At 60.6% G+C, this 57671-nt stretch carries 52 protein-coding genes and 1 tRNA gene (2 of these 53 running past the window's edge); 23 read left to right on the top strand and 30 right to left on the bottom strand.

Going from position 1 to position 57671, the window contains the following annotated elements; all coding sequences use genetic code 11:
• From FHT97_RS05595 to FHT97_RS05565, 7 genes are all read left to right on the top strand, one after another.
• On the top strand, window positions 1-548 hold the 3' portion of the coding sequence (locus FHT97_RS05595) for an ABC transporter permease (RefSeq protein WP_183753134.1). The gene continues 517 nt to the left of window position 1, outside the view; only the last 548 of its 1065 coding nucleotides appear in the window; its start codon lies beyond the left edge, outside the window; it ends in the stop codon at window positions 546-548.
• A gap of 1 nt (window position 549) precedes the next feature.
• Window positions 550-1332, top strand: coding sequence for an ATP-binding cassette domain-containing protein (locus tag FHT97_RS05590; RefSeq protein WP_183753132.1), 783 nt, complete (start codon window positions 550-552; stop codon window positions 1330-1332).
• Complete coding sequence (locus tag FHT97_RS05585) at window positions 1329-1955, top strand: nucleoside triphosphate hydrolase (protein ID WP_183860462.1); 627 nt, start codon at window positions 1329-1331, stop codon at window positions 1953-1955. Before FHT97_RS05590 ends, FHT97_RS05585 begins: the two co-directional genes overlap by 4 nt.
• A 112-nt stretch (window positions 1956-2067) precedes the next feature.
• Entirely contained in the window at window positions 2068-2418 is a 351-nt protein-coding gene (locus FHT97_RS05580) for a DUF805 domain-containing protein (protein WP_183860460.1), read from the top strand.
• Window positions 2419-2509: 91 nt separating this feature from the next.
• Window positions 2510-3550, top strand: coding sequence for a dihydroorotase (pyrC, locus tag FHT97_RS05575; protein WP_183860458.1), 1041 nt, complete (start codon window positions 2510-2512; stop codon window positions 3548-3550).
• A gap of 180 nt (window positions 3551-3730) precedes the next feature.
• On the top strand, window positions 3731-4909 hold the full coding sequence (locus FHT97_RS05570; protein ID WP_183860456.1) for a GGDEF domain-containing protein: 1179 nt from the start codon (window positions 3731-3733) through the stop codon (window positions 4907-4909).
• Window positions 4910-5098: 189 nt separating this feature from the next.
• Window positions 5099-5635 (top strand): glyoxalase superfamily protein, encoded by a 537-nt coding sequence (locus tag FHT97_RS05565; RefSeq protein WP_183860454.1) that lies wholly within the window; start codon window positions 5099-5101, stop codon window positions 5633-5635.
• A 33-nt stretch (window positions 5636-5668) separates the two neighbouring features.
• Here FHT97_RS05565 and FHT97_RS05560 read toward each other — a convergent pair whose 3' ends face one another.
• Both FHT97_RS05560 and FHT97_RS05555 read right to left on the bottom strand, forming a co-directional pair.
• The gene (locus FHT97_RS05560) at window positions 5669-6166 is read right to left on the bottom strand and encodes an anthrone oxygenase family protein (protein ID WP_183753889.1); all 498 of its coding nucleotides are present in this window, start codon (window positions 6164-6166) and stop codon (window positions 5669-5671) included.
• Window positions 6154-6978 carry an NmrA family NAD(P)-binding protein gene (locus FHT97_RS05555; protein WP_183860452.1) on the bottom strand — a complete coding sequence of 275 codons (825 nt, stop codon included), beginning with the start codon at window positions 6976-6978 and terminating at the stop codon, window positions 6154-6156. The genes FHT97_RS05560 and FHT97_RS05555 overlap by 13 nt, the downstream gene beginning before the upstream one ends.
• 98 nt (window positions 6979-7076) lie before the next feature.
• Between FHT97_RS05555 and FHT97_RS05550 the strand changes: the two genes are divergently transcribed.
• A complete protein-coding gene (locus FHT97_RS05550; RefSeq protein ID WP_183860450.1) occupies window positions 7077-7727 on the top strand; it encodes a TetR/AcrR family transcriptional regulator in 651 nt (216 codons plus the stop codon).
• A 16-nt stretch (window positions 7728-7743) separates the two neighbouring features.
• Here the strand turns inward: FHT97_RS05550 and FHT97_RS05545 are convergent, their stop codons facing one another.
• Window positions 7744-9015 carry an MgtC/SapB family protein gene (locus tag FHT97_RS05545; protein ID WP_183860448.1) on the bottom strand — a complete coding sequence of 424 codons (1272 nt, stop codon included), beginning with the start codon at window positions 9013-9015 and terminating at the stop codon, window positions 7744-7746.
• Between the two features lie 219 nt (window positions 9016-9234).
• Here FHT97_RS05545 and FHT97_RS05540 point away from each other — a divergent pair, with 219 nt between their 5' ends.
• On the top strand, window positions 9235-9924 hold the full coding sequence (locus FHT97_RS05540) for an orotate phosphoribosyltransferase (RefSeq protein ID WP_183860446.1): 690 nt from the start codon (window positions 9235-9237) through the stop codon (window positions 9922-9924).
• A gap of 90 nt (window positions 9925-10014) precedes the next feature.
• On the top strand, window positions 10015-10941 hold the full coding sequence (locus FHT97_RS05535) for a carbohydrate kinase (RefSeq protein ID WP_183860444.1): 927 nt from the start codon (window positions 10015-10017) through the stop codon (window positions 10939-10941).
• An 8-nt stretch (window positions 10942-10949) separates the two neighbouring features.
• Here the strand turns inward: FHT97_RS05535 and FHT97_RS05530 are convergent, their stop codons facing one another.
• Window positions 10950-11750, bottom strand: coding sequence for an alpha/beta hydrolase (locus tag FHT97_RS05530; RefSeq protein ID WP_183860442.1), 801 nt, complete (start codon window positions 11748-11750; stop codon window positions 10950-10952).
• A gap of 175 nt (window positions 11751-11925) precedes the next feature.
• Between FHT97_RS05530 and FHT97_RS05525 the strand changes: the two genes are divergently transcribed.
• The gene (locus FHT97_RS05525) at window positions 11926-12210 is read left to right on the top strand and encodes a BON domain-containing protein (RefSeq protein ID WP_183860440.1); all 285 of its coding nucleotides are present in this window, start codon (window positions 11926-11928) and stop codon (window positions 12208-12210) included.
• A gap of 81 nt (window positions 12211-12291) precedes the next feature.
• Here the strand turns inward: FHT97_RS05525 and pgi are convergent, their stop codons facing one another.
• Both pgi and FHT97_RS05515 read right to left on the bottom strand, forming a co-directional pair.
• Window positions 12292-13917, bottom strand: coding sequence for a glucose-6-phosphate isomerase (gene pgi, locus FHT97_RS05520; protein WP_183860438.1), 1626 nt, complete (start codon window positions 13915-13917; stop codon window positions 12292-12294).
• 137 nt (window positions 13918-14054) lie between these two features.
• A complete protein-coding gene (locus tag FHT97_RS05515) occupies window positions 14055-15755 on the bottom strand; it encodes a long-chain fatty acid--CoA ligase (protein ID WP_183860436.1) in 1701 nt (566 codons plus the stop codon).
• A gap of 249 nt (window positions 15756-16004) precedes the next feature.
• Here FHT97_RS05515 and FHT97_RS05510 point away from each other — a divergent pair, with 249 nt between their 5' ends.
• On the top strand, window positions 16005-16397 hold the full coding sequence (locus FHT97_RS05510) for a PRC-barrel domain-containing protein (protein WP_183753103.1): 393 nt from the start codon (window positions 16005-16007) through the stop codon (window positions 16395-16397).
• Between the two features lie 116 nt (window positions 16398-16513).
• Here the strand turns inward: FHT97_RS05510 and FHT97_RS05505 are convergent, their stop codons facing one another.
• The 6 genes from FHT97_RS05505 to FHT97_RS05480 form a co-directional block, all read right to left on the bottom strand.
• A complete protein-coding gene (locus FHT97_RS05505) occupies window positions 16514-18964 on the bottom strand; it encodes a glycoside hydrolase family 2 protein (protein ID WP_183860434.1) in 2451 nt (816 codons plus the stop codon).
• A gap of 9 nt (window positions 18965-18973) precedes the next feature.
• The gene (locus tag FHT97_RS05500) at window positions 18974-19369 is read right to left on the bottom strand and encodes a glyoxalase superfamily protein (protein ID WP_183860432.1); all 396 of its coding nucleotides are present in this window, start codon (window positions 19367-19369) and stop codon (window positions 18974-18976) included.
• A gap of 47 nt (window positions 19370-19416) precedes the next feature.
• On the bottom strand, window positions 19417-20166 hold the full coding sequence (locus FHT97_RS05495) for an ABC transporter permease (protein WP_183860430.1): 750 nt from the start codon (window positions 20164-20166) through the stop codon (window positions 19417-19419).
• Entirely contained in the window at window positions 20163-21107 is a 945-nt protein-coding gene (locus FHT97_RS05490) for an ABC transporter ATP-binding protein (RefSeq protein WP_183860428.1), read from the bottom strand. Before FHT97_RS05490 ends, FHT97_RS05495 begins: the two co-directional genes overlap by 4 nt.
• A complete protein-coding gene (locus FHT97_RS05485; protein WP_183860426.1) occupies window positions 21104-22270 on the bottom strand; it encodes an ABC transporter permease in 1167 nt (388 codons plus the stop codon). The genes FHT97_RS05490 and FHT97_RS05485 overlap by 4 nt, the downstream gene beginning before the upstream one ends.
• Window positions 22271-22335: 65 nt before the next feature.
• Window positions 22336-23244 carry an ABC transporter substrate-binding protein gene (locus tag FHT97_RS05480; protein WP_183860424.1) on the bottom strand — a complete coding sequence of 303 codons (909 nt, stop codon included), beginning with the start codon at window positions 23242-23244 and terminating at the stop codon, window positions 22336-22338.
• Window positions 23245-23664: 420 nt separating this feature from the next.
• Between FHT97_RS05480 and FHT97_RS05475 the strand changes: the two genes are divergently transcribed.
• Both FHT97_RS05475 and FHT97_RS05470 read left to right on the top strand, forming a co-directional pair.
• Complete coding sequence (locus tag FHT97_RS05475; RefSeq protein WP_183860422.1) at window positions 23665-24858, top strand: LysR family transcriptional regulator; 1194 nt, start codon at window positions 23665-23667, stop codon at window positions 24856-24858.
• 30 nt (window positions 24859-24888) lie between these two features.
• Window positions 24889-25611 (top strand): copper homeostasis protein CutC, encoded by a 723-nt coding sequence (locus FHT97_RS05470; protein ID WP_183860420.1) that lies wholly within the window; start codon window positions 24889-24891, stop codon window positions 25609-25611.
• A gap of 29 nt (window positions 25612-25640) precedes the next feature.
• On the opposite strand, the gene FHT97_RS05465 is transcribed toward FHT97_RS05470, so the two are convergent.
• The 7 genes from FHT97_RS05465 to FHT97_RS05435 all read right to left on the bottom strand — a co-directional run bounded on the left by FHT97_RS05465 (window position 25641) and on the right by FHT97_RS05435 (window position 33600).
• Window positions 25641-26660, bottom strand: a complete 1020-nt coding sequence (locus tag FHT97_RS05465) for a zinc-binding alcohol dehydrogenase family protein (RefSeq protein ID WP_183860419.1) — start codon at window positions 26658-26660, stop codon at window positions 25641-25643.
• Window positions 26661-26726: 66 nt separating this feature from the next.
• On the bottom strand, window positions 26727-27701 hold the full coding sequence (locus FHT97_RS05460) for an ABC transporter permease (protein ID WP_183753083.1): 975 nt from the start codon (window positions 27699-27701) through the stop codon (window positions 26727-26729).
• Between the two features lie 24 nt (window positions 27702-27725).
• A complete protein-coding gene (locus FHT97_RS05455; protein WP_183860417.1) occupies window positions 27726-29273 on the bottom strand; it encodes a sugar ABC transporter ATP-binding protein in 1548 nt (515 codons plus the stop codon).
• Between the two features lie 123 nt (window positions 29274-29396).
• Window positions 29397-30383: an ABC transporter substrate-binding protein gene (locus tag FHT97_RS05450; protein ID WP_183860415.1), complete on the bottom strand. Its 987-nt coding sequence runs from the start codon at window positions 30381-30383 to the stop codon at window positions 29397-29399.
• 205 nt (window positions 30384-30588) lie between these two features.
• On the bottom strand, window positions 30589-31035 hold the full coding sequence (locus FHT97_RS05445; RefSeq protein WP_183860413.1) for an RbsD/FucU domain-containing protein: 447 nt from the start codon (window positions 31033-31035) through the stop codon (window positions 30589-30591).
• A gap of 9 nt (window positions 31036-31044) precedes the next feature.
• Window positions 31045-32064, bottom strand: a complete 1020-nt coding sequence (locus FHT97_RS05440) for an aldo/keto reductase (protein ID WP_183860766.1) — start codon at window positions 32062-32064, stop codon at window positions 31045-31047.
• 33 nt (window positions 32065-32097) lie between these two features.
• A complete protein-coding gene (locus FHT97_RS05435; protein ID WP_183860764.1) occupies window positions 32098-33600 on the bottom strand; it encodes an altronate dehydratase family protein in 1503 nt (500 codons plus the stop codon).
• A gap of 237 nt (window positions 33601-33837) precedes the next feature.
• Here FHT97_RS05435 and FHT97_RS05430 point away from each other — a divergent pair, with 237 nt between their 5' ends.
• Window positions 33838-34749: a GntR family transcriptional regulator gene (locus FHT97_RS05430; RefSeq protein WP_183753071.1), complete on the top strand. Its 912-nt coding sequence runs from the start codon at window positions 33838-33840 to the stop codon at window positions 34747-34749.
• Between the two features lie 87 nt (window positions 34750-34836).
• Here FHT97_RS05430 and FHT97_RS05425 read toward each other — a convergent pair whose 3' ends face one another.
• Both FHT97_RS05425 and FHT97_RS05420 read right to left on the bottom strand, forming a co-directional pair.
• Window positions 34837-35118, bottom strand: coding sequence for a hypothetical protein (locus FHT97_RS05425; RefSeq protein WP_183860411.1), 282 nt, complete (start codon window positions 35116-35118; stop codon window positions 34837-34839).
• Between the two features lie 122 nt (window positions 35119-35240).
• Entirely contained in the window at window positions 35241-36734 is a 1494-nt protein-coding gene (locus tag FHT97_RS05420; RefSeq protein WP_183753068.1) for an MDR family MFS transporter, read from the bottom strand.
• Between the two features lie 309 nt (window positions 36735-37043).
• Between FHT97_RS05420 and FHT97_RS05415 the strand changes: the two genes are divergently transcribed.
• Complete coding sequence (locus FHT97_RS05415; RefSeq protein ID WP_183860409.1) at window positions 37044-38408, top strand: histidine kinase; 1365 nt, start codon at window positions 37044-37046, stop codon at window positions 38406-38408.
• A complete protein-coding gene (locus FHT97_RS05410; RefSeq protein WP_183860407.1) occupies window positions 38409-39068 on the top strand; it encodes a response regulator transcription factor in 660 nt (219 codons plus the stop codon).
• A 451-nt stretch (window positions 39069-39519) separates the two neighbouring features.
• Here the strand turns inward: FHT97_RS05410 and FHT97_RS05405 are convergent, their stop codons facing one another.
• The 8 genes from FHT97_RS05405 to FHT97_RS05370 form a co-directional block, all read right to left on the bottom strand.
• Window positions 39520-40254, bottom strand: a complete 735-nt coding sequence (locus FHT97_RS05405; RefSeq protein WP_183860405.1) for a DUF6065 family protein — start codon at window positions 40252-40254, stop codon at window positions 39520-39522.
• A 67-nt stretch (window positions 40255-40321) separates the two neighbouring features.
• Window positions 40322-42544, bottom strand: a complete 2223-nt coding sequence (locus tag FHT97_RS05400; RefSeq protein WP_183860403.1) for an autotransporter outer membrane beta-barrel domain-containing protein — start codon at window positions 42542-42544, stop codon at window positions 40322-40324.
• 675 nt (window positions 42545-43219) lie between these two features.
• A complete protein-coding gene (locus FHT97_RS05395) occupies window positions 43220-44437 on the bottom strand; it encodes a hypothetical protein (protein WP_183860401.1) in 1218 nt (405 codons plus the stop codon).
• Window positions 44438-44439: 2 nt separating this feature from the next.
• On the bottom strand, window positions 44440-45381 hold the full coding sequence (locus FHT97_RS05390; RefSeq protein ID WP_183860399.1) for a DUF2950 family protein: 942 nt from the start codon (window positions 45379-45381) through the stop codon (window positions 44440-44442).
• A 23-nt stretch (window positions 45382-45404) separates the two neighbouring features.
• The gene (locus tag FHT97_RS05385; RefSeq protein WP_183860398.1) at window positions 45405-46910 is read right to left on the bottom strand and encodes a DUF3300 domain-containing protein; all 1506 of its coding nucleotides are present in this window, start codon (window positions 46908-46910) and stop codon (window positions 45405-45407) included.
• A gap of 298 nt (window positions 46911-47208) precedes the next feature.
• Window positions 47209-47553 carry a hypothetical protein gene (locus tag FHT97_RS05380; RefSeq protein ID WP_183860396.1) on the bottom strand — a complete coding sequence of 115 codons (345 nt, stop codon included), beginning with the start codon at window positions 47551-47553 and terminating at the stop codon, window positions 47209-47211.
• 306 nt (window positions 47554-47859) lie between these two features.
• Window positions 47860-47935, bottom strand: a tRNA-Thr gene (locus FHT97_RS05375).
• 130 nt (window positions 47936-48065) lie between these two features.
• Window positions 48066-49025: a nitronate monooxygenase family protein gene (locus FHT97_RS05370; protein WP_183753054.1), complete on the bottom strand. Its 960-nt coding sequence runs from the start codon at window positions 49023-49025 to the stop codon at window positions 48066-48068.
• Between the two features lie 255 nt (window positions 49026-49280).
• On the opposite strand from FHT97_RS05370, the gene FHT97_RS05365 reads away from it, so the two are divergent.
• The gene (locus tag FHT97_RS05365; protein WP_183860394.1) at window positions 49281-50459 is read left to right on the top strand and encodes a hypothetical protein; all 1179 of its coding nucleotides are present in this window, start codon (window positions 49281-49283) and stop codon (window positions 50457-50459) included.
• A 1-nt stretch (window position 50460) separates the two neighbouring features.
• Here FHT97_RS05365 and ppk2 read toward each other — a convergent pair whose 3' ends face one another.
• Window positions 50461-51342 (bottom strand): polyphosphate kinase 2, encoded by an 882-nt coding sequence (gene ppk2 / locus FHT97_RS05360; RefSeq protein WP_183860392.1) that lies wholly within the window; start codon window positions 51340-51342, stop codon window positions 50461-50463.
• 236 nt (window positions 51343-51578) lie between these two features.
• On the opposite strand from ppk2, the gene phoR reads away from it, so the two are divergent.
• From phoR to pstB, 5 genes are all read left to right on the top strand, one after another.
• The gene (gene phoR / locus FHT97_RS05355; protein WP_183860762.1) at window positions 51579-52802 is read left to right on the top strand and encodes a phosphate regulon sensor histidine kinase PhoR; all 1224 of its coding nucleotides are present in this window, start codon (window positions 51579-51581) and stop codon (window positions 52800-52802) included.
• 198 nt (window positions 52803-53000) lie between these two features.
• On the top strand, window positions 53001-54035 hold the full coding sequence (locus FHT97_RS05350) for a substrate-binding domain-containing protein (protein WP_016552611.1): 1035 nt from the start codon (window positions 53001-53003) through the stop codon (window positions 54033-54035).
• A gap of 148 nt (window positions 54036-54183) precedes the next feature.
• Window positions 54184-55665, top strand: coding sequence for a phosphate ABC transporter permease subunit PstC (gene pstC / locus FHT97_RS05345; RefSeq protein WP_183860391.1), 1482 nt, complete (start codon window positions 54184-54186; stop codon window positions 55663-55665).
• Window positions 55662-56984, top strand: a complete 1323-nt coding sequence (pstA, locus tag FHT97_RS05340; RefSeq protein WP_183753046.1) for a phosphate ABC transporter permease PstA — start codon at window positions 55662-55664, stop codon at window positions 56982-56984. The genes pstC and pstA overlap by 4 nt, the downstream gene beginning before the upstream one ends.
• Before the next feature lie 14 nt (window positions 56985-56998).
• Window positions 56999-57671 carry the 5' portion of a phosphate ABC transporter ATP-binding protein PstB gene (gene pstB, locus FHT97_RS05335; protein WP_016552614.1) on the top strand. 143 nt of this gene lie beyond the right edge of the window, so the window shows 673 of its 816 coding nt (coding positions 1-673); it begins with the start codon at window positions 56999-57001; its stop codon lies beyond the right edge, outside the window.

The following is a 57671-nucleotide window of genomic DNA, read 5'->3' as shown; positions in this document are numbered from 1 at the left end:
CGATCCGCGACACCGATGTCGACACGCAGGCGCCGTTGCTGCATTTCTTTGCAATCAGCTTCAGGCTCGGCAGTGCAGTCCTGACGCTCGGCGTCATTGCCATGGTGCTGCTCGTCCTTGCGCTCTGGTATATCCTCAACCACACCGCTTGGGGGCGCCACGTCTACGCCGTCGGTGATGATCCCGAAGCGGCAAAGCTTTCGGGTATCCAGACGAAGAGCGTCCTGCTCACGGTCTATACGGTTTCGGGTGTGATTGCCGCCTTCGCAGCCTGGGTCTCGATCGGCCGAAATGGCTCGATCTCTCCCTCGTCAGCAGTGACGGATTATAACCTGCAGGCCATCACGGCAACCGTGATCGGCGGCATCTCGCTCTTCGGTGGCCGCGGCTCGATCCTCGGCACCCTGTTCGGCGCGATGATCGTCGGCGTTGTCTCGATGGGCCTCAACATGCTCGGCGCCGATCCGCAGTGGAAGGTGTTGCTCACCGGCGTGCTTATCATCGCCGCAGTCGCAATCGACCAGTGGATCAGAAAGGTGTCGGTGTAATATGGCGAACGAACCTCTTCTCTCGGCACGCGGTCTGGTCAAGCGCTACGGACGCGTTACCGCGCTCGATCATGCCGATTTCGATCTGTACCCAGGCGAGATCCTGGCCGTCATCGGCGACAACGGTGCCGGCAAATCGTCGCTCATCAAGGCGATCTCCGGCGCCATCACGCCCGATGAAGGCGAGATCACGCTGGAGGGCAAGACCGTCAACTTCAAGTCGCCGATGGAGGCGCGCGAAGCCGGCATCGAGACGGTCTACCAGAACCTCGCCTTGTCGCCGGCGCTGTCGATCGCGGACAATATGTTCCTCGGTCGCGAGATCCGCAGGCCCGGCATCCTCGGTAGCTGGTTCCGCATGCTCGACCGCCCGGCGATGGAGAAACGGGCTCGCGACAAGCTGACCGAGCTTGGCCTGATGACCATACAGAACATCAACCAGGCCGTCGAAACCCTTTCGGGCGGCCAGCGCCAGGGTGTGGCGGTCGCGCGGGCGGCCGCCTTCGGATCGAAGGTCGTCATCATGGACGAGCCAACGGCGGCTCTTGGCGTCAAGGAAAGCCGCAAGGTGCTGGAACTCATCCTCGACGTCCGTTCGCGCGGCTTGCCGATCGTGCTGATCTCTCACAACATGCCACACGTTTTCGAGGTTGCCGACCGCATCCATATCCATCGGCTTGGACGTCGCCTCACGGTCATCAATCCGAAGGAATATACGATGTCGGACGCCGTCGCCTTCATGACCGGCGCCAAGGCGGCTCCGACGGAGCCGGTCGCAGCATGAGCGTAACGATCGATGAAATCGCCGGCGACGTCGTCAGCCGCGCCGGCGATGTAAAGCGCTTCCTGATCGCCATCGCCGGCCCGCCCGGCGCTGGCAAGTCGACCATGGCGGACAATCTCGGCGACGCCCTCAGAGCTAGAGGAGAGACGGCCGAGGTCCTGCCGATGGACGGCTTCCATATGGACAACGCCATCCTCATCGAACGTGGCCTGCTTTCCCGGAAAGGTATCCCGGAGACCTTCGATGTCCGCGGCTTCCTCGATATCATCCGCGCCGTGCGTCCGGCCGACCAGGAAGTGTTGATCCCGGTTTTCGATCGTTCCCGCGAACTTGCCATCGCCTCGGCGCGCGTCGTCTCGCCGGAACATCGGTTTATCATCGTCGAAGGCAACTACCTGCTTTTCAGCCAAGGCAAATGGGCGGAGCTCGAAGGCATCTTCGACTACTCGGTCATGCTTGCGCCACCGATCGAGGTGCTCGAGGAACGGCTGTGGGAGCGTTGGCGCGGCTACAAGCTCAGCGAAGAGGAAGCGAGCGCCAAGGTCTATGGCAACGACCTCCCCAATGGCCGGCTGATCCTCGGTAACCGCCGTAGGGCGGACGTAACGCTTGAGGTAGCCTGATCCGCCTCTGCCGGGCCAAGCAGCCTTGCGGCAATAGATGGAATCGTTGCACGCTCGCCTACATGCAACTTCCGCTTTGTGAGCGGAACGCTTGGACATGGAGGGATAGCGCATGAGCTTCACCGAAGCAGTCTCGTCAGTCTTCTCTAAATATGCCGTTTTCAGCGGGCGCGCCGGGCGACCGGAATTTTGGTGGTTTGCGCTCTTCAATGTTGTCGCATCGCTGATCCTGGCCGTCGTCGACTATCTTCTCTTCGGCCACGAGATTCTTGGCGCAATCTACGGGCTTGCCGTCCTGCTTCCCGGCCTGGGCGTGGCGATCCGCCGCCTTCATGATGTCGGCCGCTCCGGCTGGTGGATCCTCGTCGGCATCATTCCGCTCGTAGGCTGGATCGTTCTGCTCGTCTGGTATCTCAGCCCCGGCACATCAGGCGTCAACGAATACGGTTCACCATCTGCTTGAAAGAGCCGCGGGCAAAATGTTTGCCATGCCCCGCTTCGGGGTGATAATGCGCAGGGCTGAACGTTATCAGCAGCCCGCGGAGTTTCAGCGCATGCAATCGATCACCATCCGTCGCCCCGATGATTGGCACCTTCACCTGCGTGATGGAGCCATGTTGGAGGGTGTGATTGGTGATACCAGCCGCGACTTCGCCCGCGCAATCATCATGCCGAACCTGGTGCCTCCGGTGGTCACCACCGCGGATGCTGAAGCCTATCGCGGTCGCATCATGGCGGCACTACCAAAGGGCGACAGGTTCCAGCCGCTGATGACGCTCTATCTGACGGAACATACCAACCCAGATGACGTCGAAGCCGGCAAGACAAGCGGGCTCATCACCGCGGTCAAGCTCTACCCGGCTGGTGCGACGACCAACTCGCATGGCGGCGTGCGCGATATCGAAAAGGCGATGCCGGTGCTGGAGCGGATGGCGAAGATCGGACTTCCGCTTTGCGTTCACGGCGAGGTGACGACATCTGAGGTTGACATCTTCGATCGCGAAGCGGTGTTCATTGAAACGGTGCTCGATCCCCTGCGCAAGCGTCTGCCCGAACTCAAGGTCACGATGGAGCACGTGACCACCAAGGACGGCATCGACTACATCAAGTCTGCGAAGGCCAATCTTGCAGGGTCGATCACGACGCACCACCTGATCATCAACCGCAACGCCATTCTCGTCGGCGGTATCCGCCCGCATTACTATTGCCTGCCGGTCGCCAAGCGCGAAAATCACCGGCTTGCGTTGCGTGCCGCCGCAACGAGCGGCGATCCGCGTTTCTTCCTCGGCACGGATTCGGCTCCGCATGTCGATCCGTTGAAGGAATGCGCCTGCGGCTGCGCCGGCATCTACACCTCGATCAACACGATGAGTTGCCTTGCGCATGTCTTCGAACAGGAAAACGCTCTCGACAAGCTCGAGACCTTTGCGTCGCTGAACGGACCCGTCTGGTATGGTCTGCCGGTGAACGAAGAAAGAATAACGCTGGTCAAGCGTGAAGAGCCGGTCAATTTTCCAGGTAAAGTTGAAACCGGCGGGGGCCTAGTTACAGTTTTCGATCCAATGTTCCCGCTCCATTGGGACGTTGAGCGGTAGGATTTGCTGGCATCACGCAGTTTTTACTGCTGCTGTTCTTTCAGGGCGGCGGCAATGTGCTGTCCGCGCCTTATTGTTGATTTAAATGCATGAATTTTTAACGAAATAGGTAAGACATTCCTCATAGCAGACTCGTAGGCTTCGCACGAATGAGGGGCGCGGCAGCCGTCGCGATAAAGCATGACGCTTGATTACAATTCCCTTTTGATGGCGCTTGCAGTCTCGGCCACGTGTCTTGCTGTCACGCTGCTCGGGAGTTGGTTTGCGCGCCGGACCGAGACTTTTCTCTTAACCTGTACCTTCGGTCTTGTTCTGATCGTCAGCGGCATTGTCGCCTATGGTCTTTATGTCGACGAGCCCAAGATGGGCCTTGCCGTCGTTGCCTTCGTGTTGTTCCATGCCGGCTTTGCCGCTGTTTGGGGTGCCGGCTATCAATTCCGAACTGGCAAGCTGCCGCGCATTGCCATCATTTGCTGCGCTCTCGCCGCGATGCTCGTCTCGATCCCGCTGTTGCTGCTTGGATTGGACGGGCTGGCCTTCATCGCGGATAACCTCGCGATCGCCGTATTGCTTTTTGCCACGGCCCATCAGTACTGGCGGGCGCGCGCGGAGGCGCCGGCGCCTTTGACGGGAATTACCGGCCTCTATGCCCTGACGGCGATCTCCTTTGTGCTTTGCGCCGCCGTTCTGATTGCCGATGGAAAGATGGTCCTCGGGGTTGCGCCCAGCAATTGGGCCGAGGATCTAAGCCTTGCGATCTGCATCGCCAGCATGACCGGTATCGGCGCGCTGTCGCTGGCGCTTCATCAGTGGCGGCTCGCCGCTCGCCATCGCCTGGATGCCATGACGGATCCGCTCACGGGGCTTGTGAACCGGCGGGCTCTTTTCGATCGCTATGGACAGGGCACCATGGGGCCGGCGACCGCCGTCCTGGTGTTCGATCTCGATCACTTCAAATCGATCAACGACACGTTCGGACATGCCGGCGGCGACCGCGTGCTGAAGGTCTTTGCCGGCGAGCTCGCTGCGAATTGCCGGGCCGGCGATACCGCCGCCCGTTTGGGTGGCGAGGAGTTTGCGCTGGTTTTGAAAGAGATGGCGCCGGGCCGCGCCGAAATGGTGGCGGAGCGCATCCGCAAGGCATTCGCCGCCCGAGAGATCTATCTTGAGGACGAAACCCTTAAATGCACGGTCAGCGTCGGCGTCGCGCCGGGGCGATCAATGCCAATGGATTTCGACGCCATGCTGAGCGCCGCCGACAAGGCGCTCTACGAAGCCAAGCGTGCGGGTCGTAACCGGATCGAGCTTGCAAGCCGTCTCCATTCCGTACCGGCCGGACCCGTTCGCACCGGCTCTTGATCGGAAACGTCGGCTCGCCTATGGTCGCAGTCGGCCGGATGCGGCCAGCCGCCCCGCGGCGCGAAAGCGCGATGGTGAATGCATCCAGATACCTCCTTCACATCCCTTGCCGTTTGGCGATCGATGGCGAACGGGTCAGCAGACGCGGGCACTGATCATCCTGTTTGCCGCCAACGGAAGGAATGAATCATGCGCGATTTTCGCGACGCCAAACTCATGGCGAAAGCGTTGCGGCAGGCAATGGCCGCCCGCAATATAGACCTCACGCACAGCGAAACTCTGGAGATCGTTGCTCGCCAATTCGGCTTCGATCAATGGAATATCCTATCGGCCAAGCTTGACGAGCAGGAAGCGGCGCCGTCGGCCATTGCTATCCAGCCACCAATCCCGATCTTCCGCATCTTCGACGTCGACAAGACGAAGGAGTTCTATTGCGGCTTCCTCGGCTTCGCCCTCGATTGGGAGCACCGCTTCGGCGATCATTTCCCGCTCTACTGCCAGGTATCGAGAAGCGGCATGATCTTGCACCTCAGCGAGCATTCCGGCGATGCCAGCCCCGGCGCCCGCGCCTTCATTCCCGTCACCGGCGTTCGCGCCTTTCAGGCGGAACTTGCGGCCAAGGACTATCGCTATATGAAGCCCGGTTTGCAGGAAGCACCGTGGGGCCTGGAAATGGAGGTCATTGACCCCTTCAATAACCGGCTAACATTCTGCGAGCGGACGTAACGCCGGCAGGGCGGGAAGATCGCCCCCGCCTTTTCATATTAGTATTAGGGCGCGCACGAAGGCGATCGAGGCGAGCAGCGAGGCGACCGTCCTGACATGGTTCCACCATGTCCAGTCCTTGAGATAGCTGGTCCAGAGAGCAGTCGCCTCGGCGCCGCTGCCGCTCACCTTTGCCAAGGCGTCATTCATCGGCACGTTGAAGACGATCGTCGAGAGAAACGATGCAAGCAGATAGAGCGCTGCGCCCGCGAGCATCCAAACGCTGAGGCCACCACGCCAATGAAGGAACGCGAAGGCGGCGATCACGAGACAGAGGGCCGCCGTCGGCACGAACAGCAGCATGAAGGGCGAGCGCACGATCGTGAGGTTGATGGAGTTCATCGCGGCGATGCCCTGCTCGGGAGGAATGCGGGCAAACGAGGTCATGATGAAGGTCGAGAAGGCAAAGAAGATACCCGCGACGAGGCCGCTGCCGATCGCAGCGGCCGCCAAAACGATACCGAGAACACCTGCCACTGTCATACCCTCCATGTGCGACATGCCGCGGCATCTCGAGCATAAACACCGAAATCCCTGGCAGGGCGGCCTAGAATATCCGCGACTCCACTCGCAACCTGCGAATTCCTGCCGTCAAGCACCTGCGTGAAGAGCTCCTCGAGCAGGTCGATGATGTCTTTCGGCAGCCCGGCGGCCGCAAGACCCTCCCTGAACTCTCCCATTGAGATCTGCTCATAGCTGAGGTCCCTGCCGCTCGCTGCAGCGATCTCGGCGACGGCCTCGCGGAAGGTCAGCGCCCGCGGACCGGTCAGTTCGTAGGTCTTCCCGAGGTGTCGGGTATCGGTCAACGCAGCAACGGCCGCGTCGGCAATGTCGTCCGCATCGACGAAAGGTTCTTTCACCGCGCCCGCCGTAAGCGCCAATAGACCCGCGCCGATCGGCTCGGCAAAGGCGCCCTCGCTGAAGTTCTGGCAGAACCACGAGGCGCGCAGGATGGTGTAGCCGATGCCGGATGCCTTGAGCGCATCCTCCGCCCGGTGCGCACCTTCCTCGCCGCGACCGGACAACAGCACCATATGCGTAAGGCCACAGTCGATAGCCGTGTGGGCGAGTCTGCCGATTGCATCGGCGGCCCAAGATACGGAAAGGTCAGGCTGAAAGCTCACATAGGCGCTTTTTGCTCCGACGAGCGCTGCGGCCCAGGCGGCCGGCTTTTCCCAATCGAATGGCCGCACGCTGGAGCGGGAGGCAAAGCGGAAGCCAAGTTCTCTCTTCTTCAGCCGGTCGGCCACGCGGCCACCTGTTTTGCCTGAGCCGCCGATGAGAATGATTTCGGAATCTTGCATGCTGAACACTCCTCCGATCAAAATAAGAGAAAGTCTCCCATTTGCAAAATGAGATAAACTCTCTTATTTTGATCGTCAAGTGAAAAATGGAGAGCGGAATGGGCGACAAGGTTGCCGCCAGGCGCAGACGACAGCCGGAACAGACCGGCCAGCCACGCCGCATCCCGCAGCAGAAGCGAGGCCGGGAGCGTTTCGAGAAGATCTTGTCGGCGGCGCTGGAACTGATCGAGAGGAATGGCAGCGACGCGCTGAAAATGAGCGAGATCGTTGAAAAGGCCGAGCTATCCTTCGGGGCGCTCTATCAGTATTTCCCCGACAAGAGTTCGATCATCCGCACGCTTGCTGAGCGCTTCAACGAGCAGGGCAGGGCTTGCGTCGAGGCGGAGCTCGCAACAGTGGCGGACGCGAAGACGCTCCGCCAGGCTCTCTGCAACATCGCCGACCAGTACTACGCCTTTTTCCGGCAGGAGCCGGTGATGCGAGACATTTGGATCGCCACCCAGGCCGACCGGCTGCTGCAGCAGGTCGATGCCGAGGACATGGAGTTTCATGCCCAGGCCTTGTTTTCCGTTCTTGCAAAGCTGGAGCCGGAGCGGAGCAGAAGCGAGCTGATCGCCGTTGCCAGACTGACGATGCAGCTTCTCGCCGCCGCCGTCCGCTACGCGATTTCGCTGGATGATGCCGAGGGACAGGCAGCGATTGCCCTTTATCAACGAATGCTGCCGGCCGATATCGCGCGACTGTCTTAGCCGCTGGCGCAATCGGCTAAGCCGGCAGGAAACTGCGCGCTGTGAAGTAGCCCACGCCTCCGAGCACGACCGCCACCGCCGACGCTTCACCGAGCGCCATCGCGTATTCCCGGCGTCCGGCCGTGAAGGCCAGTACAACCTTCGTGATGGTATTGACCGCGACGGCGATCAGGATGACATCGGCCGCCGTCGTCACATCGATCGTCGAGCCGACGAGGCGTGCCGTGGAAAGCGTGATGGCATCGACATCGACGAGGCCGGAGATGGCTGCCACGACGAAGAGCGCGGATGCCCCGACGTAGTCGATCGCCATCTTCGACACGAGGCTGATGAGACCGAGCAGCGCCGCGAAGGAGATGACGGTCGTGAGCTCGAAGGGGTTTTTCAGGTCAATCTCCGGCGCCTCGGTGGCAGTCTTGGAACGCCACGCTGCAAACAGGCCGGCGGCCACAAAACCGATGATCGCCGGGACGAGCGCTGAGGCGAGCGGTACCAGCATCGTGAAGGACAGGGCACTGGCGATGACAAGAACGCGAGCGTAGGAGAGGGCGCCAGCAATGCCAGCGCCGGCCGCAAGATGCCGCGCACCTTCAGGTGCCTCCGCTGAATAGCGGGCGAAGGACAGCGTCAAGGCCGTCGACGAGACAAGCCCGCCTGCCGCCCCGGCGAGCAGAACGCCTCGACCGCTGCCCATCAATCGGATCGCGATGTAGCCGGCAAAGGACAGCGCCGCTATGGTGATCGTCAAGAGCCAGAGCGAGTAAGGATTGAGCGCACCCCAGGGATCAAGCGCTCTGTCCGGCAGCAGTGGCAGAGCAATCACGGTCATCGCGAGCAGCAGCAGGGCGGAACGGAGTTCCACCCACGTCAACCCTCTGAGAAAGCCGTGCAGGCTGTGGCGCGCCGCGAGAATGACCGTCGTTGCGACGGCGCCGGCTGCCGCGGTCACAACGTCGCCGACGGCAGCCAGGACGCCGAGCCCGAATACCACAAGGGCGGCGACGACGGTGGTAATGCCATAATCGTGGTTCTCCTCCGTCTCCTGCCACTTACCGGCTATGTAAACGAGACCCAACAGCACTGCGATCGTCGCAGGGAGATACGGACCCGTCATGGATTGAAGCGTTCCGGCTATTCCGCCGAGAAAGCCGGTGAGGCCGAACGTGCGGATACCCGCGGCCCTGCCTCCAGCACGGATCTGACGCTCCTGCCAGCCTCGTTCGACGCCGACGAGGAGGCCGATGGCAAGCGCCACGCCGAGGCGCTGGAAAACTTCGATATGGTCCATGGCATGACGATATCGCCGCTTTATACGCGCGCAAGCGCAAATATCTGAAAGAATTGGTGCATTGCGGCCTCAAGGCCTCGAACGCTGCGTGGCTGGAGTGCGGCGCCGGCGACACCGTTCGATCGTCAGGACGTTTTCTGAGTATCGAACCGCTGGCCGTTCTGGAAAACTGTCGCGCTTGCTGCTATTGGCCCATAGATTTGACCAAAGGAGAGAGCGATGATCCAGACGACATTCACCGACCGCGCCGCGATGGCGGAACTCGTGGCGAAGATGCTCTGGGAGATCAAGGCGGTGCATTTCAATGCTGCCCAGCCCTACAAGTTCGCGTCCGGCATGGCGAGTCCGGTCTACATCGATTGCCGCAAGCTGCTCTCTTTCCCGCGCGTCCGCTCGACCGTGATGGATTTTGCCGCCAGCGTCGTGCTGCGCGAAGCCGGTTTCGAGCAGTTCGATTGCATTGCCGGTGGCGAGACCGCGGGCATCCCGTTTGCGGCACTGCTCGCCGATCGCCTCAGCCTGCCGATGATCTATGTCCGCAAGCAACCGAAGGGTCACGGCCGCAACGCACAGATCGAAGGCAACATGCCGGAGGGCTCGCGCGTCCTCGTCATCGAGGACCTGACGACGGCAGGCGGCAGCATGTTCAAGTTCATCGATGCTGTCAGGGCTGCCGGTGGCGTGGTCGATCACGGTATCGCGCTGTTTTATTACGGCATTTTCGATGAAGGCGCGTTGCGCTTTGCCGATGGCAAGGTGAAGCTGCACTACATCGCCACCTGGCGCGATGTTCTGGCGGTCGCCAAGGCGCAGAAGCTGTTCGACGAGAAGATTCTGAACGAAGTCGAAGCGTTCCTCGATGCGCCGCTCGCATGGTCCGGACGCAACGGCGGCATTTCATCACTTTGAATGAAGAATTGCGTCGCGGCGCTTTGCTTTTGCCACGAAATTATCTAATCGATTTGAACATCGATGGATCGTAATGCTTGGGAGGCCGGAATGATTTTGTGCTGTGGCGAAGCGCTGATTGACATGTTGCCGCGGGAAACGACTCTCGGTGAGAAGGGGTTTGCGCCCTACGCCGGCGGTGCGATCTTCAATACGGCGATCGCGCTCGGACGCCTCGGCATCCCGACGGCCTTCTTCACCGGCCTCGCCGACGATATGATGGGCGAGATCCTGCGCGATACGCTGAAGGCGAGCAATGTCGACTTCAGCCTCTGCGCCATTACCCCGCGCCCGTCGACGGTCGCCTTCGTCAAGCTCGTCAACGGTCAGGCCACCTATGCCTTCTACGACGAAGGCACGGCCGGGCGCATGATCACGACCGAAGACCTGCCCGTTCTCGGCGACGATTGCGAGGCGCTGCATTTCGGCGCGATCAGCCTGATCCCCAGCCCTTGCGGCGAGACCTATGAAGCGCTTCTCGACCGCGAGTGCGACAAGCGGGTGATTTCGCTGGATCCAAACATCCGCCCCGGCTTCATCAAGAACAAGGAAGCCCATATGGCGCGTATCAAGCGCATGGCGTCGAAGTCCGACATCCTGAAGTTCTCCGACGAGGATCTGGAGTGGTTCGGCCTCGAGGGCAGCCATGACGACCTGGCGGCCTACTGGCTGAAGCAGGGTGCCAAGCTCGTCGTCATCACCAAGGGAGCTGAAGGTGCATCAGGCTACACCAACGAACGCAAGGTCACCGTCCCGAGCGAGCGCGTTACCGTCGTCGATACCGTCGGCGCCGGTGATACCTTCGACGCCGGCGTGCTTGCGTCGCTGAAGATCGATGATCTCCTGACCAAGGAAAAGGTCGCGTCGCTCAGCGAAAAGGCGCTGCAGAACGCCCTCTCGCTCGGCGCCAAGGCCGCAGCCGTCACCGTCTCGCGCGCCGGAGCCAATCCCCCGTGGGCAAAAGAAATCGGTCTCTGAGCCGAGGCCTATAACCGATCGAGAAAGGCGAGCACTTCGCGGTTGAAGTGCTCGGGCCGCTGCAGCGGTGCGAAATGGCTCACCTCTGGCAGGAGGATCAACTCGGCATCGGGAATGCTGCGTGCCAGATAATCCGCGTGCTCGCGCTTGATGAATTCGTCGTTCTCTCCGAGCACGACCGCGACCGGCACCTTGATGCTCGCGAGGTCGGCGGGCTTATAGTTCGGCTCGCTTGCCATCATCTTCGACACGTCGCCGACGAAGCTCTCGAAGGCGTCGGGCGTGGCGGATAGCGCCCGATAGTCCTTTCGATGCCGGCTGAAGCAACGATCGATGATCGGGGTCGGCTTGAATTCAAGCGTGCCGCTCGGGTCCATGTTGCAGGCGAAGAAAAACACACCGGAAACCCGCTCCGGCCGCTGGTCGGCGAGAATAAGCGCCGTGCATGCCCCGTCGCTCCAGCCGACGAGCGCGGCCTTTACCAGTCCTAGGTGATCCATCACCGCAAGCACGTCTTCGGACATCCGCGTGTAATGATAGGGACGCGCGTCACGCGTGCTGCGGCCGTGGCCGCGGCTGTCAATGACGACGACTTGCCGGCCCGTGGCGACGAGCGCTGGCACCTGAAAGCCCCAGTTTCCTGCATTGCCGAGCCCACCATGTAACAGGATCACGGCCGGACCGGAGCCGTAGCTCGCATACCAGATGCGGGCGCCGTCATTCTCAACGAAGCCATGGTGCTGCGACCTAGGTAGCGGCGCCGCGCCATGCGCTTCGAAATTCACAAGTTCGTCGTCCGTTACGCTCATTCAACCTCTCCGCATCGCGACGTACCTATAACGCATGGCGAGGTCGGATTTCGACATGGACTACGCGAAATACCGCGTCGCGGGCGAGCCTGGGTAGAAATCGACGCATGTCATACTTAATAGACCGCTAATATTGCGACCTGTACCTTCAATGTTTAACGTTGGAGGAGAAGAAATGGTTCTACGCGTTGACGGTCACGGCTGGTCGCTCGGCAGCGTCGAAGCCGGTCATTGTTCGGCGGCGACCAAAGCCGCGATCAAGTGCGCACTGGAAGCGTCATCGGAGTTCGACAGCACGCAGATCATTGTTTCAATGCTTGGCGATTTCGTGGTGCTTGAAGGCTTTGTCCGCTGTCGTGGAGATGACGAACTGGCCGTGGATGTCGCCGCCGCCATCGTCGGGTCGAGTCACGTTCACAATCGACTGCTATGTCGTGGCTTCCCGAAGAGGCCGAACTAGAGGCGGCTTTCTGAGCCCCCAGTTCGCAAACTGTGAGAAGCTCCCGCGGTCAGCCGCGGGAGCTTTTTTGTCTCGATGCTCTTACTTGGCGAGCTTCGCCAGCGCGGCGACCAGGCCCTGTGTCGAGGAATCGTGACCGGCGGCGCTTTCCTTGCCTTCCACGACGGGCAGCAGCCCGGTTGCCAGTTCCTTGCCGAGCTCGACGCCCCACTGGTCGAACGAGTTGATGCGGAACAGCACGCCTTCGACGAAGACGCGGTGCTCGTAGAGCGCGATCAGGCGGCCGAGCGCATAGGGTGTCAGCTTGTCGTAGACGAAGGTGATCGATGGGCGATTGCCGGTGAAGACACGGTGCGGCGCGATGAAATCGGCCTTTTTGTCGTCCATGCCCTTGTCGGTCAGCTGCTTCTTCGCTTCTTCGAAGGTACGCCCCTTCATCAGCGCTTCCGACTGTGCAAGCACATTCGAGATCAGCAACTGGTGCTGGTGGCGGAGATTTGGTTCGAAGGCGTTCGCCGCGATCATGAACTCGGCCGGGATGACGCTCGTGCCCTGGTGGATCAGCTGGTAGAAGGCGTGCTGGCCATTGGTGCCGGGCTCGCCCCAGACGACCGGGCCGGAATTGCCTTCTACCGGCGTGCCGTCGATCGTGACGCCCTTGCCGTTCGATTCCATGTCGAGCTGCTGCAGGTAGGCCGGAAAGCGGGACAGGCGCTGGTCATAAGGCAGGACCGCTCGGGTTGGATAGCCGAGCACATTGCGGTGATAGAAGCCGATCAGGCCGAGCAGCATTGGTAGGTTCTTGGTAACGGGCGCCGTGCGGAAGTGATTGTCGACGGCATGGGCGCCCTCGAGAAACTTGATGAAATTCTCCGGCCCGATGGCGATCATGATCGGCAGGCCGATTGCCGACCAAAGCGAATAACGGCCGCCCACCCAATCCCAGAAGCCGAAGACGCGCTCGCTCCCGATGCCGAAAGCCGCGACCTTGTCGAGTGCGGTCGAAACGGCGGCGAAATGATGCTGAACGGCAGCCTCGCCGAGCGCGTCGGCGATGAACTTGCGCGCCGTCTGCGCGTTCGTCATCGTCTCCACCGTCGTGAACGTCTTGGAGGCGACGATGAAGAGCGTCGTCTCGGGCTGAACGAGCTTCAGCGTATCGGCGATATGGGCGCCATCGATGTTGGAAACGAAATGCGCGCGCGGGCCGTCATGGAATGGTGCCAACGCCAGCGTCGCCATCACGGGGCCGAGGTCGGAGCCGCCGATGCCGATATTGATGACGTCGGTGATCGCCTTGCCGGTCGCGCCCTTGAGGCTGCCGGAGCGGATGCCGTCGGCGAATGTGCCCATGGCTGATAGAACGGCGTTGACGTCGGGCATCACGTCCTTGCCGTCAACCAGCACCGGCGTGTTGGAGCGGTTGCGCAGAGCGGTGTGCAGAACGGCACGGTTTTCAGTGAAATTGATCGCCTTGCCTGAGAACATCTCGTCGCGCTTGGCTTCGACGCCGCCCGTTTCCGCGAGCTTAACCAGGAGAGCTAGAATCTCGTCGTTCACCGCCGTCTTGGAATAGTCCATCAGGAGGTCGTCAAGCGACACGCTAAAATGGGAGAAGCGCTGCGGATCGGCGGCAAAGGCGGCGCGCAGATCAGTCGCCTTGGTAGCGGCCGCAGTGCTCTTCAATTGTTCGACGATGGCATTCATGGGAGGCTCCTTTGCAGGGCGAGAGGGTCGCGGAAACTATTCGCTTTGTAGGGCGCAAATCAAGTTCGGCGACCTCCCTGGACGCAAAAAAGCCACCCGCCTAAGCGGATGGCCGTAATTTCACGCAACCGTCAAACTTAGCCGCGGAGATCCTTGCGCAGGATTTTTCCGACCGGCGTCTTTGGCAACTCGGTGCGGAATTCCACGAAGCGCGGACGCTTGTAGTTGGTGAGGTTCGCAGCGCAATGCGCCTTCACATCGGCCTCCGTCAGCGCCGGATCCTTGCGCACCACAAAGAGCTTCACGGCCTCGCCGGAGTGCCCGTCGGGGATGCCGACCGCTGCCGCTTCGAGAATGCCCGGATGCATCGCCGCCACTTCCTCGATTTCGTTCGGATAGACGTTGAAGCCGGAGACGAGGATCATGTCCTTCTTCCGGTCGACGATCTTGGTATAGCCGCGTGCATCCATGAAACCCATGTCGCCGGTGCGGAAATAGCCGTCCGCCGTCATCACACGGGCGGTTTCCTCCGGCTTGTTCCAATAGCCGGCCATCACCTGCGGCCCGCGGATGCAGATTTCGCCGATTTCGCCGAGAGGCAGCGAGTTGCCGTCCTCGTCGCGAATGTCGAGATCGGTGGAGGGGATCGGCAGGCCGATCGAGCCGGTGAACTCCGCCGAATCGAAGCGGTTCGCCGTCGCCACCGGCGAGGTCTCGGAAAGCCCGTAGCCCTCGGTAATGTGGGAGCCGGTGATCTTCATCCAGCGCTCGGCGACCGGCCGCTGCACTGCCATGCCGCCACCGAGCGACATCACGATGTTAGAGAAGTCCAGCTTGGCAAAATCGGCATTGTTCATCAGCGCATTGAAGAGCGTATTGAGACCGGGGAAGATATGAACCTTCACCTTGCCGAATTCCTTGACCAGGGCCGGAATATCGCGCGGATTGGCGACGAGGATATTGTGGGCGCCGAGCGACATGCCCATCAGCGAATTCACCGTCAGCGCGAAGATGTGATAGAGCGGCAAGGCGCAGAGGAAGTTCAGGACCTCCGGGCGCGGCTTCTTGTCGAAGGCCGATTCCAGCCAGAGTTCGAGCTGCAGCTTGTTGGAGAGCAGGTTCCTGTGCGTCAGCACTGCGCCCTTGGCGATGCCCGTCGTGCCGCCGGTGTATTGCAGGAAGGCGATGTCGTTACCCTTGAGGCTTGCGGGCTTCAGTGATTTGCCTGCGCCCTCGCCGAGCACCTGCTTGAACGTTTTGTGCTGGGGGATCGACCATGAGGGAACGAGCTTCTTGACCCTTCGCACGAGCAGATTGACGATCAAGCCCTTGGCGCCCAGCATCTCGCCGAGCGACGTGACGACGACATGGCGCACGTCGGTTTTGACCAGCACCTGCTCGACCGTGCGAGCGAAATTCTCGAGCACGAAAATGGCCTTGGCGCCGGAATCGCGCAGCTGGTGTTCCAGTTCGCGGGGCGTGTAAAGCGGATTGACATTCACGACCACGAAGCCGGCGCGCAGGATGCCGTAAACGGCGACCGGATTCTGCAGGACGTTCGGCATCATGACGGCGATGCGATCACCCTTCTCGAGGCCGATGCTCTGCAGCCACGCCGCAATCTTGCGGGTTTGGCTTTCAAGCGCGCCGTAGGTCAGTGTCTTGCCCATGCTGGAAAAGGCGGTGCGATTGGCATAGCGCGCGCAGGATTTCTCGAGCAATTCCGCCAACGATTCGTATTCCAGTGCGGGAAGCTCTGCCGGCACACTCTCGGGATAAGTCGCAAGCCAGGGCTTTTCGGGCTTCGCACCGCCTGGATGGACGGAAATGCTGTTCATATTGTCTCTCTCCCTGTCGCTGCCGGCCGGTCCAACCGGCAAGCCGATTGGACGATCCTCCATCTTCCAACGCGGCAGCTTATGTCATCGCCTGAATGGTTCAAGCTGAGAATAGAGCTACACTAACCTTAACGTAAACGTCAATAACGCAGCGTCTGCGGTTGTCGTGAGTAAAGTTGGGAACATCGAGTTCGGGGTAGCGTTTTTATGCGTGGACCAACCACGAGGAAAACCAAAAGGAGGTGCACCATGCTGCATCAGGACGCTGACAACACCCGCCGTGACCCGAACGTGAAGGATACTCCGACGCTGATTGCCAGCGACCGCGTGGAAGGCACCCGCGTCTATGGAGCCGATGGCAAGCATATCGGTTCGATCGAACGATTGATCCTCGGCAAGCGGGACGGCCGCGTTGCCTACGCCGTGCTTGAGTTCGGCGGTTTCTTGGGTATTGGCCACGATCACTATCCACTGCCGTGGGAAAAGCTGAGCTACGACACCCAGCTGGACGGCTATCGCATCGACCTGACGAAGGAGCAGATCGAAGGCGCGCCGAGCTATGCGGATGATGACGACACCTGGTACAACGATAATGGCCGCCGAGTGTATGATTACTACGGCGTGCCGCCCTACTGGATGTAACGTCGTCCGCTCACGTGCGATCCATCGATCGCGCGTACATGCGCTGCGCCAACGCGCCTTCTGACGCGCGGCGTGGTAAAACGACCTGGATGGGCCCCGTCGCGGACGGGGCCTTTTCAGCTTCTGGCAACGAGGTCGTTGGCTGAGCGCAGCACTGTGCCAAGTGCGATATCGCCTGCCGAGAACGCTTTTGCAGTGCGCAGCGCGAATGTGTGGCTTTCACCCGGAAGCAACGTGACCAGCATGGAATCGACGACTGCATCAGGATCGAGCCGGTCGGCCATGAGGCAGAGATCCTTAAGGAAGGTCTGTGCCGTAATTGTCACAGCATATCCTTCCGTGGTGGCGCTAAGCTCGATCGACGCCCGCGGTGCCGGGAGCTTCAAATCAAAGTCCTCGGCGAAATAGTGGAAGGCGCGCCGGTCAAGCATCTGCACGACGATGAGCTCGTTACCGGCATCATCCGGCGTTGCGACATCGGCCGACAGCGGAAACTCCTTCGCCTCAAACCGGTCGCAGAGCAGCCGCCAGAACTCGAATTCGGCCAGTACCGTTCCGTCAAGCCGCAGCCGTTTGCCTGATATTTTCGAGCGCCAGAACAGCGTGCGTTCGTTGACGGCGACGGCTGCCAGTCCACCGTTGCGTGGCTGGATCGTCAGCAGCCTGGGATCGAATGCCTGCTGCATTGCATACCAGAGCGGCTTGCGCCGTCCCGCTGAATCGAGTGCTGCCCAGGACGTCACCGGCCAGCAATCGTTGAACTGCCAGACGACGGCACCTTTGCAGATGTCGCGATGCGAGCGCATGTGCTCGATCGCAAAGCGGATGGCGCGTGCCTGGTTCAGCTGTGTTGCGAAGTGCCAGTCGTCCATCGTCTGCGGCACAGGCAGATGCCCGGCAAGGCCGCGGATCAGCTTGTCATTGCCTTGGGTGGCCTTCTGATGATGGAACACGCCGTTGGAAACCGGCGTCAGCGGCGCGTCGTGCACGCTTTCTTCGATCGTCGCCCAGTTCGGCGGCGCCTGCCAGCCGAATTCGGAGCAGAAGCGCGGGATGTAGTTGCGATAGATCTCGTAGCCGACGTCGTTCCAGACGTCCCAGATATGCTTGCAGCCGTGCTCATCGGCGTTGGGCTCGATCTCCATCGTCCCGGAGTAGGGGCTACCGGGATAGTACGGCCGATCGGGATCCAGCTCGGCGCAGAGCTTCGGCAGGACGTCGAGATAGTAGCCGAGCCCCCAGCTCACGCCCTCCTTGATGATAGGCCGCCAGCCCCATTCGTCGAAACCCCAGATGTTCTCGTTATTGCCGTTCCAGACGATCAGCGACGGATGCGGCATCAGGCGCACGACGTTGTCGCGGACCTCGGCTTCGACCTCGCTGCGCAAGGGTTCTTCTTCCGGATAGGAGGCACAGGCAAACAGGAAATCCTGCCAGACGAGCATGCCGGCGCGGTCGCAGGCCTCGTAGAATTCGTCGCGCTCGAAGATGCCGCCGCCCCAGACGCGCAGCAGGTTGATGTTCGCAGCTTTCGCCTCCTCGATGCGGGAAACGTAGCGCTCGACCGTTACCCGCGACGGGAAGCAATCGTCAGGAATCCAGTTCGCGCCGCAGACGAAAAGCGGCACGTCGTTGATGACGAAGGTGAAGGCGGAGCCGTGTTCGTCTGGAGCCGTATCGAGCCGAACCGAACGAAAGCCGATCTCCTTCGAATAACTGTCGAGTAAGTCATAGCTTACGCCGTCCCGCAATTCGATTTGCAGCGGATAGAGCGGCTGGGCGCCAAGATGGTGCGGCCACCAGATCTGCGGCGAGGGAACGGTCAGCTGGAACTCGACCTCGTCAGCTCCCTCCGGGAGTTCGGCGACATGGCTGACGCCGGCGAGGGTTGCAACAAGTTTTGCCGGAACGCCGTCTTGGCGCTCGACGCTTGCACGAACTGTCACGCGCCCGTCGCCGCCGGCAAGCGTCGCCGAAACCCGTGTCTCCGCAAGTCGGGCTCGCTCCCAGCTTTCCAGCCGCGCCGGCTTCCAGATCCCCGCTGTCACCAGCGTCGGACCCCAGTCCCAGCCGAAGTTGCAGGCCATCTTGCGCATCAGGTTGCCGGGGCCGGGATAATTGTTCGGGCGATAGCCGTAATGCGCCTCCATCTCGGCGCCGTAGGCGTAAGCGGAGCGGAAGGTCACGACCAGCTCGTTCGCACCTTGCTTGAGCCGCTCCGACACGTCGAAGCGATAGATGCGGTGCATGTTGAAGGTGCGGCCGAGCTCCTCGCCGTTCAGCACGATCGTCGCGACGGTATCGAGGCCTTCGAACACCAGTTCCTGGACCTTCCCGGCATCCGGCGATGCATCGAAGCTGCAGCGATAGGTCCAGTCTTCCTTGCCGATCCAGTCGTTGGTGATCTCGTTGACGTCGAGATAGGGATCGGGGATGAGTCGGTTGGCGAGCAGGTCGAGATGCACGTAGCCGGGTACCTGTGCCGGAATTTCAGCAGGCAGGTCGCGTCGACCTGTAACGTTGCAGGAGAGCGTCCAGCCCCGGTTCAGTTCGGTCTTTTCGATCATGAGAAACTCTTAGAGATAACGGCCGTGACGCTGCAGGACTTCGATCTTGTAGCCGTCGGGATCGGTGATGAAGAAGAACAGCGCCAGCAGCTTGCCGTCGCGATTGAGCTCGACGATCTTGCCGGGGTTCAGGCCGGCCTCGGTCAGGCGCTTGTGCTCCACCTCGACCTCCTGGACGGAGAGGGCCAGATGCCCATAGCCGTTGCCGAGATCATAGGGCTCGCTGCGCCCCTTGTTGACCGTCAGCTCCAGCTCGAAGCCGGTCTCGTCATTGCTCATGTAAATCAGGGTGAAGGTGTCGAAGTCGATGCGATCGGCGACCTTGAGGCCGAGCACCTTGCCATAGAACTCGACCGAACGCGCCTCGTCGAGGACGCGGATCATGGAGTGAATCATCTTGGCCAAAGCTGCCTCCCATTGCCGATATCACGGCAGCCTTGGTAGCCGCCGCCTCATGCCGGGCGCAAGCCAATTCTTTCAGTGATGGCGTTTTCGATCAGCCCCATCGCGTCATAGATCAGCACCGCCATCAGGCCGACGATCAGGCCGCCCTGGAGGATGAAGGCGGTGTTGTCGGAGATCAGCCCGGCGATGATGACTTCGCCGAGGCCCTTGGCGGCCACCGTCGAGCCGATCGTTGCCGTGCCGATATTGATGACGGTCGCAATCTTCAAGCCCTCGAGGATCAGCGGCAGGGCGAGCGGCAATTCCACCTGAAAGAGCCGCTGTGTACCATTCATGCCCATGCCGTCGGCGGCATCGAGCACCGAGGGAGACACCTGCTTGAGGCCAGAGACGGTGTTCTCGAAGATCGGCAGTAGGCCATAGAGAAAGAGGGCGATCAAGGTCGGTCCGGCGCCGAAGCCGGTCGCGGGTACGGCAAGGGCGAGCACCGCCACCGGCGGGAAAGTCTGGCCGGCACTGGCGATCGCCCGGGACAACGGCAGGAAGTCCTCACCGCTCTTGCGGGTGACAAAGATGCCGCCGAGGATCGCCAGAACGGCGCTGCCGACGATCGAGATCGCCACGAGGAAGAGATGCGAAGCGGCAAGCTGCGGAAGGCTGTTTTGGGTATAGACTGCCGGCGCATTGTTGCTCGTCAACGGCACGAGCAGGAACGACAGCCACTCCGTCCTGAACAACAGGATCAGCAGCAATACCAGCGCGCCAACGCGAAAGAGGTTCGCAAAGACGAGCCTCATGCTTTGCGGCCCAGTTCGAGCAGTCTGGTCATAGAGATAGAGCCAACAGGTGCCTTGTCCGCGTTTTGAACCGCGGCTTCGTCAACGCCCTGCCAGATCATCTCGGCCAGGGCGTCGCGCAAGCTGAGCGATTGCGGTAATGCGTAAGCCAGGCCTGACTTTGCCGGCTCCATGCTTTCCCTCAGCGGCAGCAGCGACATCAGCTTCAGCGCCCGGTCGGAGGTGCCGGTCAACTGCTGTACAAAGGGGTCCGCCGGCTCAGTCAGGATCTTTTCGGGTGCAGAGCATTGCAGCAGCTTGCCGGCGCTCATCACGGCGATCTGGTTGCCAAGATGGAAGGCTTCGTCCATGTCGTGCGTCACGAGGACGACGGTTGTACCGAACTGCTTCTGGATCGCCAATAGATCGTCCTGCGCCTTGCCGCGGATGACGGGATCGAGCGCACCGAACGGCTCGTCCATCAGCAGCAGTTCCGGTTCCGCGGCGAGGGCCCGCGCAACGCCGACTCGCTGCTGCTGGCCGCCGGACAGCTGGTGTGGGTATTTCTCGGCAAATGTCGCGGGATCGAGGTTGAACAGGCCGAGCAGTTCCTCGACGCGGTCGTTGACTTTCACCGTATCCCAGCCGAGGAGCTGCGGCACCGTCGCGATGTTTTGCGCAACGGTCCGGTGCGGAAAAAGGCCGTGCCCCTGGATCGCATAGCCGATCTTGCGGCGCAACTCGGTCACAGGCACGTCCATGATGTTCTGGCCACCGACGAAGATCTCGCCCGACGTGATCGGCACAAGCCGGTTGATCATCCGCATGAGCGTCGATTTACCCGAGCCGGAGGTGCCGACAACGACGGTGATCGAACCCTTCTCCACAGCCATCGAGACGCTGTCGACCACGGTCGCCGTGCCGTAGCGCTTGGTGACGTTCCTGATTTCGATCATGCTCATGCGGCGGATCCCCGTATGCTGTCGACGACCGCATCGAGGATGACGGCCGAAGAGAAGGCGAAGAAAACGGTCGGCACGGCGCCGAGCAGAACGAGGTCCATGGCCGTTTGACCAAGCCCCTGGAAGATGAAGATGCCGAAGCCGCCACCGCCGATCAGAGCCGCGACCGTCACCAGGCCGATCGCCTGCACCAGGACGATGCGGATGCCGGTGAGGATGACCGGAAAGGCAAGCGGCAGGTCGATGCCGGTCAAAATCTGGCGGCGCGTCAATCCCATGCCCGCCGCGGCATCACGCACCGAGGGATCTACGCCCTGCAGACCGACGACGGTGTTGGCGACGATCGGCAACAGCGAATAGAGGACAAGCGCGATCAACGCCGGCGCGGCTCCGATGCCGCGAATGCCGATCGAGGCCGCGGCGGGCACATGCGTCGCGAGGTAGCCGAGCGGCAGCATCAGGATGCCGAAGAGCGCGAGGCTCGGGATCGTCTGGATCAGGCTAAGGCCCTGCAGCACGACGGCGCGTAACTTTGGAACCCAAAAGCACAGGATACCTAGCGGCAGGCCGATGACGATGGCGATCGCCAGCGAGCCGAACGCCAGCAGCAAATGAGCGAGCGCTTCCGTCCAGAACTGAGCGGATCGGGTCGCGAATTCCTTCATGATAGAGAGATCGTCGAGCAGTCCGGACGCAAGGAAGATGCCGAGCAAGCCAGTGTATATAACAAGCGCCGCAATGCGCATCCACGGGGTCAGCTTGATCTTCACAAGAGCATCCGAGACGATGAGCCCGATCACCGCAAACAGCACCCAGAACCCACCGCCCGGCGTCATGCGCGCGGCATTGCTGTTGGGCGGGGTGAAGGCCGAGGCAGCAAAACCGATGGTCGCCAGCAGGGCTGCAAAACAGAGGGTCGAAACCACCAGCCGCAGCATCGCATTTTGCAGAAACAGAACGGCCAGAGCGGTGACGATAAGCAGAATTGTCAGGATGATGGCGGAGGGTTGATTGAGCAGCTGCGTCAGCAGCAGGGGCTTTCCGGCGGCGATGCGGTTTGCCTTCACATAGATGAAGGGCAGGAGCGCAGTTGCAACGACACCTGCCGTCACCAGCACCACGCCAAGCCGGTCCAGTTTGCGGACCGCTAAGGTTTCTTCCATCGATCCATCCTGTCCGGTCGAAAGGCTGCTCCGCCCGCGAACAGGCGGAGCGTCTGGCAACGAGATTACTTCAGGAAGCCCTTTTCCTTCAGGTAGCCTTCGGCAACCGATTTCGCCGGCTCGCCGTCGACCTGGATCTTGCCGTTCAGCTTGCGCAGTTCGTCGGCGTTCAGGCTCTTGAAGATTGGGGCGAGCACTTCCTCGATCTTCGGGTTTGCCTTCAGCACCTCCTCGCGGATGATCGCGGTGGGCGCATAGACCTGCTGGACGTTCTTGTCGTCTTCCAGGACCGTCAGTTCCGCAGCCTGAATCGCGCCGTCGGTGCCATAGACCATGGCGGTGTTGGCGCCGTTCGTCTGGTCGGCTGCCGCCTTGATGGTCGCGGCCGTGTCACCGCCCGAAAGGACGATTTCCTGGTCCGGCTTCAGCGTGAAGCCGTAGGTCGTCTGGAATGCCGGAAGCGCGCCGGCCGAGTTGACGAATTCGGCGGAAGCCACAAGCTTGGCAGCGCCACCGCCGGAGACCCACTTGCCGAAGTCCGACATGGTCTTCAGGTTGTTCGGGCCGGCGACGTCGTTGCGTACAGCGAGCGCCCAGGTGTTATTGGCCGGGGAGGGCGTCAGCCAGACGATCTTGTTGGCGTCGTAGTCGAGCTTCTTGGCGAGGTCGTAGCCCTGCTGCAGGTTCTTCCAGGCTGCATCGTCGGCCTTGTTGAAGAAGAAGCCGGCATTGCCGGTATATTCCGGATAGATGTCGATTTCGCCTGCGGTGATTGCCTTGCGAAGAACCGGCGTCGTCCCAAGCGCAACGCGGTCCTGCGTCTTGATGCCGTTTGCATTGAGCGCGAGCACGATCACGTTGCCGAGCAGCGTGCCTTCAGTATCGATTTTGGATGAAACGACGACGTCTGCAGCATGGGCCGCACCTGCCGCAAATGCGGAAAGCGAGACGGCAAGAGCGAATTTCTTCAACATGGATTGTCCCCTTGATTTACACCGTTTGACCTCGTGGCAGGCCCCGGCGGGAGCCTTTCACGTATAAAATCACCGGCGAAAGCAGCCCGGCTGCGATCATGCCGGAAATACGTGCGTCATGGAAATAGCGTTCGCGTTCGAAAAATCGATGCAAGCCTCTCCAGTTTTGCGTTCGCGGCGCGATTATGGCGGTGAATGCAAATGCTTGCGCGAAAATGCATTTCCTTTTCCGTCGCTGCAGCGATTTGTTTTTGTTCCCTTGCGTGTTTCCGCAGATGTCCGGTGCTCTTCAGTGCTTCTACTGTCCAACCCGGTTTTGTTCTTGATGAGAACGATACCGGTCTGATTTCGCGACAGGGATATCTTTTTTCGCGAACACACCATATCGTTCGATTTTTCATATTGTTACGGAGAAAACGATTGCAGCTCGGCACGTTGTTTGTCGCCAGTCACGTGCTCGCATCCGGCTCGGTCAGAGAGACGGCGCGCAGCCTTTCGCTTGCAGCATCGACGGTCTCGACGGCGGTCCGCAATCTCGAGACCGAGCTTGCGCTCAAGCTGACGGAGCGCAGCTCCGGTGAGCTAACCACGCTTCTCGCCAGCAACGACGTGCGCGAAAAGCTCGCCCCGATCGTACAGTCAGCCGAAGAACTGGCAAATTGGATCGGGACCGGCGAACCGGCGCGTCTGCCGATCAAGATCGCCACGATGGAGCGATTTCTGGAGGTCGCCGACCAAGGCAGCATCAACCGGGCGGCGCGACGGCTGAAACTTGGTCAGCCGCAGCTTTCGCTTCAGATCGCGACTTTGGAAAAGGCGCTGGGTCATCGCCTCTTCGAGCGCCAAGCCAACGGCTCGGCGCTGACCGAGCAGGGCGGCCGGGTCTACGCCATTTTCCAGGCCGTCACGCAGGAGTGGAATGATCTGAAAGCGACCGCCGACGAACGCTATCAGCGCACGGCGCGGGCGCTGCGCATCGGTTCGATCATTCCGACAGGATCGGAAAGCTGGGTCGCGCGGTGCCTCGGGGCCCTTGTCGCCGAATGGAACGCCCGCCGCAGTAAGAATGCGCTGTCTCTGGTTCTGATGACGGCGGATGACTTGCGGGAGGCTTTGAAGTCCGGCCGGATCGACGTTGCCATTCTCGACTCCGTTTTCGGTCTGGAGCACTTCCAGCATCGAGAGTTGCTGAAGACCGACATGGTCCTCATCGCACCGCCCCAGAGCCGCGAACGGACGGTGGCCGAGCTCGTCGAAGGTCACGCGATCTGCACGCCGAGTTCTCGAACAGGGCTTGGGCACGCCGCAATGGCGCTCAGCCATGAGCGCACCGCCAATCGCAGGCACCGCAATCAGGACATTACCGCGGCCGACTCCCTGCCCGTGATCGTCGACCTTGTCGCCAACCATGGCTACATCTCGTTTCTAGGCCGCGTCAGCGCCATGCCCATTGCCGACAAAGTTCGCATCGTCGAACTCGAGGAGTCCATCCCGATGTCTTATCATGTCGCCTTCAACCATCGGAAAGCTTCGGCTGACGCAAGCGCCATGATAACAGCGGCCATTGCCAAAATAATCGCCGAACCCGTCGCACAAGAGCGCGCCTTCGCTTAAAGAGACAGCGGCGGACAAGGAGATTCGAGCGTGAGTGTTTTGCTGGAAGTGTGCGTGGACAGCCCGCAAGGTCTTGCGGCAGCAATTGCCGGCGGCGCCAACCGCATCGAACTCTGCTCGGCCCTGGAACTGGGCGGATTGACGCCCGTCGCGGGCCTGATGAAAGCCGCAGCTGCGGCGCCTATTCCGGTCTATGCAATGATCCGCCCGCATGCCGGCCCCTTCGTGTTCGATGCGGCCGACGAAGAAGCGATGATGACCGACATCGATGCCGTGCGTGCCTTCGGCCTAGCCGGCGTCGTCATCGGTGCCAATCGCAAGGACGGCACGCTTGATGTGCCGCTGATCAGCCGGCTGAAAGCCCGCGCCGAGGGGCTTGGATCAACACTCCATCGCGCCTTCGATCTTGTGCCGGATGCCGATGCGGCATTGGAGCAGGCGATCGAGCTTGGCTGCGAGCGCATCCTGACATCCGGCTGTGTGCCGAAGGCAATCGATGGCCTGGAGACGCTGAGCCGTCTCTCCCGCAAGGCCGCCGGCCGTATCGCCATCATGCCGGGTAGTGGCGTACGGCCCGGCAACGTTGCTGAGTTCCTGCGGGCCACCGGAACAAGCGAGGTTCACGCCTCCTGCAGTTCGCCGGTCGAGAGTCTCGATCCGCGCGCCGTCGCCTTCGGCTTTGAGGCTGCAGCGACAAACCGGACGGATGCCAGCGTCGTCCGCCAGATGCGGGCAGCGATCGACGCAGCCTGATCGTTCGCCAGCGTAGGCATTGGGATGGCTTAGGTGCCGATCTTGATCACGGCCTTGATCAGCCCGCCTTTTTCGTGTGCCCAGCGTGCCAGGTCTCGTGGTGCATTCGCCAATGTCGTTCGATGCGTGATCAGCTTGTCGACCGGGACAAGGCCCTTGGCAATCGAGTCCGCCACATGCTCGAAATCCAATCGGGTCGCGTTGCGGCTGCCGATCACCATCATTTCCCGCTTGTGAAACTCAGGATCGGAGAAGCGGATGTCGTCCTTGACGACGCTGACCAGCACCAGCGCGCCGCCATGGGCGACAAAGCTGAAGGCTTTCTCCATGGATGGGCCATAGCCGGTCGCATCGAAGACGACGTCGAAACCATCGCCGTCGGTCTTCGCCTTGACCGCTTCGGCGACGCCTTCCCCGGCGAGGATGCCTGAGGAGAAGCCGAAACGATCCGCAGCCATCTGCAAACGCTCTCGGCTGGTATCGAGCAAGGTCACATCATGTCCCGCAATCCGCGAGAAGATCGCCGCGCCCAGCCCGATCGGACCGGCGCCGATGACAAGGGAGCGCGATCCGGCTGGCGCCATCGAACGGCGAACCGCATGGGCGCCGATCGCCAGAAATTCGGTGGTTGCTGCCGCTTCAAGGCTCACGCCGTTCGCAGCATAAAGATTGCTGGCTGGAACGGTGATTTCCTCGCAGAAGGCTCCGTCGGTATGGACGCCAAGGACCTTGATGCTCGTGCAGCAATTCGGTTTGCCCTGACGGCAGGCGACGCAGATGCCACAAGAAAGATAGGGGTTGACGATGACAGGTGAACCGACCGCCATGGCAACCCCGTCGCCGGCTTCCAGAATCGTCGCCGAAATCTCGTGCCCCATCACCCGGGGATACTCCAGGAACGGATGCTTGCCCTCGAAGATATGGTAGTCCGTACCGCAGATGCCGACGTGGCTGACCGCAAGCCTTACCCAACCGGCTTCGGGCGCGGCAGGGGAAGGGCGTTCCACGAGTTCGAGGACACCGGGTTCTTTGCAGAGCACTGCTTTCATGATGATCTCGCATTCCTGGAATGGAAGAAGCCGGCCGTGGGGCCGGCTCCGTATGTCGCTGCCGGCTTACGGGTTGCGGCGGCGGCGCAGCTGATCGAAGTAGACGATCACGATAATCAGCAAACCGGTGATGATGCGCTGCCAGAACGAGTTGACGTTGAGCAAGTTCGCGCCGTTGTTGATGGTTGCCAGAATGAATGCACCGATCAGTGGTCCATGAACCGAACCGACAGCGCCGAACAGGCTGGTGCCGCCGATGACAGACGAGGCGATTGCCTGCAGTTCCCATCCGTCCGCCTGTGTGGCGTTGCCGATCGCGATACGCGAGGCAAGGAGAACGCCGACGAAGGCCGCAAACGTCGCGGAGAGAATGTAGGCAAGATAGATGATGCCGTTCACCCGCACGCCCGACAGGCGGGCCGCTTCGCGGTTCGAACCGACGGCGAAGAGATAACGCCCCCAACGGCTCAAGTGCAGGAAGACATAGGACGGGACCGCAACGAGAATGACCATCCAGAACAGGCTTGGCACGCCGAGAAAGTCGGCGCGGGCAAAGTTCGTGAAGGGCTCGTTGACGATGTTGATCGTCGAACCATTGGTGATCAGCAGTCCGATACCACGCAGCGAGGTCAGCGTTGCCAGCGTGATGATGAACGGCGGCAACCCCATCTTGACGATGCCGAAGCCGTGGAACACCCCGATACCGACGCCGATCAGTAGGGTGATGAGAATGGAGGCCCAAACCGGCACGCCCGCCTGCAGCAGCCAGGCGAGGATGACGGTGCAGAAACCGACGATCGCGCCGACCGAGAGGTCGATGCCGGCGGTAATGATCACGAAGGTCTGCCCGAGCGCCAGAATGGCGGTCATGGCGCCCTGGCGCAGCAGGTTCGAGATGTTCAGCGGCGTCCAGAAGCTGGCGGTCACGAAGCCGAGAAGGATCCAGAGGAACGCCAGGAGACCGATAAGGGTCAGGCCGAAGAGGATATTCACTTTCCGGCGCGCCGGCGGCGCTGCGATCTCAGTGGGGGTTACGGTCATTGATGGTCTCTCCCTCTTATTCTTTTAGACGCCGATCGCTTCGCCGAGCACTTCTTCATGTGTTGCCGCGTGGAAGTCGTGGCTGGCAACAAGCTGGCCGCGACGGAAGACGTGCAGCCTGTCCGCGAGTTCATAAACTTCCGGCAGATAGGACGAGATCAGGATGATCCCGGCGCCCTGCTTCAGAAGCTTGGCAAACAGCCGGTAGATTTCCGCCTTCGTGCCGACATCGACGCCCACCGTCGGCTCATCGAAGATGAAGAGCCGGGCGCCATGGCTCAGCCACTTGCCGATGACGACCTTCTGCTGATTGCCGCCCGACATGGCCGAGACGAGAACGCGTCGGCTTGGCGTCTTGATCGCGAGATCGCGAATCTGCTGGTCGGCGTTCTGTGATTCCTCGCTGTGGCTGATGACGGGGCCTTTGCTCAGCCGTTTGAAGACGGGGAGGTTGATGTTCAGCCCGATCGGCAAGTTGAGGCAAAGTCCCTGGTCGCGGCGGCTCTCAGGTGCCAGCGCGATGCCAAGTTCCATCGCAGTGCGCTCATCCTTGATATCGACCTTCTTGCCCATCCAATGGATCTCGCCGGTCGTTTTCTCTCTGCCGTAGAGGCCAAGCGCGAACTCGCTGCGCCCTGCGCCGATCAAGCCGTAGAGGCCGACAATCTGCCCGGCCTTGACCGAGAGCGACACGTTCTCGAAACCGGGGCCGGACAGCCCACGCACGTCGACGATCGTTTCGCCGATCGGGATCTCTTCCTTGTGGTAGATCTGCTCGATCGAACGGTTGATCATCAGCGCGATCAGCTCGCCTTCGTTCGTCTCGCCGATCGTGCGCGTGCCGACATGCGTTCCGTCGCGCAGCACCGAAACGCGGTCGGCGAGCTCGAACACTTCTTCCATGCGGTGGCTGATGTAGACGATGGTGACGCCCTCACCCTGCAGACGGCGGATCAGCTTGAAAAGCTGGGCCGATTCCTGGCGGGTCAGGTAGGCGGTCGGTTCGTCGAAGATCAGGAACTGCGTGCCGCGCATTGCCGCGCGTGCCGTCGCGACGAGTTGCTGCTGGCCGATCGTCAGATCGCTCAGCAGGACATGGGCTGGGAGCCCGAAGCCGAGATCGTCGAGGACGGCCTGTGCCATCCTCTCCATCTCTTTCTTGCGCATCAGGCCGTACTTGTTGACCTCGTCGCCGAGAAAGAGGTTGGCCGCGACCGTCAGATGCGGGCAGAGAACGACTTCCTGATGGACGGCATTGATGCCGCGTGCGATCGCCTCGTTCGGCGTCGCCAGGGCGACCGGATGGCCGCACCAGAGAATTTCGCCAGCCGTTCTGGTGATTACGCCGGTCAGAAGCTTGATGAGCGTCGATTTACCGGCGCCGTTCTCGCCGACGATCGCATGAATTTCACCGGCCAGGAACGTCACCGTCGCTGGTTTCAGCGCCTGGACGTAGCCGTAATTTTTTTGGAGTCCCTTGAGTTCGAGGATCGGGGCGCCCGCAGGAATGCGGTTTGCCTCCGTCAGCTTGGCGCTGTCATCGTGGCGATGACTGACCTCTTCCAGGCTCATGGGCGTTTCCTCCTCGCGAATTGCCGTCTCTCCACCGGCCGCCCGCACTCCTCAGGCGGACGATAACACAGGTGAAGGAAAGGCCGCGCGGGATTTCCTCTCGCGCGGCCACCGTCATGTTATTTACTTGATCTTGGGGTTCAGCAGAGCGTCGATCTTCGGGTCGCTCATGTTGGCCTTGGTGACCAGGTTTGCACCGGTGTCGACGTTTTCTTCGACTTTTTCGCCCTTGGATACGGCGAGCGCGGTTTTCACGCCGTCATAGCCCATGCGATAAGGATCCTGCACGACGAGACCTGCAAGCGAGCCGTCCTTGAGGAAGCCGACCGTCTTGTCGTCGCTGTCGAAGGCGATGACCTTGATCTTGTCGCCGAGCTTGTTTTCCGCGATCGCCTGGCCAACACCCTGTCCGAGGATGAGGTTCGAGGCGAAGACGCCGACAAGGTTCGGATTGGCAGTGATCAGGTCGGTCATCATGTTGAGACCGGTCGTTGCCTGACCGTCGCCGTACTTGTCGGCGATGACCTTCAGGCCAGGATGCTTCGTCTTGACCTGATCGAGGAAACCTTCACGGCGCTGCTCGAGAGAGCCGACGCCCGGAAGGTTGGTGAGGATGACGACCTCGCCTTCTTCCTTGCCCGTCATTTCCTTGATGGCAGCGGCAAGCCCGTCAGCAGCGATACGTCCGCCCTGGACGTTGTCGGTTGTCAGGAACGATTTGAAGGCCTTGGAATCAGCGCCGGAGTCGATGCCGATGATCGGAACGGACTTGGCAGCTTCGTCGATCGGCTTGCCGAGTGCCTTGAACTCGGTCGGCGAGATGACGATTGCAGCCGGCTTGCCGGCAACAGCGTTCTCAAGAATGCTGATCTGGCCGTTGATGTCGGATTCGGCCTGTGCGCCGAGTTCCGGAACGTTGACGCCGAGATCCTGACCTGCCTTGCGGGCGCCGGCCAGAACGATCTGCCAGTAGAAGGACGTCGTGTCCTTGACGATGATCGGGATCGTCACGTCAGCCGCAAACGACGACACCGGCATTGCGGTGGCGATAACGGCGGCGCCCGCGAGAGCCGTAAAGGCTCGGCGGGAGAGAATCGATTTCATGCGCATGTGGTTCTCCTCCAAGATGCGTTCTCCTCCTAGAAACCGTACCGCTGAACGCAGGCGGGCGATTTTTATCGATAAAAAACAATTACCATCAGAAGCTAGCCGAGCGAAAGTCAAATTGCAAGTAGCGCGGCGGACTTGATTATCGTTTCTTTCTTCACCCCAAGTAATTGTTTTTTCAGTTGTTCAATCGCTGGCTAAAGTTCTGTCAGCCGCGATAGACTTCATGCGGATGGACCACGCCTTTCTTCAAAATCAAGTTGCCATACAACCGGAATTCAGTCGTCGCCACGATGTAGGCAGCGGTCCGCGCACGCTCATAGAAGGCGAAGCGTTCCAGCGAGGCAATCGTGAAATCGCCGGCCCGTCTTGTCACGATCTCCTGAAACTCGGCGCAAACTTCGGGCACGGCGGTCGGATCGCCCACCACCTCCATGCGCCATGCGGACTCGGGCACGAAGGTGTCGAGCGGAAAATGCGTGAGGATGGCCTCGGCCATATCGGTCGCGGTGACGCCGTCTGCACGAATGACCTCCGGGCCCATGGTGCTTGAAGGGAAATTGGCATCGGCGATGACGATATCGTCCCCATGTCCCATGCGGGCAATCGCACGGAGCAGGTCGGGATTGAGAATGGGGTGAATACCTCTAAGCATGGTAGGTCCTCAAACACGCACGGCGTCTTCGCCGAGCGGCGGAGCGACGAGCGTCAGGGGGTCGAATTCAGGGAAGATCGAGTCCGGCAAAGCGGGCTCGAAAAGCGCCATGTTGCGCGTCAGGCTGGAAGCCTTTGCAGTACCGATCAGCACGGACGATACGATTGGATCCTGGAGCGCAAACTGCAACGCCGGAGCAGCCAGCGGCACGCCATATTTGGCGGCGATCTTCTCCATATCGCCGACCTTGGCGAGAATGTCGTCCGTCGCCGGCATATAGTCGAAATGCGACCCGGGCACCGGGCCCGTCGCCAGGATGCCGGAGTTGAAGACGCCCCCGACCACGAGCGAGGTACCCTTCTTCCGGCAGAGCGGCAGCAGCTCGGCAACCGCAGACCGGTCGAGCAGCGTATAGCGCCCTGCCATAAGGATGCAGTCGATGTCGGCGTTGTGCATGACGTCGAGGCACACCGGGACCTCGTTGACGCCGAGCCCGAAGGCCTTGATCGCGCCGGAAGATTTCAGTTCCTCAAGCGCCTTGATGCCGGTGTCCAGGAACTGCTTCTGAAGAACGGCGTTTTTCGCCGCACCATGTGTGTATCCGCCAAGATCGTGGACATAGAGGATGTCGATCCGGTTCAGTCCGAGACGCGCGTAGCTGAACTCCACCGAGCGCATGATGCCGTCGTAGGAATAGTCGTAGTCGGCATCGAAGGAGAGCGGGTTGACATAGCTGTAGTCGGGGACCGTCCCCGTCGGCACTGGGCGTAGAAGCCGGCCGACTTTGGTCGACAGCACCCATTCGTTCTCCGGCTTGTCGCGCAGGAAGTCGCCGAAGCGACGCTCGGCGAGGCCGAGGCCATACCATGGTGCGACATCGAAGTAGCGAATTCCGCTGGCCCACGCAGCCTCGAGCGTCTCCATGGCCTGTTCGCGCGGGCAGGCCCGATAGAGGCCACCGAGAGCGGCGCCACCGAAGCTCACTTCGGTGACCTCAAGCTCTGTCCTGCCGATCCTCCTCGTCTTCATCATTCCTCCTCTGAAGACTTGATATGCGCTGCCTTAGAGCGTGGCTCCGAGGTGCCACGGCACGAATTCGTTGTCGCCGTAGCCGAATTCCTCGCTCTTCGTCTTCTTGCCTGATGCCGTGTCGATGATCAGGTCGAAGATCTCGCGGCCCTTGGCGCTGATCGTAGCGTCACCTGTCGCGATCGTGCCGCAGTCGATATCCATGTCCTCTTCCATCGAGGCATAGAGAGCCGAATTGCTGGAAAGCTTGATCGACGGCGCCGGGCGACAGCCGAAACAGCTGCCGCGACCGGTGGTGAAGGCGATCATGTTCGCGCCGCCGGCGACCTGGCCGGTCGCCGAGACCGGATCGTAGCCGGGGGTGTCCATGAAGACGAGACCCGGTGCGGTGACGCGCTCGGCATAACCGTAGACGGCGGTCAGAGGCGAGCGGCCGCCCTTGGCGACGGCACCCAGCGACTTTTCGAGGATCGTCGTCAAGCCGCCACGCTTGTTGCCAGGCGAGGGGTTGTTGTCGAGCGACGCGCCGTGCAACTCGACATACTTTTCCCACCAGGCAATCTTGTCGTCGAGCTTCCTGGCAACCTCGTCGCTGACGGCGCGGCTGCGCAGAAGATGCTCCGCACCGTAGATTTCGGAGGTTTCGGAAAGGATCGCCGTGCCGCCGGCAGCCGCCAGCAAGTCGGCGGCCACGCCGAGCGCCGGGTTGGCGGTGATGCCGGAAAAGCCGTCCGAGCCGCCGCATTGCAGGCCGATGATGATATCGCTGATTGGCAGCGCAACCCGCTTTTCCTTGCCGACATCCTGGGCAATTTCACGTAGCATGCCCATGGCGCGCTCGACGGCGCGGCGCGAGCCGCCGGCGTCCTGGATGTTGAAATGACGCTTGGCATTGCCGGCGCCGCTCTGGCCGTAGAGTGTGAGCTGGTTGACTTCGCAGCCAAGGCCGATCATCAGCACGCCGCCGAAGTTGACATGCCGGGTATAGCCGGCAAGTGTCCGGTGCAGTACCGCCATGCCGTCGCCGGTGGAGCTCATGCCGCAGCCCTGATCGTGCACGATCGGCACGAAGCCGTCGATGCCGTCGAAATGCGGAAGGATCGTCCGGTTGGCCTCGTCAGCAATCGCCCGACAGACCGTGGTGGAACAGTTCACACTGGCAATGATGCCGATGTAGTTGCGCGTCGCCGAACGACCATCGGCGCGGCGATAGCCCATAAAGGTGCGCGCCCGGTCCGTCGCACTTGCTTCCTCGGGCGCCGAGTTGGCGGTTGCCGCAAGGCGGTCGTTCTCGAAATGCAGATTGTGGCTGTGAATATGGTCGCCGGCCTTAACGTCAGCCGTCGTGCGTCCAATGGCCTGACCGTATTTGACGACCGGCTGGCCAAGCGGAATATCGGCCAACGCGATCTTGTGGCCGGGATCGATCTTCTGCCGTGTCTGGATGCCGGCGACCGTCGCGCCGGAGGGAATCGCCGCCGTCGCGACCGCAACATTGTCGCCGGCGGACAGGATGATCCAAGGGTCTTTGGTCAACATTCTTCTCCCTAGGGAAACACTCGCTGCGTCGGCGAATGTTCATTGATTTTGTTTTTTATCTACAATAAACATTTTCAAGTCAACGGGATTATCGATCCTGTGGACGAGGGAGGCAAACAGCCGCATGCAATCCAAAATAAGATAAGGATTGCCGAGAGATAAGCTTCTGCCACGCTGCGCACCGCAACTCTGCGGCCGCCCGATCCGTGTTGCCGAGGCAAGAGGGCGGGGTGCATGGCAAGGCAGAATACAGTCTTCAAGGAAGCCTACAACCGCTATGTCGCCGCTTTGCGCACCGACGCGGCGCTGCCGTCTGAGCCTGAGATCGCGGCCCAGCTGGGGATCAGCCGCAGCACGGCGCGCGCCATCCTGACACGGCTCAGCGATGCAGGAATCATCCGCTGGAACAAGCGCCAGAAGATCGTTCTGCGCCAACCGACGGAAGACGATTTCTTTCCATCGGAAGAGACGAATTCACTCCACGACATCATCGAGCGCAGCTTCATGCAGCGCATCTTGTCGGATGATGCCGCGCCAGGCATGCAGATCAATGAGCTGGAACTGGCGCGCGAGATCGGCACCGGCACCACGAGCGTCCGTGAGTTCCTGATCCGCTTTTCGCGGTTCGGCCTGATCGAGAAACGGCCGAACAGCCACTGGATACTCAAGGGGTTCACCCGCGATTTCGCGCTTGAGCTCGCCGAGGTGCGCGAGATGTTCGAGCTGCATTCGGCCGCCGAATTCGGCCGGCTTCCACCAGAGAGCGAGGCATGGCGCGCATTGTCTGACATCAAGGCCGAGCATCAGGCCATGCTGCGCGACCTCGACAGGCGCTACAAGGATTTTTCGGCGCTCGACGAACGTTTCCACCTGCTGATCCACGGAGCGTCGAAAAACCGCTTCATCGCTGACTTCTACGACGCGATCGCGATCATCTTTCACTATCACTACCAATGGAACAAGGCGTTCGCGCGCGAGCGCAACGAACGCGCCATTCATGAGCATCTCGACTACATTGCTGCGCTGGAGTCAGGCGATCAGGCGGCGATCAATTCCGCCTGTCGTCTGCATTTGAGGTCGGCGCGTCAGACGCTGCTCCAATCCATTCCATTAACCGCCACCGACGACGGTGCTATCGAGAAGTAGTCTAAGAGCAAACACGGCCGAAGCCGGGTTTACGCTACTGCACGTCCGCCGCCTGCTGGGGTGAAAGGATATCATCCGCGATCGTGATTATCTGCAGCGACGCACCGTTTTGGTGATCTCATCCCCATCGTCGGTCGTTGTTCTGATGGTCTTGGTGTAGCAGCCATCACGATAATAGCGATCACGATCACGATCACGGACGGCGCCAACTCTGATGCCGTGTTCGTTAATGGTAATTGCAGGGCGCGCCTGGTCGTAGTCGTCGTAACTTCGTTCGCGAGTCACGATCACACCGTCGGCCATGGCAGGAGCGACGAACGAACATAGCGCCATCGCCGCAACGGTACAGTTCATAAGGGTCTTTCGCATGTCAATTCTCCTTCATTCATGGAAGACCAACGAAGGAGGAAAGAACTGGTTCCTTGAAAAATGACGCGCCGAGCCACCGCATTGGCGTTGTTCGGGAGCATAATGAGGGTGGCGGCGAGGATCTAATGCGACGCTTCGCTGGCGGCTGACGCCACCGGCGTCCGGCTATGTTCGCGTCCCACGGGAATGAGCCAGGCCGACAGGAACGTGAGGACGGCGACCACGGCCACCCCCCAGAACGTCCAGTGAAGGGAGGCATCGAAGACCGTGCGGATGGCAGGGTCTGCTGCCAACTCGGACAATCCTGTCGGCTGGTTCAACACGTCATGAAGCGACGCTGCTGCATCGCCGACCGCATAGTGGCTGATGCCGGCGTTGAGAATGGCGCCAAGCACTGTCGCACCGAGCGTATTGCCGAGGCTGCGAGCGAAGATGATCGACGCGGTGGCGCTGCCACGCATCGACCATTCGACGCTGTCCTGAACGAGCGCGATGCTGGTGAGGCTGATCAACCCCATCCCGAAGCCCATGAAGAAGGAGCCTGCACCGGCAAGCGCGGGGTGGCTGTCGGGCGTCAGAAACAGCAGGAAACTTGCGCCAAAGGGAAACATCAAGCTGCCGACCCGTAGCGTGCGTCGGATGCCGAACGCCTTGAAGAAGCGGCTGGAGAGCATGACGGCCAGAGGCCAGCCGACGACCAGCATGGTCAAAGTGAAGCCGGCGACGATCGACGATCGCCCAAGGACACCTTGGACATACATGGGCAACACGGTCGAAAGACCGATCAGCGCCATCCCGGCAAGCAATGTTGCGGCGTTGCTGGTCGCGACCAGCCTGCGGCTCCAGAGAGCAATCGAAATGATCGGTTCTGCCGCCCGCTTCTCCTGTCGCAGGAAAAGCACAGCAGCAACGACGAAGACCACCGCAAGCGACACCAGGACCCACGCATTGGCATCCGCCGCTTCCGTGAGGAGGACGAGCAAGGCAATGACGGCGACCGAAAACAGAATGGCGCCGAGATAGTCGATCTTTGCCTGCTTGTGTGCGACCGATTCCTTGAGGAAGGCGGCAAAAGCCGCGATCGACACGATGCCGATCGGCAGGTTGATCCAGAAGATCCAGGCCCAGGAAACGGTATCGACGATAACGCCGCCGGCAAGCGGCCCGACGACAGCCGATGTGGCCCAAACCGTCGCCATGATGCCTTGCACCCGGCCTCGCTCCTCGAGAGTGAAGAGGTCGCCGATGATCGTCATCGTCACCGGCTGGATGGCTCCGGCGCCAAGCCCTTGCAGCAGGCGAAAGGTGATCAGCGACGCCATGGACCATGCGAAACCGCAAAGCAGAGAGCCGACGAGAAAGATCAGAATGCCCGAAATCAGCACCGGCTTGCGTCCGAAGATATCCGAAAGCTTGCCGTAGATGACGGTCGTCGTCGACTGCGCCAGAAGAAAAGCCGAGAACACCCAGCTGTAGTAGGTAAAGCCGCCAAGCTGCCCGACGATCTTCGGCATCGCCGTCGCGACGATCGTGGCCTCGATGGCGACCATGAAGGTTGCGAGCATGATGATGGCGACAATGAGCGCACGGTTCGAGCGCTGGGCTGTATTGGACACGACATCTTCTCCGGGTACTCCGCGAAGTGCCTGAGATGATCGGCAAGTCGACTGGGGGAAAAGCGCCGGCGCGAAGTGTTGCCCCGTTCTATGCCGCCGAGGCAAAGGCGTCAATTATTATCCGTTTGGTTACGAGGCCGGTTTGGCGGCGCCCAATGGCAGAGCCCCGATGCAGGACCAACATTCGAGACCGAGTCAGTTTGAGCCAGTCTTTCAATTCGACGCGAACACTGCGATCATTGTACTGACAAATAGCTGCTTTCTTCGATCGGGGGACAAGGATTGCGGTCCAAAGGGTTGCTGAGTTGGATGAGGCGCCGACCGCTGTCGATCCAGTTCCTGTTTGCCAGCGGTATCCTGATCTTCTTCGCGACATTGATCTCGGGCTACGTCATATCCGGAATCGTCGAGCAAAACGCGATCCGCAGCAAAGCCGGTGCGGCCGCAACGTTCGTCCAGAGCATGATGGAGCCGCTTGTTCAGAAGCTGGCTTCGGCGGACGCCCTGCCACAGGGGGATATCGAGAGGCTCCACGGGCTTTTCACCGATCCAATGCTGAGGGGGCGTTTCCCGCATGTGGAGATCTGGACGACCGATGGTACAATTGCCTATTCGCTTGCCGCAGACCTGATCGGTCACCGCTTTGAGCTCCCCGCCGGGGCCGAGAATGCACTTTCGGGCGAGGTTTCACTTTCCTTCGCCGATCTTGATGCAGGCGAACATGTCGCCCGCAATTTCCAGACACGCTATCTAGAGATCTATAGCCCGCTGCGTGACAACTCGACCGGCCGGATCATAGCCATTGCGGAGATACAGGAGGATCCCGCGACCTTTGATCACGATGTGGAGCGCGTGCGGATGGTCAGTTGGGCAGCGGTGGCGCTTGCCTCCTGCGCGATCCTGCTCTGTCTTTACGCGATCGTTCGCCGGGGAAGCAACACCATAGAAGAGCAGCGGCGGACCCTGCGTCAGCGCGCGGAAGACGCGGAGTCCGCATCGCGCAAGCTGACCGAACTGCAGAGTGTTGCCCGCCAGGCCTCGATGCAACTCGCCGAGCGTAACGAGAATCTGATGCGTGGCGTTGGCGCAGACCTCCACGATGGCCCGGCCCAGCTTCTCAGCTTCGCGCGCCTGCAGGTTGAACAGGTCCGCCAAGCCAGGTCCGATCCGGGGCGCGAAGCGCCGCTCGCCGTACTCGAGGAGTCGCTCGATATCGCCTTGACCGAGATCAGGGCGATTGCCCGATCGCTGATCCTGCCAGAAATCGAGCACTTCCCGCCTAGCCGCATCATCGAACGTGCGATCAAGATGCACGAGGGCCGCTCAGGGACAGAGGTCGCTTGCACCATTGTCGGGGCAGAACGGGAGATTCCGGCAGCAATGAAGATCTGCCTTTTCCGCTTTGTCCAGGAGGGCCTAAATAACTCTTACAGGCACGCTGGCGGCAATGGTCAGGAGGTTTGGTGCGAGATGGGGGCAGTGCATATGAAAGTGGTCGTCTCCGACAAGGGCCCACCGCAGGGTTTCGTCAAGCCGCCTGCCCGCGCCGGCGGAGGAATGGGCATTCAGGGCCTGCGGCAGCGCATCGAGAGCCTGGGCGGCAGCCTGCAGATCGCCGGCGGGGACGCCGGGACAAAACTGACAATGTGTTTCGAGCTTGGGGAGGCAGTCTGAATGGTAGAGCCGGCTTCTGTCATCGTCGTTGACGACCACGCGTTGTTTCGGATGGGCGTGTTGCAGACGATTGCCCTCAATGAAAACTTGCGGGTCGTTGCGGAGGGCGCATCCAAGCAGGATTCTCTGGATCTCGTGGCGCGCCATCACCCGACGATCGCGCTTCTGGATATTTCCATGCCGGGTGGCGGGGTCGCCGCGGCGCGCGAGATCCACGAGCGATGGCCTGATGTGAAGGTGGTGATGCTGACGGTTTCCGAGGATGACCAAGACGTCCTGGAGGCCCTGGAGGCTGGCGCGTCCGGATACATTCTGAAAGGCATCGCCGCAAACGAGTTGCTCGACGCGTTGACGACCGTCCAGCGCGGCAGCACCTATTTAGCGCCGACACTGGGTTCCAAACTGGTCGCCGCAATGAGAGGACACACACAGCCGCGAACCGACGGCAATCCGCTGACCGCGTTGTCCGCAAAGGAGCGCCACGTGTTGGAATGCGTGGGTCGCGGAATGGGGAACCAGGCCATTGCCGAAGCGACGGGAACGACTTTGCGCACCGTGAAGTTTCATGTCTCCAGGCTTCTCAAAAAGGTTCAAGCGAAGAACCGCGTTGAATTGGCCCTCATCGCGCAGAAAGCGGCGGATGTGTCTGGCAAAGAGTAGCAGGCGCCTGAGCTTCGAATGCGTTGTCGGTTCCGATGCGAGTGTCAGAGAAGCGTCAGGGCGTTTCCCAATGAGCACACAAGCGACATGGTTAGGAGCATGGCGGCGGCGTGCCTCCATGTTACGGAAAGTCCTACCAAACATTTGAAGGCTGGAAACCTGGCCGGTTGATGCGCCGGTGTCATGGCAAGCAATTGATATTATTGGAGAAAAATGGTGTCGCTTACGCGACTAGAACACGCGACCCCATCATTACGAATTTCAGGAACTACCATTTCCACCACATACCCGATACAGCATGGCAACAGGCCACCGAGGACACGTTCCGAAGGATCGACCGACCGGGTTTGGGCAAGCGCACTTTACGCGAACGAATTGTAATTAACCGCTTCCTCTCAATCACTCGGTCAGCCTCGACACGCCAGGACAACTTGGTGGTGGAAAGCGCGCTCTACGCCTTCGAGAACGGCTTCAACCGAAGCCTGCTCTTGTGATCGCTCGGCCCGGGCGCACCGCTGGGAGCCGCCCCCCGGAAGTAGGACTTCTGCCATTTGTCCTGGGATGCCTTCGAATCCGGTTCGGTTAGGGCCGCATTGAAGGTGTTGCGGCTCTTCGTCCACTGGTCATATTCCCTCGCCAGATCCGGATTTTCCGAGAGATTGCGGATGTCCGGGGCGATGTCCTCGAGACTTCCTCGCGCGAGCGGAAAGAGGTGGCAGTAGGGTTCGTCCGCTTCAAAATACACCTTCTGGAACGGTCGGGTGAACTTCCAGTTCATCGTGAAGGTGTATGGAGACCAGTCAGTCTCGATGACGCCTGATAGCGGAGCAATGGCATCCTTGGGCCGGTTGATCGGGCCAGAGACGAAAAGGTCGACCCCGGACTCCGTCCGGAAGAGACAGGGCACGTGGAACGTCAGGACCCCGTCACCGAAGTGGCTGACGGCGGGAGCCGTCGTTCCCGAACGGGATTTGATGCGAATGGCATCCTTTCCCTTGCGTCCGTCCCAGACCGCCGAAAACGGTGTCGTGCAAAGGAGTTCCCAGCCGTGGGCGTTGGCGATGTTGAGGGGCAGGCACCGATAGGCGAAACGCTCATCGGTGCTGTCCATCCAGTCGCGTTCGACAGGTGCTGGGCGAATGCGGACATCGTGGCCGTCGATGACGTAGGCGGTCAGTGATTTCATTGGATGACGTCGCCGCTTGAGTGTACGCGGCGATCTTTGCCACGGTGTTCCTCGTCCAGCAACTCTCCTACCACTTGAACCGCAATCCGACTTGCCCCCCGAACATGTTGCTCTCTGCCCCGTCGATATCGAAGGAATAGCTGAGGTCGCCGAAGGCCGACACGTTCTCGCTGATCTCGTAGGCGCCGCCGAGGTTGACCTCGAGCCACGTGCCTTCCGTCTGGGTGACCAGCGGGAACGTATTGAACGTCACCGTCTGGTCCGCCGAGAATCCATGCCAGAGGTTAAGTCCGAGATGGCCATACGCGGGTCCCGAACTGTACTGCACGCGAGCGCCGATCCGTCCGGTGAAGGAATCGAAGGCCTCGTTTGATATCTTCGAGAACCGGTCGCTGGTGTCGTCGAAGTCGATGCGTTGCCAGATGATCTGCGCCTGCGGTTCGATCGTCCAGCCTTCGGCGATCGCGAACGGCAGACCTGTTTCCGCCGACATCGCAAAGCTGGTCCCATCGACGTCGGACTCGATGCCGCGGTTCGACCGGCTTGTTCCGTTGAGCCAGCCGTATTTGGCGATCACGTCGACGTACCAGCCTTCCGGCGAGAGGTGTGTCCAATAGGCTGCCACACTGTCTTCGGAGAGGTCCAGCGTCCCCGCGGATAGATTGATCTGACCGAAGATGTTGCCGCTGATGTCTCCGTCCGTGTTTGCATGGGTGTAGAACAGGCCGAAGCGTTCCGTGTGACCATTGTCGTGTTCGATCTCGTAGAGATCGCTTCCGACTTGGATGCCCCAGTAGTTGCCGTCGAACTGTGGCCCGACATCGTAGCCCGCAATGCTGAGGGTGGCATTGGTGCCAAGATCGCTGTTGGCTCCGAAGACGCGCCCCCAGACGCCGGGCGGTGGTCCGTCGCCGTCGCCCTCCGACGCATCTCCCTGTGCACCTGGCCCCGAATAGACCAAAGCACCGACACCCGTCAGGAACGATTGGTCGCCGCGACGCTGGTGGAACGTCCCCATCGTCATGAGGCCCATGCGCTGCGCGACCAGCGGCGCGATCACCTGGCCTGGTACCTCCGGCCGAATGTTTGGAATCGGCGGTGGGGGAGGCGATGGCGGAGGCGGTGGTGGTGGCGGCAGTGGGGGAGGTGGAGGAGGAGGTGGTGGTGGTGGAGGTGGAGGAGGAGGTGGTGGTGGTGGTGGTGGAGGAGGAGGAGGAGGTGGAGAGATCGTATTCCGTAGGAACCAGTCGTTGTCGGTGTCAGTCGCCTGGCTGACGCCACCGCGATAGAGGAAGTATTCGAAGGGACCGGCGGCGACCGGGCCTCCGAGTGCGAAGGCGCCTGTCGTTGTCGTACCGCCGTTGATGGCGTCGACGACCTGGATGCCGTTCGCGTTCGTCAGCGCGCCTTGGCCATCGACGTTGGTGACGAGGATGCTGGTCGAGCCACTCGCCTGCCCGGTGTCGATGATCAGTTTGTCGGAAGGGGAGTTGTCCGTGTCGAGATACGTGTGAAGGAAGAGCTGGCCGCTCTGGCCGATATAGTTGCCCTTGATCCTCAATGTGTCATGCAGTGATGTGCCGGCGCCCGGTGCATCGTTGGTGAGGTCAATGATACCTGCGTTGTTCACGGTCACCAATTGCGAATTGTTGGCCGGTACGATGGCGTAGCCAAAGGAATTTCCCGCCTCGATCTTGCTGGTGGCGTCGATCGAGATCGTGCCAGTGCCAGTCGTCGAATCGCCGAGTGTCAGGACGCTCGTGGTATAGATGAACACGAACTCAGACTGATTGGTGAGATTGATGGTTTCCCAGTTGATCAAGCTCGATGGGGCGTCGCCTCCCTGGCCGCCGTCGTCATTGGAAGTGTGATCCCAGATCAGGGTGTCAGTCCCCTGGCCGCCGTCGATGAGCTTCCCCGCCGTCAGGTTTGCCTGCGTCAGATTAGTGAATCGTGCGGTGTCGTTTCCGCTTCCCATCTGGACGGTAGCGGCGATGTTGCCAACGAGCCAAGTGAAATTGTCGTCGCCCGCGCCCATGTCCACCTGTGTCTGGACGGTCCCCCCGAGCAGCTCTAGGGTATCGTTGCCGTCACCGAGGCTAATGGAGCCCTGGAAAGAGCCACGGTTGATCACCGTGTCGACAGAACTCCCTGTACTCGTCACCCCATTTGAGACCGAGCCTTCGGCGAAGTTGAAAATGAAGTTGGTTCCAACACCACCGAGGTTGATATTCCCATCGATATGCCCGCGGTTGTTGAGCGTGAAACTGTCGTTGTCCGTGGCCACCACGCTGTTGGTGAATCTTCCGCCGTTGTTGTTAACGACGCTGGTTCCGGGCCCGGTGACCACTACGTTACTGGTTAGGCTCGCCGTATTGTCTGCATTGATGGTTACAGACCGACCGGTCGTAGTTGGGCCAGGAGTTGAACCTGAGCAGTCGATAACACCGGGTGTATTCTCGACGCAGGCCGCTTCCGCTCGTGTGCCACTCAGGCCGAGAAGGGCGATTGAAGCAACGGATGACTGGAGAAGGAGAAGGCGTACGGATGCGCGACGCGACGCGCTAGGCCGAGCCGGTGGATAATTTGGGATCCGTGAAGGAAGTTGCACGTCAGCTAGATGCTCGCCGATCGGATGAACGCAAAACTGTGTGTACCCCGGATCAATCATCGATTACCCCCAGTAGCCAGCCCAAAGGCAAGTGTCGGTTGAGTTTTTCAAGCTGTCAATTGATTAGGTCAGGCTGAAGCATTGCAATTCGGAGCCCATGTGGTTCTTCGGCAGCAGAGGGATTGTCTTGAAAAATATGATAATTTCACAAATGGGCAATCGCCACCGAAGGATCCGGCGGTTGATGCGCTCGGGTCGCCCACTGTGAGAAGCACCACCTAAGGGCGATTTTATTTGCAAGACCTGCGGGAAGCCAGCCCAACTTCCCGCACCCTTGGGAGGGACCTATGACGCTCAGATGAGCAGAAGCTTTTTGAGGACCGAGAAGACCTCCTTGTAGGGCAGCTTGGTCGCGCCCGCGATTGCAAACGGCAGGAGCGCTGCGGCGGCGACCGGCAGCAACGTGCTGCGGTTGACGAGCATCGACGACAGCTTGCGCGTTTGCTCGTACTGTTTCGTAAGATCGGCAGGCTCGATTGCCTGTTCCGCTTCGTCGGCATCTGGTGCAACAACGTTCGCGCCGATCGACTTGCGCTCCGCAGCCCTCTGCTGGGTCGTCGCTCGCGCCGATAGGGTCAAAAGCGTCTTGTCCTTCAGTTGAGTGAGCGGTTTCGAGAAGGCGGAGAGCGGATAGGCGAAAAACGCGAGGACGACCAAAAGCCAGGCGGCCATGATAGTCGTGAGCGTCGTGGCTGACAGATCGGCCTGCATCTGGTGCTTAGCGACCGCAGCCGCCATGCCGCAGCTGATACCGAAGACGAAGAGAACATAGGCGTTCGGATATTCCCCGAGGAAGGCAAGTCCGCCTTTGCCGTCCGGATGGGTCGACACCAGCCTCAGGTCGAGGCGCGCGATGCTTCGTAGCAGTTCAGCCCAGACAAGGTGTCGCCAGATGCCGCGGACCAAGAGGAAGATGAAGAGCGGTATGCTGACGACCACGCACCACCAGCCCGCTATTGTCAGGTGATGAGCATCACCTGTCACCGTCGTTGCCCAACTTGTCGATGGGAGCTGCTTGAATGTGGCAAAGGCAAGAACTGCGGAGACGGCTGCGAGAGCGAGGCACACGAGTTCCGCAAGCACCGAATCGCGTCGACCGAGCGCCGTGTTCAATGCAACTAGTGCAGCGCCCTCGGAGGTCGGTGTGATCAGGGGGGCGCGGAGGAATTGTCCAAGCTTGCGCCGCAATCCCGCTTCGACAGCCTGCTCGGCGGCCAAAAACGCGGCAATGCCAACAAAGAACCGCGCCCAGGGACCGGGGTCGGTAAGATAGGCCTTCAGCGTCGGCGTCTCCGAAGCCAGGGTGGGTAGGGTCAGAAGGAGCGGAACGGCCCAGGCGATGGCGACGAACACAAGGATTCGACGACCGGTATGGAGGTTTCTCTCATGAACGAGTTTGAGCCGCCGCTGAAGTTCGAAGAACGGGCCGCCATGTGACGCGAGGAATTGCAGTCGATCCTGCGGTTGATCGAGCTTGCCGGCAGTTGGCGGTGCAGCCTTCATCTCCGCCATCTTCAGTCCTCGGTGACCGACCAGCGGTCGCCGGGATTGAACTGCTTCATGGCGCGCGCGATCTTGTCTGTGTCCGCTCCGAGATCGGCCTGATAGACGATGCCGTTGCGGTTGACGACGAAGGTATTGACGCCCGTCTCGCCATACTTGACCGGCCACGCCACCAGGGCAAAGCCCGCGATCATGTTGCCGTTGATGACGTAGTCGTAGGGACCGCCGGCGATATTGCCGCCCTGGCGAGTCAGGACCTTGTAGCGGTAACCGAAGTATCCATTGTCTTTCGACTTCTCGAACTGGACATAGTCAAGATAGGGCGCAGCCGGACTTTCACCCAAGCCTTCGCTTTCGGGCCAATAAAGACCATCGGCCCGACCGGGACTGCTTACAAGCTTCTGAGCATATTCCAGCACGCCGTCGCCGTCATGGTCGGCGCTGGCGTATTGCTGCTGAGCGTCGACATAGCCGCGGACCGTTTCAATCGTTTGGATTTCGTTCTCACCGATGCGGCGATTGATAATCTCCTCGATACCGACGACGGGGTCGAAGGCATACTTGCCGTTCTCTACCTTCACGATCGGGAAGGGGAATGGCCACATGATCTCGCCGACATCGATGATGTTCTGGCCATTTTTCTCTTCGAGCGCGATGCGTTTTCCGATGCCGTCCTTGATGGCCGCAAGCGTTTCCGAAACGCCGTCGGTGGCTTTCAGGTGGGCCGCGTCGACGCCCAAAGCGGACGCCAGCTTGTCGAGGTCTGAGGCATTGACCGCGTCCTTGAACGCTGTCATCGCAGCTTCGGCGCTATCGTACTCGGTTGGCAGCTGCTTCGAGACGAGATCAACAAGATCCTTCTCGGCAGCCGACGTGCCGGCAGCCGACAGCAGAACCGACAAGACCGCGGAGGCAATCAAACGAAATCCAATGCGATGGCTATGAGCACTCATGGCAATAACTCCGTTTGGTTCAACTAGCGACGACGTCCACCGTGGGGGACGCGGGCATGACCACCGCCACCACGACCGCCAGCACCACTGAAGTGGGCCCCGCCGCCTCTGCCGCCGCCGCTGAAGTGAGCGCCGCCTCCGCCGCCACGGTGTGCGGCGAATTCCGGGCGGCTGGCATGGTGCCCGCCGCCCATCGCGCGGCCACCACGTTGCGAGTGAAGGTTGGCGGCGCTACGGGATCGAATTTCGCCAAGGCCCGAAGGACCATTGGGACGAATGTCGCGCTTGCCGGCCATCGCGTGATGTCCGATGTCGCGGTTTACGCGGTCTCCGATCTCACCGCGGCGTTCGCCAGGGCGGTTGTCGATGCGATCGCGGAGTTCTCCCTCACCGCCGGCACCAGGGCGGTTGGCAACGCGATCACGTAAATCTGAACCTCCGCCCGGTCTGTTGGCGACACGGTCGCGCAGTTCGCCACCGCCGCCAGCGATCTTGTTGGCTCTGATGTCCTTGATGGCAGACGGCGTCACTCTCGCATGGTTGGCATTTGCGGCTCGTGCCTTGACGGATTTGGCCTTCGTGCGGATGTCGTTGTTGCCGCCCGCTTCCAGCCTGTTGCGAATGTTCGTTTTGTCGATGTTGGCGAACTGGTTGTGATCGAACTTGATTTTGCTGCGATCGACATTCTTCCAGTCGACGTCGTTGAAGTTGACCTTGCCGTTCCGATCGAACCTGTTGAAGCAGTGGTCGCAATCGATATCGATGTCGTTGCCGTCGAAGCGACCGCCCCAGACGCCCCATCTGTCCCAATCGACCACGGCTCCAAACACCGCGCCCGTCACGAAGCCGGCGAAGTAGGTGGCGGTCGGGTAGTAGTAGTTCGGATAGGGATCGGGATAGTAGCCGATCGGCGCGGGAGCGTATCCTTCTTCGTAGAGCATCTGCGGCTCATACTGCGGGACGTATATCTTTTCCGGATTGGCGGCCTGGATCACGACGTTGTCGTTCTGCTGAACGACCTTCACCTTGTCGTCGGTCTTGATCATGCCATCCGCGACCGCCTTGTCGCGAAGCGTCTGAATGGCGATCAGCAGGTCTTTTTGCTGGTCGGCGACTGCATCGCCGAGCTGCTGCGTCCAGTCGAGGTCGTCACCCATCATTTTGACGATATCGGGGTAGTTGAGCAGGGAGACGACGCTGCCGTCCCAATCGTCCTTGGGCTTTAGTGTCGAGTTGACTTTGACCTGATCAAGAAACCGGGACGCTTCGACAATCTGAAGCGGATAGAGCGAGGCCGAGGTTACCAGTGCGATGAGTTCGTCGGGATAGAGCGCGATACGTGCGACAAGGACCTGCATTTCCGCGTCGCTCAGTTCGGTCGAGGCCGCGCTCTCGGTCGTTGCGGATCTTTGCGTGGCAGCCGCTTGGTCTTGGGCGTGGACCAGCCCGGCGCCGAAGCCGATGACAGTTGCCGCCGCGAGAAAGATCGCTGAGCGTCTTGCGTAGGCGTTAAAGAAGCGAAATCCCATTGACACGTCTCCAGGAGTTGCCGGCCTGGCTCACCGCATACGCAAGTCGTCGGGCAAACCATCTAACTTCAGGGAGGCAGCCGAACAGAATTCGAGCAGTTGCGAAAGTACTTTACGGTAAACTTGAACGTAACAAAGAAGGATCGAGCAACGTTCAGGCTTAGGCCCGGCAACGCGATCTACTGAATTGGCACGGGAGGCGGGCGCGCTTCGCCAAGTCCTTGCCTGGTCCACTCGTACATACGGACGTCCGTTCGGAAACTGCCAAGGCGAGCCGTGGCCAGATCGAGGATGTCGATCACGACGGCGTCCAGACCAAAGTAAGAAGGAGAACAAGGAAACGCACGGGTCGTCCCTTGATCCCGAACTGATATCCGAGGGTCGCCGTGCTCAGCACCATGACCCCGATGAGCCAGAAAATCTGGGCGGGCAGGCGGGTATCAAGCGCAAGCCGCTCGGAGGTCCCGGTATCAAAAGTCTCGTTGACAGCGCTCATCAGGGCTGCCGTAACGGCGTCCGGGCGTTGGCGAACGATAACAGTGACCTGGCTCCAGATTTCCTGCGCGGAGGTTTGCTGGTTCGCCTTCTCGATCGACTGCTGATCGCGCCCCGCACGAACGAAGCCTTTGATTGATGCCCGCATTCGACGCAACGAGGCGCAAAAATCGCCGCTTGGGCTCGCATTTACCACTATTCGATTATTTAGCTCTGTCGTGTGTGTACAGGAAGAACGCGACACTCAAACTCGCAGAGTGCGTGGAGAAGAATCTTTCAACGTTGCATTCCATGTCGCGTGGATTCGCCGACAGCTGCCTTCATCCGTTGGAAATCAACGGGAATGGCGGCAACAGGAATGGAACATGGCCGCCACGGTGACGACCCGCCGATTGCGTTCACCAGCGTGCAGCTGGTGGGCGCACGTCAACACATTGATTATAAAAGATTAAAATGGTGCCGCTTACGTGACTCGAACACGTGACCCCATCATTACGAATGATGTGCTCTACCGACTGAGCTAAAGCGGCAACCCGTGCGGGCGAACCATGCGGCCCCGCGATTTGCATGGGGCTGATACAGGCATTGTTTGAAGATTTCAAGCGCCCCGTCATCTCTTCGGTAAAAAAGAACGGCGCTGTGGAAATCTGTGGTCGACCGTTATAACGACAGGCGTGCACGGGCAGCCGTATATTCGCTCTCGAGCCGGTCGACGAGCTTGCCGACCGGTTCGATGGCCTTGATGGCGCCGATGCCCTGGCCGCTGCCCCAGATATCCTTCCAGGCCTTGGCGCCGCCGACGGCCTGTTCGAAATCCATCTTGGAGGGATCGGCGGCCGGGAGATTGTCGGGATCGAGGCCGACGGATCTGACCGAGGGCTTGAGGTAGTTGCCGTGAACGCCCGTGAAGTAGTTGGAATAGACGATGTCGTTCGCCATGCCGTCGACGATTGCCTGCTTGTAGGCCTCGGAGGCGCGAGCCTCCTCGGTCGCGATGAAGGGCGTGCCGATGTAGGCCATGTCGGCCCCCATGGCCTGCGCCGCGAGGATGGCGCCGCCATTGGCGATGGCGCCGGCAAGCAGCAGCGGCCCATCGAACCATTCGCGGATCTCCTGAACGAGGGCAAAGGGCGAAAGTGTCCCGGCATGACCGCCGGCACCGGCTGCGACGGCAATCAGCCCGTCGGCGCCCTTGCGGATGGCCGAGTTGGCATGGCGATTGTTGATGACATCGTGGAGTACGATGCCGCCATAGGAATGCACGGCGGCATTGACTTCCGGCACCGCGCCAAGCGACGAGATGACCACAGGCACCTTGTATTTGACGCAGAGCCTGAGGTCATGCTCCAGCCGCTTGTTCGACATGTGGACGATCTGGTTGACGGCAAACGGGGCAGCCGGCCGATCAGGGTTTGCCGCGTTGTGGGCAGCGAGATCCTCGGTGATCATCGCCAACCATTCGTCGAGCTGGCTCTCCGGCCGTGCGTTCAGCGCGGGAAAGGCGCCAACGACCCCAGCCTTGCACTGCGCCAGCGTCAGCGCCGGGTGCGAAATGATGAAGAGCGGCGAGGCGACAACCGGCAATCTGAGATTCTGGGTGAGGATCGGAGGCAGGGCCATAAGACACCGTAAGAATTGACGTTTACGAAAACGTCAATGTGATAGCAGAGACTTTCGGTGAGGAAAAGCTCGCTCTATCGATTCCATAAATATCGGCTATTCTTGCAAGACGATAAGGCAGCATGCGGCAACCCTGCGTTTTCCCCGGCCGATCCGACCCGGTAGCGGGGTGAGGCTTGCGATTTGCCCTGGTAGCAGCTACCGCTTTTACGAAGTGTTAAGGACAAAGCCCAGTCTCAGAGTAAAGGACCGGACGTGAGCGGATTAGAAACGGCTATCAGAACGGCGCTCAACAATGCCGATCGCGACAATCCCGAAGTCCGTGCAAAGATTTATCAATCCGCACGTCAGGCGCTCGAATCCGGTCTCCGCAAACAGGACATCACCGACGCGGAAGCGGTGACCCATCATCGCCATAGACTCGAAACCACGATCCATACGATCGAGGCTGAAGAGCGCGAGCGTCTGCATCCGCGTCAGGGGCCGCCTGAAATTCCTGTGCCACCCGAGGTGGAAATGCCGAAGCCCGTGGCCCATGCCGCAGAGGACGAGGCGGCAAACGTCTCGATCGGCGGCGAGACCCGCGAGCATTCTGTCACGGACCCACGCTTCGACGACGAATCCAGCCTCGCCGGCGTGCATGCGGGCAGCGGCGATCACCTCGGCGCTGCGCCGACTGCCGAGGCGCCGGCGACGGTGGAGCAAAAACCGGCTCGGATGGACTTTCGGCCGGAGCGTGCGGCGGTTCGGCGCAAGCCGCGTAAGTTCTTCTCCAGGCTGCTCGTCGCTTGCGTTCTTCTCGCCTTCATCGGCATGGGCGCATGGTGGGTCTATTCATCGGGCCTGCTGATGACCGCCGCAGAACGAGATACGGGCGTTGCCAATCCGCCGGCGACCACGCAACCGGAAGACTTTGACGGCACCGATAACGCTGCTGCGGGCGATAATGCGGCTCCCGTCACAATCGACCCGCAAAACTCGTTCTCGGCAGATTGGATCGAGGTTTTCAAGCCGTCCGATGCGGACAAGATCAAGACCGGCCCGCAATCCCAGACGCAGAACGTCGCTGAAAACGATGGCCCGGCAGTACGCCTGACCTCGCAAACCAATGGCAACGACGGCAATGTCAGTGTCAGCGTGCCGGCGGATGTGCTGCAGCAATTGGCCGGCAAGTCCTCGACGATTGCAATCACGTTGCAATCGACGTCTGACGAACCGACGCAGATTACCGTGGAGTGCAATTTCCAGTCGCTCGGCGACTGCGCCCGCCACCGCTTTTCCGTCGGTCGCCAGAAATCGGATGTGCTTCTACAGGTCCGCTTCGATCGATCATTGGCGCCGAACTCTGCCGGCAGCCTGACGATCAACACCGACGTCGACGGCAAGGCGCGCGGCATCAATCTTTACGCCGTGCGGATCCTGCCGGGACAATAAGCTATTTCAGGAAGCCGGGACCCGAGCCGATGATCTTGTCGTCGAGCTTGCCGATGGCGTCCTTGTCCTTGCCGTCGTAGTCCATCCTCTTCAGCATGTGACGGATCAGGTTTAGCCGCGCGCGACGCTTGTCGTTGGCGTGTATGACCGTCCAGGGCGCTGCGTCCGTATGCGTCTCCTTCAGCATACGGTCCCGCTTATCGCTATAGTCGCCCCATTTCGTCAGCGCCGCTATATCCATCGAAGAGAGCTTCCATACCTTGAGCGGATCGTGCCGCCGGTCATGGAACCGCTTCAGCTGCATCTCGCGGCCGATATCGAGGTAGAACTTGAAGAAGAAGATGCCTTCGTGGGCGATGCCGTTCTCGAGCTGAGGCGTTTGCTTCAGGAAGTCTTCATATTGCTTTGGAGTGCAGAAGCCCATGACCGGCTCGACCCCGGCCCGGTTATACCAGGACCGATCGAACAGCACGAACTCGCCGGCGGTGGGAAACTGCGTGATGTAGCGTTGAAAATACCATTGCCCTGCCTCGCGTTCAGTGGGCTTGGTCAGGGCAACCACCCGGGCGAGGCGCGGATTCATATGGGCTGACGAGGCCGAAATCGCCCCACCTTTGCCCGCCGCATCGCGTCCCTCGAAAAGCGCCATGACGCGGTTGCCGGTCGCCTGCAGCCAGAACTGCACCTTGACGAGTTCAATCTGCAGTTTCTGCAGCTCCTCGAGGTATTCCTCTTCCTTGAGTTTCTTGTTGTAGGGGAAGTCGCCCGATTGCAGGGCTGCTTCGTCGACCCAGTCCGGCAACACGGGATCGTCGACATCGAAGACGCGCTTCTTTCCGCGGATGTCCAGTTCGACGGCTCTGCTTTCGACATCATCGGCCATGACTTCTCTCCCGCTGTAACCTTCGCTGAGACAGGCGATCATATTTTCTTTTGAAAATCAAATGTCTTGCAGATCGCGGAAATTCCTGTGTGTTCCTGTTACAGCCCTTCCACTGCTGGCTGCGGTCGAAAACTTCTGTCATGATTCACGGCTATCACGCAGAGGTTTGAAGGCAATAGTACGAGTCGGGATCGCGAGGGGCAGTGGAAGACAAAGTACCGTGGACAAGAAGCTTGATCGCACGCGTTCGGCAGGAACGCCCGGTTCTGCTGGTGGCGCTGCTGATTGCACTGATCGCTCTTGCCGCGGGCGTGAACAAGTGGGTCGTCCTCGGGCTTTTGCTATTGATGGTCATCACCGCCGTGTGGCACGCGGTTCCGGTCATCCGAGAGGCGCCGCTTGAGCCTGCACCTGAGATTATCGAAACACCGCCCAGCAGATTGGTTGAAGTAACGGCGACGTTGGCCGCGCTCGACATGCCCGTCATGGTGCTTTCAAACGATGCCTCGGTGCTTTACCAAAATCGCGCTGCGGAAAAGGCGTTTGGCGAGGTCACCATTGGTGCCCACATTTCCGCGCGCCTGCGCTCGCCGGGCGTCCTCGACATTATCGCCGAAACGATTGCGACCAATGCGCCGAACCAGATCGAGCACTCCGAGCGCCTGCCGTCCGAGCGCGTTTACATCGTCCGCAGCGCACCCGTGGAGTTGGATCGACAGCAGCCGACGGATGAGCGCTTCTTCTTGGTCTCGTTTCGCGATATTTCCGAAGTCCGGCGCATCGACCGCATGCGTTCCGACTTCGTCGCCAACGCCAGCCATGAGTTGCGGACGCCGCTGGCGTCCCTGCGAGGTTTCATCGAGACCATCCAGGGACCAGCAAAGAACGACGCGAAGGCGCAGGAGCGCTTTCTGGGTATCATGCTGGATCAGGCCACCCGTATGAGCCGCCTGGTCGACGACCTGCTTTCCCTTTCTCGGCTGGAACTCAAGTCGCATATCGCCCCGGATCAGAAGGTCGACCTCGTCCCCCTTCTCGGCCACGTCAGGGACTCGCTGGTGCCGCTTGCAAATGACGTCGGTGTGGAGATCGCTCTGCATCTGCCGCAAGGCAAGGCAGAGGTGCTCGGCGACCGCGACGAGTTGGTTCAGGTATTTGAAAACCTGATGGAAAATGCCTGCAAATATGGGCAGGAGGGGAAGACCGTCGATGTCTTCTTGAAGAATGGCTCGGGCGAACCTGTCGAGGTCACCGTGGTCGACAGGGGGCCGGGCATTCCTGCCGAACACGTGCCCCGTCTGACCGAGCGATTCTATCGCGTGAGCATCGAGGATAGCCGTTCGAAGAAGGGCACGGGGCTGGGCCTTGCCATCGTCAAACACATCCTGACCCGGCACCGCGCCCGGCTGATCGTCAAGTCGGAAGTCGGGAAGGGGACGAGCTTCACCGTGCGGTTTTGACATAAAACTGCAGCGACCTCGACCATCGTCTATTCTTTGTATTGTAAATTCAAATACATAAGCTGTCACAAATGTTTCGTCAAAATGACATAAAAGCTCTAGTCATCAGGGGCTAAAGAGAGCGTGCCGCTGATGAGACGGCACCGCCAAAGGCCACTGAAGGCCGCACTCAGACCGCATTATGCCCGGGAGATTGTTATGAACGCTTTTAAACTTACGGTCGCTGCACTTGCCGCTTCCGCCGCTTTTGCTGGCGCGGCTGTTGCTCGCGACCAGGTTCAGGTAGCCGGTTCCTCCACCGTCCTGCCTTACGCCAAGATCGTTGCCGAAACTTTCGGCGAAACCTTCACGGACTTCAAGACGCCGGTCGTTGAATCCGGCGGCACGGGCGCAGGCCTCAAGGAATTCTGCAAGGGCGTTGGCCCGGATAGCATCGACGTTGCTAACGCTTCGCGTCCGATCAACGCCAAGGAACTGGACGCCTGCAAGGCAGCTGGCGTAACCGACATCCAGGAAGTCAAGATCGGTTATGACGGCATCGTCTTCGCAACCGACTCGTCCAACCCCGACGTTGCTTACGTTCCGGCCGACATCTACAAGGCTCTGGCCGCTCAGGTCGTCGTTGACGGCAAGCTCGTCGACAACCCGTACAAGAAGTGGTCGGAAGTCAACCCGGCTCTTCCCGCTGTTGATATCGCTGCCTACATCCCGGGCGAAAAGCACGGCACCCGCGAAGTCTTCGAACAGAACGTTCTCGCTGCTGGCTGCAAGGCTTCCGGCGCTCTCGACGTCATCAAGGCTGCGATCTCCGACGCTGCTGCCCAGACCAAGGCTTGCGTTGCAGTTCGTAAGGACGGCGCTGCCGTCGACATCGACGGCGACTATCCGGAAACGCTGGCGCGCATCGCTGCCAACAAGACCGGCGTTGGCGTCTTCGGCCTTTCCTTCTATGAAAACAACGCCGACAAGCTGAAGGTTGCGACCGTCAACGGTATCGTTCCGTCGACCGAAACCATCTCCAACGGTACCTACCCGGTTTCCCGTCCGCTGTTCTTCTACGTCAAGAAGGCACACCTCGGCGTCATCCCGGGCCTGAAGGAATACGTCAACTTCTTCGTTTCCGAGCAGATGATCGGCCCTGACAGCCCGCTCGTCGAGTACGGCCTCGTTGCCGCTCCGGACGCTGAGCGCGACGCCATCCGCAAGAGCGTTGAAGACGGCAAGACCATGTAATGACCTTTGCCGGCGCGATCACCAGATCGCGCCGGCATTGCCTTGCTCCGTCGCTGGGACGAGGTTTGAACTTCTCCAAGTTTGAGAGCCGGATCGGTCTGCCTGCCGCTTCCGCTTTTGGAGTCAAAGGGCCTGGGGACCTAAACGAATGGGTACATCCATCATTCTCTTGTGCCTCGTGGTACTTGGCGCCGTTGCATATCTTGCAGCGCGCAGCCGTGCTACGGCACTTGCCGGGGGCAAGTCCTCCGCACTGCATTCGCGACCGGGTTACTATGGCGTCTATGCCGCAATCTGGGCGGTGTTGCCTGCACTGATCTTGCTGTGCGCCTGGCTGGCGATCAGCCCTTCAATCATTGAATCTTCCGTCCGTGGCGCCTTCCCGGATGACGTAAAGGCCCAACCGGCCGCACAGCAGAACCTGAACTACGGCATGGTCAGCGCCATCGCGCGGGGCTTGCCGCTGCTCACTGCTGACGAGGTTGCCGGTGCTGCCGACGATCCGGCCGGCCTCCAGGCAAAGCTTGCCGCAAAGGGCGTTCCGCTCGCCGGTCCGCCTCAGCCCTACATGATCGAGGCGGCGCAGAAGCTGAATGCAGAATCCGGCTCCAGCCGCCTCGTGATGACGGCGCTGGTTCTCGTCCTTGCCGTCGCTGGCGCATTCTATGCGCTTCGCGAAGTCGCTCCGCGGTTCCGCGCACGAAACCGCGTCGAGCGCGTCATGCTCTGGGGCCTACTCCTGGCATCGTCGATCGCCATCCTGACGACGATCGGTATCGTTCTGTCGATGCTGACGGAAGCGGCCCACTTCTTCGCTGCCGTTCCCGCTGCAGACTTCTTCTTCGGGACGGTATGGGATCCGCGCTTCGCCGGTGCCGGCAGCTCGTCCTTCGGGCAATTCGGCTTGATCCCGCTGTTGCTCGGTACGCTCTATATCGGCTTCGTTGCAATGCTGGTGGCGGTACCAGTCGGTCTCTTCGCGGCGATCTACATGGCTGAGTACGCGGCTCCCAGGGTCCGCTCGATCGCAAAGCCGCTGCTCGAAGTTCTGGCCGGTATTCCGACGATCGTCTACGGCTTCTTCGCCCTCGTCACCGTCGGTCCGTTCCTGCGCGATTTGTCTTCGCAGGTGAGCGGCCTCCTTTCCGGCAACTACACGAACTTCATTCAGGCGCAGAGCGTTCTGACTGCGGGTATCGTCATGGGCATCATGCTGATCCCGTACGTTTCGTCGCTGTCGGACGATATCATCACCGCGGTGCCGCGTGCGCTTCGTGACGGTTCGCTCGGTCTGGGTGCGACGCGCTCGGAAACGATCAAGAAGGTCGTGCTTCCCGCAGCGCTTCCCGGCATCGTCGGCGCACTCCTGATGACGGCCTCGCGTGCGATCGGTGAAACCATGATCGTCGTACTGGCAGCAGGCGTTGCTGCCCGCATCCAGATCAATCCTTTCGAGCCTATGACGACAGTGACGGTCAAGATCGTCAATCAGCTGACAGGCGACCTTGAATTTACCTCGCCGCAGACGCTGGTTGCCTTCGCCCTCGGCATCACGCTGTTCTTCATCACGCTTTGCCTCAACATCTACGCGCTCTACATCGTGCGCAAATACCGGGAGCAGTACGAATGACGGATATTGTTTCTCCGGTTCAAGGCGTTGTCGTCTCGAAGGCGCCTGAACGTCGCGACATCGGCCTGAAGCGCCGCTATGCCGCCGAACGTCGGTTCCGGGCCTATGGGATTGCCGCAATCTCCTTTGGCTTGATCTTCCTGGCAATCCTGCTGACGAGCGTTATCAGCAAAGGCTATACGGCCTTTCAGCAGACGGCGATCACGCTGCCGATCGAGTTCAGCGAGAAAACGATCGACCCAAACAACAAGCGAGCGACCGATCCCTCGGTTCTGGTTGCTGCGAACTACGCGCCTCTCATCCGCGACGCGATGATCAAGGCGCTCAACCTCAATCCGTCGAGCCGTCCGGACCTTCGTGACGCAGCCGCGATGATCTCGAAGGGTGCGCCGATCCAGCTGCGCGACATGGTCGTTGCCGATCCGTCGCTGATCGGCAAGACGGTCAGTGTCACGCTGCTTGCGGACGCCAATATCGACTCCGCCAACAAGGGTCAGATCGACCTCAACGTGGACGAAAAGAACCGCAAGGTGAACGACAAGCAGGTCGGCTGGATGAACCAGCTTGCCGCCGATGGCACCCTGCACAAGAAGTTCAACACCGGTCTCTTCGTCAACGGCAACTCCAGCCGTCCGGAGGCTGCGGGACTCGGCGTTGCGCTGATCGGTTCGCTCTACCTGATGTTGATCGTGCTCGCCCTCTCACTGCCGATCGGTGTCGCAGCTTCGATCTATCTCGAAGAGTTTGCGCCGAAGAACAAGCTGACCGACCTGATCGAGGTCAACATCAACAATCTCGCGGCTGTTCCCTCGATCGTCTACGGCCTGCTCGGTCTTGCCGTCTTCATCAACTTCGCAGGCCTGCCGCGTTCCGCGTCGCTGGTCGGCGGTCTGGTGCTGTCGCTGATGACCCTGCCGACGATCATCATCGCGACGCGCGCAGCGCTCCGCGCCGTGCCGCCGTCAATCCGCGCGGCTGCCCTTGGTCTCGGTGCCTCGAAGATGCAAATGGTGTTCCACCACGTCCTGCCGCTCGCGATGCCAGGCATCCTGACCGGCACGATCATTGGCCTGGCACATGCACTCGGCGAGACGGCTCCGCTGCTCTTGATCGGGATGGTCGCCTTCGTCGCCAACGCACCGGCAACGCCGATGGAGCCTTCGACAGCCCTGCCGGTCCAGGTCTACATGTGGGCCAACGAAGCCGAGCGTGCCTTCGTCGAGCGCACATCGGGTGCCATCATCGTCCTGCTCCTGTTCCTGGTCGTCATGAACTTCGGAGCCATTCTCTTGCGTCGTCGCTTTGAGCGCCGCTGGTAAACGGAGTAGACATTATGAACATGTTGACGGAAGCAGCAGTTGAGAAGGCGCTGGATCAGAAGATGAATACCGTTCCCTATAAGATGATCGGCCAGGACGTCTCGGTTTACTACGGCGAAAAGCGTGCGCTTTTCGATGTGAAGCTGAACATTCGCGAAAACACGGTGACAGCATTGATCGGCCCGTCCGGTTGCGGCAAGTCCACCTTCCTGCGCAGCCTGAACCGCATGAACGACACGATCGATGGTTGCCGCGTTACCGGCAAGATCACGCTCGATGGTGACGATATCTACGATCCGGATATCGATGTCGTGGAGCTCCGCGCTCGCGTCGGCATGGTGTTCCAGAAGCCGAACCCGTTCCCGAAGACGATCTATGAGAACGTCGCCTACGGCCCGCGCATCCATGGTCTTGCCAAGTCGAAGGCCGACATGGACCAGATCGTCGAGGTCAGCCTGCAGCGCGCCGGTCTGTGGAACGAGGTGAAAGATCGCGTTCATGAAGCCGGCACCGGCCTTTCCGGTGGTCAGCAGCAGCGTCTCTGCATCGCCCGCGCCGTTGCCGTCAGCCCGGAAGTGATCCTGATGGACGAGCCATGCTCGGCTCTCGATCCGATCGCCACGGCAAAGGTCGAGGAATTGATCCACGAGCTTCGCGAAAACTACACGATCGTCATCGTGACGCACT

Source organism: Rhizobium sp. BK399, assembly GCF_014194695.1.
GTDB lineage: Bacteria > Pseudomonadota > Alphaproteobacteria > Rhizobiales > Rhizobiaceae > Rhizobium.
Note: the sequence above shows the minus strand (reverse complement) of the source record. Positions and strands in the feature narration are given on the sequence as shown.

Coding starts and splice junctions, on each gene's coding strand:
- FHT97_RS05590 (WP_183753132.1), top strand. CDS start 550: ATGGCGAACGAACCTCTTCTCTCGGCACGCGGTCTGGTCAAGCGCTAC.
- FHT97_RS05585 (WP_183860462.1), top strand. CDS start 1,329: ATGAGCGTAACGATCGATGAAATCGCCGGCGACGTCGTCAGCCGCGCC.
- FHT97_RS05580 (WP_183860460.1), top strand. CDS start 2,068: ATGAGCTTCACCGAAGCAGTCTCGTCAGTCTTCTCTAAATATGCCGTT.
- pyrC (WP_183860458.1), top strand. CDS start 2,510: ATGCAATCGATCACCATCCGTCGCCCCGATGATTGGCACCTTCACCTG.
- FHT97_RS05570 (WP_183860456.1), top strand. CDS start 3,731: ATGACGCTTGATTACAATTCCCTTTTGATGGCGCTTGCAGTCTCGGCC.
- FHT97_RS05565 (WP_183860454.1), top strand. CDS start 5,099: ATGCGCGATTTTCGCGACGCCAAACTCATGGCGAAAGCGTTGCGGCAG.
- FHT97_RS05560 (WP_183753889.1), bottom strand. CDS start 6,166: ATGGAGGGTATGACAGTGGCAGGTGTTCTCGGTATCGTTTTGGCGGCC.
- FHT97_RS05555 (WP_183860452.1), bottom strand. CDS start 6,978: ATGCAAGATTCCGAAATCATTCTCATCGGCGGCTCAGGCAAAACAGGT.
- FHT97_RS05550 (WP_183860450.1), top strand. CDS start 7,077: ATGGGCGACAAGGTTGCCGCCAGGCGCAGACGACAGCCGGAACAGACC.
- FHT97_RS05545 (WP_183860448.1), bottom strand. CDS start 9,015: ATGGACCATATCGAAGTTTTCCAGCGCCTCGGCGTGGCGCTTGCCATC.
- FHT97_RS05540 (WP_183860446.1), top strand. CDS start 9,235: ATGATCCAGACGACATTCACCGACCGCGCCGCGATGGCGGAACTCGTG.
- FHT97_RS05535 (WP_183860444.1), top strand. CDS start 10,015: ATGATTTTGTGCTGTGGCGAAGCGCTGATTGACATGTTGCCGCGGGAA.
- FHT97_RS05530 (WP_183860442.1), bottom strand. CDS start 11,750: ATGAGCGTAACGGACGACGAACTTGTGAATTTCGAAGCGCATGGCGCG.
- FHT97_RS05525 (WP_183860440.1), top strand. CDS start 11,926: ATGGTTCTACGCGTTGACGGTCACGGCTGGTCGCTCGGCAGCGTCGAA.
- pgi (WP_183860438.1), bottom strand. CDS start 13,917: ATGAATGCCATCGTCGAACAATTGAAGAGCACTGCGGCCGCTACCAAG.
- FHT97_RS05515 (WP_183860436.1), bottom strand. CDS start 15,755: ATGAACAGCATTTCCGTCCATCCAGGCGGTGCGAAGCCCGAAAAGCCC.
- FHT97_RS05510 (WP_183753103.1), top strand. CDS start 16,005: ATGCTGCATCAGGACGCTGACAACACCCGCCGTGACCCGAACGTGAAG.
- FHT97_RS05505 (WP_183860434.1), bottom strand. CDS start 18,964: ATGATCGAAAAGACCGAACTGAACCGGGGCTGGACGCTCTCCTGCAAC.
- FHT97_RS05495 (WP_183860430.1), bottom strand. CDS start 20,166: ATGAGGCTCGTCTTTGCGAACCTCTTTCGCGTTGGCGCGCTGGTATTG.
- FHT97_RS05490 (WP_183860428.1), bottom strand. CDS start 21,107: ATGAGCATGATCGAAATCAGGAACGTCACCAAGCGCTACGGCACGGCG.
- FHT97_RS05485 (WP_183860426.1), bottom strand. CDS start 22,270: ATGGAAGAAACCTTAGCGGTCCGCAAACTGGACCGGCTTGGCGTGGTG.
- FHT97_RS05480 (WP_183860424.1), bottom strand. CDS start 23,244: ATGTTGAAGAAATTCGCTCTTGCCGTCTCGCTTTCCGCATTTGCGGCA.
- FHT97_RS05465 (WP_183860419.1), bottom strand. CDS start 26,660: ATGAAAGCAGTGCTCTGCAAAGAACCCGGTGTCCTCGAACTCGTGGAA.
- FHT97_RS05460 (WP_183753083.1), bottom strand. CDS start 27,701: ATGACCGTAACCCCCACTGAGATCGCAGCGCCGCCGGCGCGCCGGAAA.
- FHT97_RS05455 (WP_183860417.1), bottom strand. CDS start 29,273: ATGAGCCTGGAAGAGGTCAGTCATCGCCACGATGACAGCGCCAAGCTG.
- FHT97_RS05450 (WP_183860415.1), bottom strand. CDS start 30,383: ATGCGCATGAAATCGATTCTCTCCCGCCGAGCCTTTACGGCTCTCGCG.
- FHT97_RS05445 (WP_183860413.1), bottom strand. CDS start 31,035: ATGCTTAGAGGTATTCACCCCATTCTCAATCCCGACCTGCTCCGTGCG.
- FHT97_RS05440 (WP_183860766.1), bottom strand. CDS start 32,064: ATGAAGACGAGGAGGATCGGCAGGACAGAGCTTGAGGTCACCGAAGTG.
- FHT97_RS05430 (WP_183753071.1), top strand. CDS start 33,838: ATGGCAAGGCAGAATACAGTCTTCAAGGAAGCCTACAACCGCTATGTC.
- FHT97_RS05425 (WP_183860411.1), bottom strand. CDS start 35,118: ATGCGAAAGACCCTTATGAACTGTACCGTTGCGGCGATGGCGCTATGT.
- FHT97_RS05415 (WP_183860409.1), top strand. CDS start 37,044: ATGAGGCGCCGACCGCTGTCGATCCAGTTCCTGTTTGCCAGCGGTATC.
- FHT97_RS05410 (WP_183860407.1), top strand. CDS start 38,409: ATGGTAGAGCCGGCTTCTGTCATCGTCGTTGACGACCACGCGTTGTTT.
- FHT97_RS05405 (WP_183860405.1), bottom strand. CDS start 40,254: ATGAAATCACTGACCGCCTACGTCATCGACGGCCACGATGTCCGCATT.
- FHT97_RS05395 (WP_183860401.1), bottom strand. CDS start 44,437: ATGGCGGAGATGAAGGCTGCACCGCCAACTGCCGGCAAGCTCGATCAA.
- FHT97_RS05390 (WP_183860399.1), bottom strand. CDS start 45,381: ATGAGTGCTCATAGCCATCGCATTGGATTTCGTTTGATTGCCTCCGCG.
- FHT97_RS05385 (WP_183860398.1), bottom strand. CDS start 46,910: ATGGGATTTCGCTTCTTTAACGCCTACGCAAGACGCTCAGCGATCTTT.
- FHT97_RS05380 (WP_183860396.1), bottom strand. CDS start 47,553: ATGCGGGCATCAATCAAAGGCTTCGTTCGTGCGGGGCGCGATCAGCAG.
- FHT97_RS05370 (WP_183753054.1), bottom strand. CDS start 49,025: ATGGCCCTGCCTCCGATCCTCACCCAGAATCTCAGATTGCCGGTTGTC.
- ppk2 (WP_183860392.1), bottom strand. CDS start 51,342: ATGGCCGATGATGTCGAAAGCAGAGCCGTCGAACTGGACATCCGCGGA.
- FHT97_RS05350 (WP_016552611.1), top strand. CDS start 53,001: ATGAACGCTTTTAAACTTACGGTCGCTGCACTTGCCGCTTCCGCCGCT.
- pstC (WP_183860391.1), top strand. CDS start 54,184: ATGGGTACATCCATCATTCTCTTGTGCCTCGTGGTACTTGGCGCCGTT.
- pstA (WP_183753046.1), top strand. CDS start 55,662: ATGACGGATATTGTTTCTCCGGTTCAAGGCGTTGTCGTCTCGAAGGCG.